The following is a 54,497-nucleotide window of genomic DNA, read 5'->3' on the forward strand; positions in this document are numbered from 1 at the left end:
AACACGGAGACCTTCACATTGCCATGATGACGCCGCTTGATATGCAGCGAGCGCAGTTCACGCACCTGATCGTAGGCCGCTTCGACGCTCACCTCGGGCTTCAGCGGATCAGCGCGCAACCGCTCCTCCAGCCGCTTCGCCGAAGCCTCGGCCGCTTCCTGCGACGACAGATCGATGACCACGCCATCCATCACGGCTTCCAGGGAGGCGGCATCGTAAATACGGCTCAAACGATCGACCACGGCCTGCGCCAGAAGATACGCACGCGCGAGCTCACCCAATGCATCGCCCGAAATCGGATCAGCGCCTTCGCTTGCAATCAGCTCGGACCCTTGCAACGCGAGCTTCAACATATGCTGATTGAGCTCGTGCGCGTCCTTCATATACCGCTCGTCCTTGCCCGCCTTGATCTTGTAAAGCGGCGGCTGCGCGATATAGATATACCCGCGCTCGACGATCTCCGGCATCTGCCGATAGAAAAACGTCAGCAGCAGCGTGCGGATGTGCGCGCCGTCGACGTCCGCGTCGGTCATGATGATGATGCGGTGATAGCGCAGCTTGTCGAGGTTGTAGTCATCCTTGCCGATACCGCAGCCGAGCGCCGTCACCAGCGTCACGATCTGCTCCGAAGAAATCAGCTTGTCGAAGCGCGCCTTCTCGACGTTCAGCACCTTGCCGCGCAGCGGCAAAATAGCCTGGAACTTGCGGTCACGCCCTTGCTTCGCCGATCCGCCCGCCGAGTCGCCCTCGACGATATAAATCTCCGACTTCGCCGGATCCTTCTCTTGGCAATCCGCGAGCTTGCCCGGCAGGCCGATGCCATCGAGCACGCCCTTGCGACGTGTCATCTCGCGCGCCTTGCGCGCCGCATCGCGCGCACGCGCCGCATCGACGATCTTGCCCGTGATGATCTTCGCGTCGTTCGGCGTCTCCTGCAGATAGTCTTCGAGCGCCTTCGCGACGATCTCTTCCACCGGCGCGCGCACTTCGGACGACACGAGCTTGTCCTTCGTCTGCGAGCTGAACTTCGGCTCCGGCACCTTCACCGACAGCACGCACGACAGACCTTCGCGCATATCGTCGCCGGTCGTCTCGACCTTCGCCTTCTTCGCGATCTCGTTGTCGGTGATGTACTTGTTGATGACGCGCGTCATCGCCGCGCGCAGACCCGTGAGGTGCGTGCCGCCGTCGCGCTGCGGAATGTTGTTCGTGAAGCACAGCACGCTTTCGTTGAAGCTGTCGTTCCACTGCATCGCCACTTCGACGGTCACGTTCTCGCGCTCGCCCACCGCGTGGAACACGGTCGGGTGCAGCACCTGCTTCGCCTTGTTGATGTACTCGACGAAGCCCTTCACGCCGCCCGCGAACGCGAAATCGTCTTCCTTGCCGGTGCGCTGGTCCGTCAAACGGATACGCACGCCGTTGTTCAGGAACGAAAGCTCGCGCATGCGCTTCGCCAGAATGTCGTAGTGAAACTCGACATTGCCGAAGATGGTCGCATCGGCGAGGAAGTGCACTTCGGTGCCGCGGTTTTCCGTATCGCCGACAACGGGCATCGGCGAATACTGCACGCCGTCTTCCTCGACGATCTCACGGTTCTGCACCACGCCGCGCGCGAACTCCATGAAGTGCTTCTTGCCGTCGCGGCGCACCGTGAGTCGCAGCCATTCGGAAAGCGCGTTCACGCACGACACGCCCACGCCGTGCAGACCACCCGACACCTTGTAGCTGTTCTGGTCGAACTTGCCGCCCGCGTGCAGCTCAGTCATCACGATTTCGGCGGCGCTGCGCTTCGGATCGTGCTTGTCGTCGCGCTTGAGGCCGGTCGGCACGCCGCGGCCGTTATCGGTGACGGAAATCGAGTTGTCCGCGTGAATGACGACGTGAATGTCGTCGCAATAGCCCGCGAGCGCTTCGTCGATGGAGTTGTCCAGCACTTCGAAAACGAGGTGATGCAAACCGGTGCCATCCGACGTGTCGCCGATATACATGCCCGGCCGCTTGCGCACGGCCTCCAGACCCTCGAGGATCTGAATGGACGATGCGCCGTAGCTGTTGTCGGGCTTGTTGTCGGGTTGCGAATTTGTGTTTTCAGTCATGGATATTTTCCGGTTCTGCGTCACTGCCTGGGTTACTGCTCGAACTTTTCGAAACACCTTAAAAACGCCAAAGGGGCGCGCCGCCCCTTGGAGTGTTATTGGTATTGAGCGCGTCAGATGCGCATCGGCATCACCACGTACTTGAATTCCTCGTTCTCGGGAATCGTGATGAGCGCGCTGGAATTGGCGTCGCCGAGGCTCACCTTGAGCGTGTCGACCTTCAGATTCGCGAGCACGTCGAGCAGATATGTGACGTTGAATCCGATATCGACGGTATCGCCCTGATAAGCGATCTCCAGTTCTTCCTGCGCCTCTTCCTGATCCGCGTTGGTCGACATGATCTTGAGCTGGCCCGGCTCGACGAGGCAGCGCACGCCCTTGAACTTGTCGGACGTCAGAATGGCCGCGCGCTGCAGCGAACGCTGCAGTTCTTCACGGCCGATTTCGAACGTGTTCTTGTGCGACTTCGGAATCACGCGCTGGAAGTCGGGGAACTTGCCTTCGACGAGCTTCGACACGAGTTCCACCTGGCCGAAGCTGAACTTCACCTGCGTCGCGGCGATGTCGATCTTCAGTGAATCGTCGATGTCTTCCAGCAGACGCTGGAGCTCGAGAATCGTCTTGCGCGGGATGATGACTTCCTGACGCGCGAACGAGCCTTCGATCTTCATCGACGAGAACGCGAGACGGTGGCCGTCGGTCGCGACTGCCATCAGCTCGTCGCCGTCCACCACGAGCAGCATGCCGTTCAGGTAGTAGCGGATGTCCTGCTGGGCCATCGCGAAGTACACCATGCCGAGCAACTGGCGGAACGTCTTCTGCGGAACCGAAAGGCTCGCGCCGAAGTCTGTAGCCTGGTTGACCGTGGGAAATTCGTCGGCGGCGAGCGTCTGCAACGCGAAACGGCTCTTGCCGGAACGCACGGTGAGGCGCTTGTCCGAGAGATCGAGCACGACTTCGCCGGAGGGCATGGCGCGCAGGATGTCGAGCAGCTTGCGCGCGGCGACCGTGGTGGCGACCTGGTCGCTGCCGACGCCGAAATCGGCGCGGGTCGTGATCTGGAGCTCGAGGTCGGTCGAGAGGAACGACACATCCGCGCCGTTCTTGGTGATGAGCAAATTCGCGAGGATCGGCAACGTATGGCGGCGTTCTACGATACCGCTCACGGTTTGCAGCGGCCTTAGAAGATTATCTCGTTCGGTCTTGACCAGTTGCATAGAGTTCCTTCGTTGATGTGACGGCCTGTCCGCCGGTTTCGCCACCCGATTTGCCCAACGGACAACCTCGTAACACGCGTTGCCGGCCCCCCGCCGGTCACTCGCGAAAGCTTGGCGCTACGCCGCCCAGGCCTTGGACGGCTAAACCTATATTGTGCCTCAAAACGGAACCGCTCCCTAAAAATAGGGGCGTTTTCGCCAAAAAACAGCCCTGCGCGCGCAATAAATGGCGTGTGCGTTCTCCGCGCGCCGCCGGCCGGTGCCGTCAGCCCTTCAGCGTCTGTTCGAGCACGTGCAATTCGTGATTGAGCTGGGCATCGGTGCCGCGCTCGGCCGCGATCTTGCGCACCGCGTGCAGCACGGTCGTGTGGTCGCGCCCGCCGAACAGCTCGCCGATCTCGGGCAGGCTCTTTTGCGTGAGTTCCTTCGCCAGATACATCGCGATCTGGCGCGGGCGCGCAATGTTAGCCGGTCGCTTTTTCGAATACATGTCGGCGACCTTGATGTTGTAGAAATCGGCCACCGTCTTTTGAATGTTCTCGACGGAGATCTGGCGGTTCTGCACCGTCAACAGGTCTTTCAGCGCTTCCTTGGTCAGCTCGATGGTGATGTCGCGGCCATGGAACTTCGAGTACGCGAGGATCTTGCGCAGCGCGCCTTCGAGCTCGCGCACGTTCGAGCGCAGATGCTTCGCGACGAAGAACGCGACATCTTCCGACAGGCTCACGCCTTCGGACTGCGCCTTGCGCATCAGGATCGCGACGCGCATTTCCAGTTCGGGCGGCTCGATCGCGACCGTCAGGCCGGAATCGAAGCGCGAGATCAGGCGATCGTCGATGCCGGAGATTTCCTTCGGATACGTGTCGCTCGTGATGATGACCTGCGCCTTGTTCGCGACGAGCGCCTCGAACGCGTAGAAGAACTCTTCCTGCGTGCGCGACTTGCCGGAGAAAAACTGAATATCGTCGATGAGCAGCAGATCGAGCGAATGGTAGTAGCGCTTGAAGTCGTCGAACGCCTTGCGCTGATACGCCTTCACCACGTCCGACACGTACTGCTCGGCGTGGATGTAGCGGATGCGCGCGCCCGCCTTGTCCATCAGCAACTGGTTGCCGATCGCGTGAATCAGGTGCGTCTTGCCGAGACCCACGCCGCCATACAGGAAGAGCGGGTTGTACGAAATGCCCGGATTGTCCGCGACCTGGATGGCCGCCGCGCGCGCGAGCTGGTTCGCCTTACCGGTGACGAAGTTGTCGAACGTCAGCACCGGGTTCAGTTTGGAACGCTCGTAAGCGGAATCGGTTTCACCGGCAGCCGAAGGCGCGCCGCCCGGGCGCCACGTGCGCCGGCCGGCGGCGGCTTCGTTGGCGTCGAGGCTCGGGAGGTCGAGATCGGCCTGGTCTTCCTGCGTGGCTTGCGCCTGCTGTGCCGCTTCTGCGGCCAGCGCGTTGATGTGCGCGGTGGCGTTCGCGTGCGCGACGACGGACGGCGCCTGCGGCACGGCCGCCGACGGCGCCGGAGCGCGCGGCGCGGCGGGCGCGCTCGCGGTCGGACGCGGCGCGGCATTCAGGCCGCCGCCGATCGCGTTGCGCGCGGTCGCTTTGGGATCGAGCACGAACTGAACATCGATGGGCGCGCTGAAAAAATCGCGCGCGACATCGGCGATACGGCCCGAGAACTGGCTTTTCACCCAGTCGAGCTTGAAGCGGTTGGGAGCGGCGATGCGCAGTGTGTTCGCGTCGGCATCGAAGTCGACCGGGGTCAGCGGCTTGATCCACGTGACGTACTGCTGCGGCGTGAGTTCGCGCGCGAGCAGTGCGGAACAGTGTTCCCAGAAATCGTTCATCGAATGCGGTCGTTATGGTTGCTCCGCACCTGCGGGCCATGCTTGTCGAAAGCGTCCGACAAGTCCCGGCACAGCCGAGCAGGCGTGCTTCGGAGGCTTACGCCGCAAGGGTTTGCGGGCGGACGGCGGGCCGAAGCAGCGGGCGGATATTTGGGAGTAAGGCGAGATTCTAACGCCAAACGAGGGTAGCGCGCGAGTTATCCACAGGGTCAAATCAGCATGCTTTTCTGAACCGAAAGCTGCCGAAGAGGAAGTCTCATGGCGCTAAACTATTGACGGTCAATAGGAAAACGGTTTAAATAGCGGGTTCCGCGAAAACAGAATTCCTGAACCTCCGGCCATCGCGCTTGCAGTGACCACACTGGAGCCTTAGCCCGCGCGGTCAAATCAACTCAAGTGAGAGCACCATGAAACGTACTTACCAACCTTCCGTTACCCGTCGCAAGCGCACCCATGGCTTCCGCGTTCGCATGAAGACCGCTGGCGGCCGCAAGGTCATCAACGCTCGCCGCGCGAAGGGTCGCAAGCGCCTGGCAATCTGAGTCTGCCGAGTGTTCGCTCGCGGTTGGATGCTGCACTCGACGGCGAGCCGCTCACGCGCCGCACAGAAGTCTTGAGACAGGACATCGTTCAGTTGCCGGCGCAGGCCGCATTCCCCAAGGCCGCAAGGCTCCTGAAAACGGATGAGTTCTCATCCGTTTTTCGTTTGCGCCCGTGGCGCCGCTCGCCGCACTTGGTTCTGTACGGCAAGCCGTCGGGAAAGGAAGCGCGGCTCGGGCTGGTGATCGGCAAGAAGCAGGCACCGCGCGCCGTCACGCGCAATCTGATCAAACGGCTTGCGCGCGAGGCGTTCCGGCTGCGCCGCGAGCAGTTGAACGGATTTGACATCCTCGTCCGGCTGCACGCGAAGATCGACCGGAAGGCGATGCCGAGCGCAAGCTCCCCGCCGCTCCGGGCGCTCATCGGCAGCGAGCTGGAAACATTGTTCGACCGTGCCGTGCGCGAAGCTGCGCGCCGCAAGGCCGAAACCGTGGCGGCGCCGCCTCCGGCGCCCGCCGTCGACGAAACATCCGGCCCGTCAGGGTCATGAAGCGCGGATTGCGCCAGGTTTACCTTCGTGGTGAATCCGGTGCGCGGCGCGAAGCTTATGCAAACGGCACTCATCGCGTTGTTGCGCTTCTACAAGGTTGCTGTGAGCCCTCTGCTCGGCAACCGGTGCCGCTTTTATCCTTCCTGTTCCGACTACGCGCGCGAGGCAATCCAGTATCATGGCGCCGCGCGCGGCACGTATCTCGCCGTGAAGCGGCTGTGCCGCTGCCATCCACTTTCGGCGGGCGGCGTCGATCTCGTGCCGCCTCCCTGCGGACATGCCGGCGCTGAAGATGCGTCCGAATCGCGCCCGAAGTCCGACGATGCCGGGCAAGACAAGCTTTCAACACCAAACGGCGCACAAGCGCTTTCCGATCGACACTGAGACAACGCATGGATATCAAACGCACCGTCCTATGGGTCATCTTCTTCGTGTCAGTTGTCCTGCTGTTCGACAATTGGCAACGCGACCATGGGCGCCCGTCGATGTTCTTCCCGAGCGCGACGCAACCGGCCAAGACCGCCAGCAACCCCGCACCGGGCTCGGCTGCATCCGGCGCACAGCCTTCCGAGCTGCCGAACGCACCCGCGGGCACGGCCGCGCCCGGCACGGCGACGCCGCCCGCCACGGCGCAATCGCAGCTCGTCAAGTTCACGACGGACGTGTACTCCGGTGAGATCGACACGCGCGGCGGCACGCTCTCGAAGCTCTCGCTGATGAAGGAAGGCGACGGCAAGCAGCCGGACCTCTACATCACGCTCTTCGATCACACCGCGAACCATACGTATCTCGCGCGCACGGGCCTGCTCGGCGGCGACTTCCCGAACCACAACGACATCTTCACGCCGGTTCCCGGCCAGACGTCGCTGACGGGCGACGAAAAGACGCTGAAGATCGCGTTCGAATCGCCGGTGAAGGGCGGCGTGAAGGTCATCAAGACTTACACGTTCACGCGCGGCAGCTATGTGATCAACGTCGATACGAAGATTGAGAACGTCGGCACGGCGCCGGTCACGCCCAAGCTCTATATGGAGCTCGTGCGCGACAACACGCCGGTCGAGACGCCGCGCTTCTCGCACACGTTCATCGGGCCGGCGGTCTACACGGATCAGAAGCACTTCCAGAAGATCGACTTCTCCGACATCGACAAGAACAAGGCATCGTTCGAGCCGTCCTCGGATAACGGCTGGATCGCGATGGTGCAGCACTACTTCGCGTCGGCGTGGATTCCGCAGCAGGGCGTGAAGCGCGACATCTACGTGCAGAAGATCGATCCGGAGCTGTATCGCGTCGGCGTGACGCTGCCCGCGCAGACGATCGCACCGGGACAAACCGTGAATGTCGATGCGCGCCTCTTCGCCGGTCCGGAAGAAGAGCGCATGCTCGAAGGCATCGCGCCGGGTCTGGAGCTCGTGAAGGACTACGGCATGGTGACGATCATCGCCAAGCCGCTCTTCTGGCTGCTCGAAAAGATCCACGGCTACGTGGGCAACTGGGGCTGGGCGATCGTGCTGCTGACCCTGCTCATCAAGGCCGTGTTCTTCCCGCTGTCGGCGGCGAGCTACAAGTCGATGGCGCGCATGAAGGAAATCACGCCGCGCATGCAGCAGATCCGCGAGCGCTTCAAGAGCGATCCGCAGAAGATGAACGCCGAGCTGATGTCGCTGTACAAGACCGAGAAGGTCAATCCGTTCGGCGGCTGTCTGCCGGTGGTCGTGCAGATTCCGGTGTTCATCTCGCTGTACTGGGTGTTGCTGTCGTCGGTGGAAATGCGCGGTGCGCCGTGGATCGGCTGGATTCACGATCTGTCGCAGCAGGACCCGTACTTCATCCTGCCGGTGCTGATGGCCGTCTCGATGTTCGTGCAGACCAAGCTGAACCCGACGCCGCCCGATCCCGTTCAGGCAAAGATGATGATGTTCATGCCGATCGCATTCTCGGTCATGTTCTTCTTCTTCCCGGCTGGTCTCGTGCTGTATTACGTCGTGAACAACGTGCTGTCGATCGCCCAGCAGTACTACATCACGCGCATGATGGGAAAGAGCAAAAAGAAAGCGGCTTAAGCCTCCTTCCGATTTGATCTGAAAATGAAAACGCCCGGCAAGCCGGGCGTTTTTGCGTGTAAGTCAGGTTTCTTCTTCAATGATGCGCGTCGCCTCTCGGAGCAATTCGAGCGCTCGCTCCTTCGGAGAAACTTTGTAAGCGTGTTTCGCCTCGGCGGCTTCGAAACTTGCGACGCCTCCATACGAGTCCGATGCGCCGATAAGCCAATCGCGGGATCTTTTGACGAGCGCCGTCACGAGCGGCCAATTATCTTCGGAGGGTAATCCTTGACCGTTGATCCAGCGTTGCACGGTCGCATCGGCCAGCCGAACACCGAACGTCTCGTAAATCGCGGTAGCCACGGCCTTGCCGCTCTCAGGTTTGAACGAGTCAATACGAAAAGGCGCCAGTTTATTCAGGTCTGGCTTTATCACTGTCAGCGCGTCCCGAAAACGCCTCTTGAAGGTGGCGAGCGAGTGAATACGTTTCATAGCGGCAGAATGCGCGAAAGTTGCTCCCGATCGGCCAAATGCTTCTTGATGCGCCCAATGTCCTTTGGCAATCACGAATATCCGCACCACATCCGAGCCTTATGCACTCGAGGTTCGGATGACACGAAGACCGGCGAAGCTTTATCTCAAAGTTACGAAAAATTCTCGGCCGATGAGATTCACCGCTTCATCGACCCATAAAACTGCTCCACCAACTCCTCGAGCAAATACCGATGATGCGGCGACAGCGCCTCGATCTTGGTCGCGAGTTCAAGCGTCTCTTCGGTCGCCGGATAGTGCTCGTCGCGCGCGAGCGGCTTCGGCGTAACCTGCGGATTACCGCTCGGCGGCGGCCCGTAGTGCAACCAGTGCTGGTCGACCTTGAACCATTCGGCGAGCGTCTGCAGCTTGTCGGCCGTCGGAATCGAGCGCGCAGTAAGCCACTTATGCGCGGTCTGGGGCGAAACCGGTTCCCCCTGATAGCGCAAGTTGAAATGCAAAGCGAGATCGGTCGCGCCGCGCATCTTTTCGGGCGCGCGGGTCATCGAGAATTTCAGCCGTTCTGAGAAATCGGCCTTTTCTTGTGGTGTAGGCATGGGCTGGATTGTGCGAGGCAATTGCGGGTTAGGAGTCAACCGTATGCGATAGATTTGTCGCGATGTCGCCTGTATTTATCCTAGATAAGCATCCAACTTCGTTGCTTTCTGGCAATGTATTTCTTGGCGGCTCGCGTGGCGCTCTGCGGCTTCCCGAGTCAGCGTCACGAAAAATCGCCCGCAACGCACAGTATTCCCTCGTATCTCAAAAAAGATAACGGAGCGTTCGCGCCATCCCGTGCCAAACGTTCGATCCAGTCGCCGCGATACAATGCGCGTTCTCTGAAATCATCCAGCCGCCCTATCGCCATGCTGAGCAACGACACCGATCCGATCGTCGCAATCGCCACCGCGCCGGGACGTGGCGGGATCGGCGTCGTGCGTCTGTCGTTCGGCCGTTCGGGCGAAGCCGCCGCGCAAAAGGCCATGCACGCGATGTGCGGTCATGCCCTCGCGCCGCGTCACGCGAGCTACGTGCCATTCATCGACGGCAACGGCGAAGCTCTGGATCGCGGCATCGCGCTCTATTTCCCCGCGCCGCACTCGTACACGGGCGAGCATGTGCTGGAGCTGCAGGGCCATGGCGGTCCGATCGTGCTCCAGCTGGTGCTGCAACGCGCGATCGAAGCCGGCCGCGAGTTCGGCCTGCGGCTCGCTGAGCCCGGCGAATTCACGCGGCGCGCGTTTCTCAACGACAAGCTCGATCTCGCGCAGGCGGAAGCCGTCGCGGATCTGATCGAAGCGAGCACGGAAGCAGCCGCCCGCTCGGCAGGACGCTCGCTGGAAGGCGCGTTCTCGCGCGAAATCCACGCGCTCGTCGAAGACGTGATCAACCTGCGGATGCTCGTCGAGGCGACGCTGGATTTCCCCGAGGAAGAGATCGACTTTCTCGAAGCGGCGGATGCACGCGGCAAGCTCGCACGCATCCGCGAACGGCTGGACAAGGTCCTCGCCGACGCGCGTCAAGGCGCGCTTTTGCGCGAAGGCTTGTCGGTGGTGCTCGCGGGACAGCCGAACGTGGGCAAATCGTCACTCCTGAATGCGCTGGCGGGCGCGGAGCTCGCGATCGTCACACCGATCGCAGGCACCACGCGCGATAAGGTCGCGCAAACCATTCAGGTCGAAGGCATTCCGCTGCATATCATCGATACGGCCGGGCTGCGCGAGACGCAGGACGAAGTCGAGCGTATCGGCATCGAGCGAACGTGGGGTGAGATCGAACGCGCCGACGTCGTGTTGCATTTGCTCGATGCACGCGAGGGCGTGACGTCCGAGGATCAGGCGATCGCGGCGCGATTTCCAACGGGCGTGCCGGTCGTGCGGGTGATGAACAAGACGGATCTCGCGGGCTCAGCAGCTGGCGCGCGCGACGGCGATCACGCGCGCGAAGTCAATCTGTCAGCCAAGACCGGCGACGGCATCTCGCTGCTGCGCGACGAGCTTCTGAAGATCGCCGGGTGGCAGGCGGGCGCCGAAAGCGTCTATCTCGCGCGCGAGCGCCATCTGATCGCGCTGCGCGAGGCGCGCGATCATCTCGCACTCGCCGCCGGGCATGCCGATCAGCACTCGCAGGTGCTCGATCTGTTCGCCGAAGAATTGCGCCTCGCGCAGGACAATCTCAATGCGATCACGGGCGAGTTCACGTCCGATGATCTGCTGGGTGTGATCTTCAGCCGTTTTTGCATCGGAAAATAACAGCGAACACGGCTACGCGCCCTCGGGCTTGTCGATCTCGCGCAATTCGGCGCTGAGCTTCTCGCTCTCCTCCGGCCGCCCGTGAAACGCCGCTGGCGTGTTCTGGAACATTTCGATCCGGTACGCGCCATCGCACAGCGAAAGCACCATCGTCTGAATGGCGTTCAAAGCCGGTTCGAGTTCCGTCGCGCCGCGCGGCCACATGCCCGCGACGGCCCGCAGCAGCAGCGTCTGCCCGTTCGCCATACGCCTCACCTCGCGCACCTTCGCCACGAAGCGCGGCGTCGGATGCTGGGCGAAGATCGGCTGGAGGTGCGCCTCGATGCACGTACGTCCGTCGATGGCGCTGCCGTCGAAGCCGACCAGGCTGCCGCGCTCCGTAAAGCGCGCCGCCATCGCCGCTGCGTCCTGCCTGTTCCAGTCTTCGAGCAGGCCGAAGTACACGCGCCGCGCGTTCGCGGTCCAATCGTCGGGTTGACTCATGCTGCCTTCTTCCATGCCGCCGCGAAGATGCCCGCGCCCATCAGCAGCGCGCCGCCCGTGCGATTCACCGCGCGTTGCACGGAAGGCTTGCGGATGGCCTTGCGCGCGCCGGACGCGAGCAACGCGTAAGCGAACGCGTTGGCTGCCGCGAGTCCGACGAAGGTCGCTTCGAAGATCGCGATCTGCGACACGCTCGCCGCGTGCGGGTCGACGAATTGCGGCACGAACGCGACGAAAAAAATGATGCTCTTCGGATTCAGCGTCGTCACGGCGTAAGCGTGCGCCATGATGCGGCCGGTGCGCAGTTCGCCGGTGGGCTGCACGGCATCCGTATCGACGACCGGCGCGCGCCACAGCTTGATGCCGAGATAAACGAGATACGCCGCGCCGATCCACTTCACCACCATGAACAGCTCGGCAGAGGCCGCGAGCAGCACGCCGAGCCCGAGCATCGAGGCGGTCATCGCGGTGAGGTCGCCGAGCGCGACGCCGAGTGTCGTCGCGAACGCGTATTTGCGCCCGTGACCGAGGGCGTAGGACACGACGAGCAGCACAGTCGGGCCGGGTATCGCGACGAGAATTGCCGACGCGATTGCGAACGGCAGCCATTGAGCGAGGGTCATGCTAGGTCTCCTGAGTTCGATGCGTCGATTTATCCATGAACGCGCGAACCTTGCAATAGGCCGTTCGGCCAGCTTGACGGCGTCGCACCGCGCTCAAGAAGCGTTGGCCTCCGCGCAGGTGCATCTGATGCGGCGCAGCAGAATCGACACAGGGCAAATTGTCGCAGCATCGCGAGTAGAAACGCACGCTTTCATTTCGCCCGACGCGCGAATTCGACGCTTTTTATCCGCTGACTGTTTTGCCGTGAGTCCGAAAAAAGCGGTGCGACATTCTGACGTGTTGCGATTGCACACGACTTCTGCTTGCAAGTTTGCCTAACTCAACTAGCATGACTTTTGCGGTTATCCGCTTTTAAATACATAGCTAATTTCGAAACGGTTTCGTTTGGAGGCTATATAGATGAAGAAACGCGCCACTGTTCTCTTCGCGACGATGGGTTTATTTGCAGTCGTATCCGCAGCGCAAGCCCAGGACAGCGTTATTCAGCCTCATCAGACCTTCACTTTCCGACCGAACTCGTATGGCTGCTTGTCGAAGGACAAGTTCGATTCGGCTGACCAGCATGCAAAAGCCGGCGAGCACCAGAAAATGCAGCAATTTTTCGAGGGCTTCGAATGCATTTCGACGCCTGTCGAATCGCATTTTCGCGTGATTCGCGTGGTGGGCCATGACGTCGAATTCGTCAACGCCGCCAATAGCGATACGCAAGGCATGTGGACCGCCGATCGCTTTATCGAGCAATAAGCGGCTATCCGGATTTTAGTGCTCCGGCATTCCGGCGCGATTTTTGAGTCGCGCCGGCGCTTCGGTTTATGCGCGAACTAATCGTCGGCATAAATCCGACTGCGTATCCTTGCCGTTCTTTGTGCGCCGCGTTCGCCCGATGATCGCGCGCGTCCTGCCGTCTTCCACATTCGCATCGATTCGCCGCACAATGTCGGTTTCGCGCGCGATAGATCGCGTCGCATCGACAATCCTTTTCCGCCGGCCGACGAACCGGCGTCCGATGCTGAATGGCTCTCAAATCCACGATTTACAAGGCTGACCTCCAGATCGCCGACATGGATCGCCACTACTACGGCGACCACTCCCTGACCATCGCACGTCATCCGTCGGAAACCGACGAACGGATGATGGTGCGCGTCGCCGCGTTCGGGCTCTTCGCCGACGAGCGCCTCGAGTTCTGCAAGGGACTTTCCGATACCGACGAGCCTGATCTATGGCAGAAGGATCTCACCGGGCAGATTCAGACCTGGATCGAAGTCGGCCAGCCCGACGAACGCCGCATATCTAAGGCGAGCGGCCGTTCGGAGCGCGTGATCGTCATCGCTTACGCCGGGAAGACGGCGGACATCTGGTGGAACGGCGTGAAGGGCAAGGTCGAACGTCTGCAGAACGTGACGGTCTGGTCGCTCGCGGATGGCGTCGCCGAAGCGCTCGGCAAGCTGGCCGAACGGACGATGCGTTTGCAACTGATGGTGCAGGACCACGATGCGTCGCTGGGTAGCGAGATTGTCGACCCTGTCGCTATCCGCTGGAACGTGCTCAAGGCCGGCGCGGCCTGACATTCACGCTTCTGGCGGGCCTTTGAGTTCGATCATGTTGCCTTCGGGATCGAACAGATAAAGCGACGGGCCGAAGCCTTCGGCGCCATAACGCCGCGCCTCCTCGCCGATGCGTGCGCCATGCTTTTCGAGGTGCTCGCGCAGCGCGTGCGCATCGAACGGCTCGACGCGCACGCACAAATGATCCATGTTGCGGCCAGCGCCCGGCTGGCCGCTCTCCGGCCGATCGATCTTCGCGCCGACGGCCAATAGATCGATCAGCGAGCGGCCGGCGCGCATCTGCACGAGACCAAGATCGCGCTGCTCCTTCTCGACCGGACAGCCGAGCACGGTGCGATAGAAATGCACCATGTTGTCGAGATCGCCGCAGCGAATCACGACGTGATCGATTTCGCGGATGTTGAAGTGCATGTTTCTCTCACGATCGATGTGAGAGGTCAGTGTAGCGCGGCGGGGAGACGATGCTGGTGGGCGGGGAATGAAAAAGGGCTTGGGGTTTGAGCCAAGCCCTTTGGATTCGTGGTGGAGAGGAGGAGGATCGAACTCCCGACCTTCGCATTGCGAACGCGACGCTCTCCCAGCTGAGCTACCCCCCCAACGAATTAAAATTGTACCACAGCAAATTCGCGCCTACGCAAGCCTCAAAAGGACGATTCAGTGCCGCTTACTTCTGCTGCGCCCCGGTCAAAATCCATGCGACGACGGTCTTGATATCCGCATCGCTCATCCTGGGATGCGACGGCATCGGAATCGGGCCCCACACGCCCGCGCCGCCGTTCTTCACTTTCTTTTCGAGTTGAGCGTTCGCCTGAGGCTGGCCCTTGTACTTCTCCGCGACCTGTTGAAACGACGGCCCCACGAGCTTCCGATCGATCGCGTGACAGCCCATGCAAGCATTGCCTCGCGCGATCGCCATCGCATTCGCGTTCTCGGAAGAGACAGGCTGCTCCCCAGCGGACGCAGCCAAAGATGCGGCGACGAGCACCGCGCCGATAATCACACGCAACATGCTCACTTCACCGCCTTTGCCGGACTCGGATTGCCCGGATGCACATCCGAGCTCTTCACGGGCGCGGGCGACTGCATATCCAGCGGACGCGACGTCACACCCGAATCCGGCACCGCGCCGACCGTCGCTTCGGCCGGCGCCGGCGCGCTCGCGGCGGACACCGCGCTCGCATCGGATGCGGCCGCCGCTTCCAGCGCCTGCGCCTCTTCCGGCTTGATGTACTGGAACACCTTCACGACCTGCTCGACGCCCGCGGTGCGCGCGGCGACATCGGCACCATGCGCGCCTTCATCCTGCGTGACGAGTCCCATCAGATAGATGACGCCCCGCTCGCTCACGACCTTGTAGTAGTTCGCGCGCAAGTCCGTCTCGCCCACCATCGCGGTCTTCACGCGGCCTTCGAGATACGAATCGTTCGCGCGCGACGAGATCGAGCTCGCGCCCTGAACCGCCAGTTCGTTCACGATGCTGCCGACGTTGTTGATATCGCGCGTGACCGCCTCGGCCTTCTGCTTCGACGCGTCGTCGGGCACTTCACCGGTCAGCAGCACGCGACGGTTGAACACGGTCACGTTGACATGCGCCGTATCGGGCAGATTCTCGTTGATCCGCGAAAGCGCCTTCACCTGGATCTCGCGGTCTTCGGTCTGCGCGCCGAGCGTGCGGCGGTCCGTGGCGATCAGGGTGCCGCCTGCCGCCGCGCCGACGACCGCGAGCGCACAGCCCTGCAACGTCAATGCGACTCCCGACAACATGCTCACCACGAGCGTGGCTTGGGCCAGCGTCGCCTTGACGCGTGTCTTGTTCATCAACTCCGTTCCCCCTTTCAGTTTCAGTCGTCTCCGAGCAGCATCGCATCGATGCCGTCGCACAGACAGTGAATGGTCAGCAGATGGACTTCCTGAATGCGCGCGGTCCGGTCGGACGGCACGCAGATGTGAATGTCGGTTTCGGCGAGCACTTCGGACATCACGCCGCCGCCCTTGCCCGACAGCGCGATCACGATCATCTCGCGACCGTGTGCTTCCTGAATCGCCGCGAGCACATTGACCGAGTTCCCCGACGTGCTGATCGCAAGCAGCACGTCGCCCGCCTGTCCCAACGCGCGGACCTGATTCGAGAAGATCTGCTCGAATGCATAGTCGTTGCCGATCGCCGTGAGAATCGATGTATCCGTCGTGAGCGCGATGGCCGGCAAGCCCGGACGCTCACGCTCGAAGCGGCCGATCAGTTGCGCCGCGAAGCGTTGCGCGTCGGCAGCGGAGCCGCCATTGCCGCAGACGAGAATCTTGTTGCCGTTGGCGAGTGCGCCGAAGAGCGTATCGACGGCGGCCGCGATCGGCACCGTCAGCGCATCGAGTGCTTCGAGTTTGAGTGCCGCGCTGTCGCGGAATTGCTGTTGAATACGTTCGACTGACATCGACTCTCGATCATCGGCCGCGGCGCGCGGCGGTCTATGGCATGACGCTCGAAGCGTCGGTTGTTGCGCAGTTTACCGCATGCATCATGCGGCGAACCGCACTCATGCTTCGTCGGCGCGAAACGCATCGGGCATCCAGTGGATGCGGCCCGCATCGAACGCGACGATATCGAAGCGGCACGCAGGCAACGCGCCGCGCCATGTCGCGAGAAAGTGCTGCGCGGCGTGCACCAAGCGCGCGCGCTTTCTCGCATCGACGCTCGCGGCGGCGTTCGCGAAACGCGCGCTCCTTCTCGCCCGCACTTCGACGAACACGAGCGCGCCGTGCTTATCGAGCATGACGAGATCGAGCTCGCCGCCGCGGCACGTCACGTTGCGTGCGACGAGGCGCATGCGTTGCCGCTGCAGGAACTCGAGCGCGTGCGACTCGAATGTATCGCCGAGCGTTTTGGACAAGGCTTCTCCATAAAAGTTGTCGACTGGCAGCACGGATCGCGCATGGCAAAATGACGTCCTTTCCTTCGACGCCCGCGCTCATGCTTCAGATCTCCGAACTCGCCGCCGGGCAGCACTATCCGACGGGCGCGCTCTATGTCGTCGCGACGCCCATCGGCAATGCGGCCGATATCACCGTACGCGCGCTGCATGTGCTCGAACTCGCGGATCGCATCGCCGCCGAGGACACGCGCAACACCGCGCAACTGCTCGCGCGCTACGGCATCTCGAAGCCGTCGATCGCGGTGCACGAGCACAACGAGCGCAGCGCCGCGGAGCGCGTGATCGAGCATCTGAAAAACGGCGAGCGCATCGCGTGTGTATCGGATGCGGGCACGCCCGGCATTTCCGATCCCGGCGCGCGTCTCGTCGACGCCGTGCGCGAAGCAGGATTGCCCGTCATTCCACTGCCGGGCGCGAGCGCGCTCACGACCGCACTGAGCGCGGCGGGCGCCTGGGTGAGCGGCTTCTCGTTCATCGGCTTCCTGCCGACCAAGCCCAAGCAGCGCGCCGCGCAACTGCGCACGCTCGCGAATCATCCGATGGCGCTGGTTTTCTACGAAGCGCCGCATCGCATCGTCGACACCGCGCGCGCGCTCGCCGACGCTTTCGGCGGCGACCGGCAGATGCTGATCGCCCGCGAGCTGACGAAGTTACATGAGAGCCTGCATCGCTGCACCCTGGCCGAAGGGCCAACGTGGCTCGAAGGCGATGCGAATCGCCAGCGCGGCGAATTCGTTCTGGTGGTGGAAGGCGCGCCCGAGACACAAGACACCGAGGATGCGCATGACGCGCTGCTTTCGACGCTGCTGGAAGAGCTGTCGGTGAAGAGCGCGGCGCGCATCGCCGCGACGTTGACGGGCGCGTCGCGCAACGCGCTCTACGAGCGCGCGCTGAAGCTCGCCAAGAGGGACGAAAGCGAAGAAGAATAAAAAACGGGCCGTCGCGAGGACGGCCCGTCTTGGTGATGCAAAGCGCGAGGCGGAATCAGTTCACGTTGTCGTCGGCGAGCGACTGAGCCTGCTCTTCACGCGCCGCACGCGCTTCCTGCTGCGTGAGGCCTTCGATCTTCACCTTCTGCGTGCCGGCGCCGCGCATGCCGAGCGCCGCCGCGGCAGCGTACGACAAGTCGATCACGCGGCCGCGCACATAAGGACCGCGGTCGTTGATCTTCACGACCACTGTCTTGTGGTTGGACTCGTTCGTCACGCGAACCCACGACGCGAGCGGCAGCGTGCGATGCGCCGCGGTCATCGCGTTCATGTTGAACTTCTCGCCGCTCGCGGTCTTGCGACCATGGAACATGCGGCCATACCACGATGCCTTGCCTTTCTGTTCGAACTCGCCGACGTTCGGTCCGGACGTGATCGGCTCGGCGTCCGAGAGCGACTGCGCTGGCTTGTCGGCCGGCACCGAGGAGAGGTGCGAGTCGAATGCGAGCGGCACCATCGAACGGGCACTGCTCGTGCTGAGGGAGTTCGGCGTCTGAGGATTGGATGCGACATCGCCCGAACCCGGCGCGGCGCAACCGGCCAGCACACCAACTGCTAGCAGGCTCCCGACATGTCGAATAAATCGAGCATTCATAGACGTGTTTCAACGATAAAGGAGCGGCCGCGCTGCGCTGGTCGGCGCGCGCAAGGCTGCTCGAGGCTTTTCCGCGCAAAGCAGAACGCCGCTCGGTCAAGCGAACGGCGAACTGTGCTCGGACGCGGCGTACTCGTGCCGCAAACGCCCGGTTATTGTTCACGTCTGGCGCAACCTGTCCCCGGCAGCCTGACCAGACCCCACATGCCGCCATCGAACGTGGCATCACGTTCGTGCGCTTTGAAAACTCAAAGTGAGCGCAGGAACGGCGGCGTAGGCCCCATCCGGCATGACGGCAGCGAAGGCCATCTCACAGACGCGCGGCGTCTGGCCGGACAAGACGTGTGCACCTACTGATGGTGCTTGAGTTGCAATTGCGAGGCTTTTGGCCCCCAACAGCGTACTGACGGCGATTGTAAAAACGCACTAGCGTTTCGCCACTCGCCTGTTGACGGCATGGTTAGATCCATGCACAAGTAGGTCCATTATACAAAAAAACCCAGGTCCGGCTCGTCCGACCCCGCAAATCGTCATTGATTTTCGCTATGAGCGTAAGAATTGCCGGGTTTTCGCGCATTCCGGAGCACGCGGCCGTTGCCGTCGCGCTTGTTTCGGCACCGGTACAATGAACGTTTTTACAGGCCGAGCTGCATCCACGACAGTCATATGAAAGTCATTCTCGTTCCCGTGACGCCCTTTCAACAAAACTGCTCCATCGTGATCTGCGAGGCGACGAAGCGCGCCGCCATCGTAGACCCGGGCGGCGACATCGATCGCATCATCGCGGAGGCGGAGCGTCAGGGCGTGACTGTCGAAAAGATTCTTCTGACGCACGGTCATCTCGATCATTGCGGCGGTGCCAGGGCGCTGGCCGACCACTACGGCGTACCAATAGAAGGACCGCATCGCGAAGACGCGTTCTGGATCGACCAGTTGCCCGCGCAGACGCAGCGCTTCGGCTTCTCGAATGCCGAAGCGTTCACGCCGGAGCGCTGGCTCGACGACGGCGACACCGTGCAGTTCGGCAACGAATCGATGGAAGTCTATTTTTGCCCCGGTCACACGCCGGGTCACGTCGTGTTTTTCAACCGCGAGCACGATCTGGCGTTCGTCGGCGACGTGCTGTTCGCCGGCTCGATCGGCCGCACCGATTTTCCGCGCGGCAATCACGCGGAGCTCATCCGCTCGATCCGCGAAAAACTATGGCCGCTCGGCGACGACGTCACGTTCGTTCCCGGCCACGGCCCGGCGTCGACCTTTGGCGAAGAACGGCGCAGCAACCCGTTCGTACGCGACGGAGTGGCAGCGTGAACGCGATTCCCGAAATCTATGTCAGCACCGACGTCGAAGCCGATGGCCCGATTCCCGGTCCGCATTCGATGCTGAGCTTCGCATCGGCGGCTTACACGGCGGACAAGCAGCTCATCGGCACGTTCTCCGCGAATCTCGAAACGCTGGAAGGCGCGGCGCCGCATCCGGTGCAGGCAGCCTGGTGGAAAACGCAGCCCGATGCCTGGGCCGCGTGCCGCAAGGATCTGCAGAAACCGGAGATCGCGCTGCCGGCCTATGTCGAATGGGTTGAGGCGCTGCCCGGCAAGCCGGTATTCGTCGCGTATCCGGCGGGCTTCGACTTCACCTATATGTTCTGGTACATGATGCGCTTCGCCGAGCGCTGTCCGTTTTCATGGTCGGCGCTCGATATCAAGACGCTAGCCTTCGCGATGACCGGCCTGCCGTATCGCAAGGCGATCAAGCCACGTCTGCCGAAACACTGGTTCGACGAGCACCCGCATACGCATGTCGCGCTCGACGACGCGATCGAGCAAGGCGCGCTCTTTTGCAACATGCTTGCGGAGCTGCGCGCCTCGCAAGCCGCGCTGGCACAGGTATCGGCCGAGCCGAACGGCGAGACTGAAGGTAAAACCGCGCAGTCAGGCCAGTGAGTTAGGGAAACTCCCTCAGTGCGGGGCGCATTGCATTGCCTTTCTTTTCCGGCACCTCTACCATTAGAGTCAAATCGCGACCGAACGGAGGCGCAGTTGACTCTCGATACATTCTCACAAAAAATCCTGCGTCTTCTGCAACTGGACGCACGGCGCTCCGTTCAGGAAATCTCTGATCAGGTCGGCTTGTCCAGCACCCCGTGCTGGCGCCGCATCAAGGACATGGAGCAATCGGGCGTCATTCAGCGCTATACCGCGCTGCTCGACCGCGAAAAGCTCGGCCTTCACGTTTGCGCGCTCGCTCATATCCATCTGACGCGGCATACCGAAGGCGGCGTCGAGCAGTTCGAGCGCGAAATCGCCACTTGCCCGGAAGTGACCGAGTGCTATAGCACCACGGGCGAATCGGACTATATCCTCAAGATCGTCGCGCCGGATATCAAGGCCTATGACGCGTTTCTGCACGACCGCATCTTCAAGATTCCTGCCGTCGCGCAGGTAAGAACGAGCGTCGTGCTGCGCGAAATCAAGTTCGACACGCAATTGCCGCTCTGAAGAGCGGCTTTCAGCGGGGCGTGTCGATCACGGGCTTCGACGCCGCGGAGGGCGCGAGGCCGATTTCCTGCGTCACGTGAATCTGACGCGCGCCGATCTGCTGCCTGAGCGCATCGAAATCGATCGCCTTCAGTCTGGCGACGGAGTCGTTCGCGCTCGACGCGGGTAATACGACATCGACATTGAAGCCGCTGCTCAGGTAGTGGAGATTCAACGTGTCGACCGGCAAGCCCTGTTGCGCGAACGCGGCGCGCACCGCGTCGCTCACGGTCGAGCGCAAAGGAAAGTTGCCCGGCAGCGGATTGAGCGCATCGCTTTCCGGATCGACGTGAATAAGCGCATCGATCACGCGTGAATCAGCCAGTACGTTCGCCCGCGCCGATTCGGCAATGTAATGACCTTCCGAAACCGAAATGAGCGGATCGACGAGAATATGCGCGTCGACGATGGCCAGATCGCCCATTTTCCGCGTGCGCAACTCGTGAACTTCGCGCACGCCGGGCGTGCTCAACAAAATGCCGCGCAAATCGTCGGTTGTCGCCTGATCGAGCGCGCGGTCTGAAAGATCCTGTAATGCGTCCCACGCGAACGTCCATCCCATCTTTCCGATCAAAAATCCGACGACCGCGGCGGCAATCGGATCCAGAATTCGGAAGCCAGCCAGACTGCCGATAATTCCGAGCGTGACCACAAGCGACGATGCCGCATCCGAGCGCGCATGCCATGCGTTTGCGACGAGCATGGCGGAACGGACCCGTTCGGCTGCGCGCAGCATATAGCGAAAGAGCGCTTCCTTCGAAACGAGGACGATTATCGCGACGGCGAGTGCACCCACTTTCACCGGCGGAATATCCTGAAGGTTGACTATGCGTTCCCCCGCGCGCCACAACATTCCAGCGCCGACTACAATCAACAATCCGCCGAGGAATAACGAAGCGACCGTTTCATAACGGCTATGACCGTAGTTGTGATCGACATCGGGCGCGGCGGCAGCCTGTCGATTGGCAATCAGAACGATAAAATCGGAGACGAGATCAGCCAGTGAATGGACGCCGTCCGCAATCAATGCCTGAGAGTGCGCCGTAAAGCCGACGATCAGTTGCGCCGCGGTGAGTCCGCTATTTAGCGCAATGCTTGTCCAGGTGGTTCTTCGCGCGACCTCCTGCTTTGCGGCCGCCTGTGCTGTTGAAAGCGACATGTAATTTGAATTGAGCCCGCCATTTCCGCATTTTATCAGCAGTCCAGCCGACGAACATTTACGCGCCCCGACAACATTTCTTACGAATCAGGCACTTGCGGCTGACAGCTAGTCCGCCGGAGTCGCGGCCGTGCGCCCGAAAACATGCCCGCCCAAATGAAGAAGGCCGCGTCGAACTGACACGGCCTTTTAATATGTCCGAGAGACTTTCGGAATTACTTGCCGATCAGGAAATTGTCCCGATCTTGCCCGGCAATCCATTTCGGCGGCTTGCCACGGCCCGACCAGGTGCTGCCGCTTTCCGGGTCGCGATATTTCGGCGCTACGCCGGAACGGCTGCGCGACGCTTTCGCGCCTTTTGCGCTCCGGCCGCCCGCCAGCTCCTGAAGCGTGATGCCATAATCCGACATTTTCTGCTTGATCTCATTAAGTACTTCGGCGTATTCGCGCGACTTTGCTTCTTCGATCTGACGTTCGAGAGACTCGCGCTGCGCGAGGAGTTCCTTGTATGAAGGCATGGCAATTCCCTAAGTGGTTTGCTGACTTGCGAATCGATGCGCTCGCTTTCAGTTATGAGTATAGCCTCGGACTGGCACGCAGATTAACACAGATCGGATTATCGCGGCATGTGCGAATTGCCACGCAATAAAAGTTTAGTATCTTTCTTCGTAACAATTGCCGAATATTCCGAGGTTTAAGGGCGCCGCTGCGCGGACATAAAGACGCCGATCCATCGATCCCAAGACTGCACGATGGCACCGGATGAAAACACCGCAATAAACTCTGCGCCGAAAATTTCATCCGATGGCAACTTCGCGACGTTCGATTCGAAATCCGTTGAGCCCAAGCGAATTCGGGCCGCACCGGTCGCGTTCTATTGAGGCAAAACCCCGCCTTCGCGCTCAAAACAATCGATAAGCGCCGCCTTCAATTCCTCGAAGGTCGGTTTGGGGTAATCGAACGCAAAACGATTGCGAGCGCCCCCGAGCATCAAATCGCAACCATAACGGTCTATCCCCAATAACCTGAGATTCGCGGGACGCTCCGGAAAAGCATCGGAATATTCGCAAAGCTCGGACTCGTCCGCGGCCGAAAGCGGTTCAAGGGAATCGAGTTCACTGCCGGCAAGCCAGCCCATCGCGCCGAAACCGCCTATATACCGCATGCGTTCCAGCGACATCACCCAGAACGAGAAATCGCCGAGTTCCAGATAGCGCTCCGCGTCCGGGTGGTAGCGCAAGTAGCGCCGCGCGAGATCGCCGCTTTCGTCCGGCGCGGCGGGCGCAAAACTGCCGAGCATCGTCAGGCGCTGTCCTTCGAGCACGCCGCCCTCCGTCGCATGCGAGACCAGAAAGCCGGCTCGCGCGTCGGCGTGAAGATTGCGCGTGTGCTCGGCGAGATGGCTGATGAGCAGCATCGGCATATGGCGCGCGGTGAGCGCGAACGGCAGCGCCGTCGGATACGGAAAGCCGCGCGGCTCGCGCGAATGCGTGGCGAGCGTGCCTTCGGATACGCGATGCAGCAGATGAAGCGGCGCTTGCGACGGAATGTGCATCCGGGCCTCGTGCGTTCGTGAATGATCGATCGATGGTAATGCAGCGTGTCCGAGCGTGTCTCCTGGCCGTTCGATAGAATCGAAAGCCTTCGCGCCCGATGGCATCATCTCCCGTTTTCTCGCATTTCACGCAACCTATCAACAACGGCCTCTTCCGTGTCCGACTCGACCACCGCTTCCTCCGCCCGCGAGTCCAATCCGACGCTCGCGCTGCATCGCAGCCTTCCGCGCGCCACGCGCGCCCGCGCCCGTTACGCGACCATGGCCGTATTCTTCATCGCGGGCATGATGTACGCGTCGTGGGGCGTGCACGTGCCGACCGTGCGCGACAAGTTCGCGCTGAGCCCTGGCATGCTCTCGTTCGCGCTCCTCGCGGTCGCGGGCGGCTCCATCTTCGCGATGCTCACTACCGGTTCATGGATCGCACGCGCCGGCACGCGTACCGCCTGCATGGCGGGCGGCATCACGATGATGCTCTGCGGCTCGCTGATTCTCGTGACGCCGTCGTACTGGCTGCTGCTGATCGTGCTCGCGATCTTCGGCTTCGGCATGGCGACGCTCGATGTCGCGATGAACGCCGAGGCGAGCGCGGTCGAGCAGGCATTGGCGCAGCCGATCATGTCGTCGCTGCACGGCATGTTCAGTATCGGCGGGATGGCGGGCGCGGCGGCGGGCGGCGCACTGCTCGCGCACGGGCTCGCGCCCGCCGCGCATCTCGCGCTCGCCTCGGGCGTAAGTCTGCTCGTGCTTCTGGTTTCGATGCCCTCGGTATTGCCGCACGTGCCGCATCACGACGAGCACGCGAAGGCGTCGTCGTCGAACCGGTGGCGCTCCGGCGCGCTATGGGCGCTCGGCGGCCTCGCGCTGATCGCGCTGATTGCGGAGGGCGCGATGTATGACTGGGCCACGGTCTATATGCGCGATGTCGTGGAGGCCACGCCTTCGGTATCGAGCGCGGCCTACGCGGCGTTCTCCGGCGGCATGGCGGCCGGGCGCTTCGGCGGCGACGCGGTGCGCGCGCGCTTCGGCGCGCCGCAACTGATTTTCGGCAGCGCGGGGCTCGCGTTCGTCGGTATGGTGATGGCGCTCGTGCTGCCGAACACCATCGTCACGATGACCGGCTTCACGCTGATGGGCCTCGGCCTCGCGAACATGATGCCGGTGCTGTTCGCGGCGGCCGCGCGCGTCGAAGGCGTGACGGCGGCCGAAGGGCTGGCCCAGGTTGCGGGGCTCGCGTACTTCGGTCTGCTGTTCGGGCCGGTGCTGATCGGCGGCGTCGCGCAGATCAGCAATCTGCCGATCGGCCTGTGCGTCGTCGCGGCGTGCTGCCTGATCATCACGGTGATCGGACCGCGCATTCTCAGGCGCCTGAAGATATGAAAAAGCGCGCGGCCCTTTCGGAACCGCGCGCTTTTCCGGACTTCGGAAAGCCCGAAGAAAATTACATCTTCACGACGTCGAGCAGGGTCTTCTTGCCCTTCTTGTAGTCGTACAGCGAGATCACGCCGTGCTTCAGATCGCCCTTCGAATCGAAGGAGGTCTGGCCGATCACGCCCTTGTAGTCCGTGTTCGGCATTGCGGCGAGGATCTTGGCCGGATCGACCGAGTTCGCGCGCTTCATCGCGTCGACGATGATATACACCGCGTCATACGTGAACGGCGCGTAGATCTGGATCGGCTGGCCGAAGCGCTTCTGGAACTTGGCGCCGAATGCCGCGCCGCCTTCCATCTTCTCGAGCGCCATGCCTGCTTCCGAGCACACGACGTTGTCGGTCGCGTCGCCGGCGAGATCAGCCAGCTTTTCCGTGCAGACGCCGTCGCCCGCGAGAACCTTCGCGCGCAGGCCGAGCTGCTTCGCCTGCTTCGCGAACGGGCCGCCCGTTGCGTCCATGCCGCCGTACATCACGGCGTCCGGGTTTTCGCCCTTGATCTTGGTCAGAATCGCGCGGAAGTCGACAGCCTTGTCGTTCGTCGCGTCATGCGAGATCACCTTCAGGCCGAGCGCCTTGGCGGTCTTCTCGAACTCGTTCGCGAGACCCTGGCCGTAAGCGGTCGAGTCGTCGACGACGGCGACGGTCTTCACCTTCAGGCTCTTTGCTGCGTAGTTGGCGAGCGCCGGGCCTTGCTGCGCATCGGTCGCGACGACGCGGTACGTCGTCTTGAAGCCTTGCTGCGTGTAGGCCGGGTTCGTTGCCGACGGGGAGATCTGGACGATGCCCGCATCGCTGTAGATCTTCGATGCCGGGATCGACGTGCCGGAGTTCAGGTGACCGACGACCGCGACGACCTTGTCGTCGACGAGCTTCTGCGCGACCTGCGTGGCGGTACGCGGGTCGGCGGCGTCATCTTGCGGGTCCAGTTGCAGCGTGATCTTCTCGCCACCGATCGTGAGGCCCTTGGCGTTGATCTCTTCGACTGCGAGCCGCGCGCCGTTTTCGTTATCCTTGCCCAGGTGAGCAATGCCGCCGGTCAGCGGAGCGACGTGACCGATCTTGACGACCTGGTCGGCTGCTGCGGTCGTTGCCAACGTAGCGAACAGCACGGCTGCGGCGCTGATCGGCAACAGTTTGTGAAGCTTGGTGTTCATGTAAGTCTCCAGTTTCGGTCCCAAAAACAACGTAATCGCCCTGTGCCCCGTCTTTCATCACGATCGCTCAGTCCCGTGGACGACCACGCCGGATGCATCGTCATGCACTTGGCAAGTCCTTCCGGCAGGCCATTTGTGACGGCCGCCGTCCGCACTGCGCGCAAGTGTAGGGTTGTCAAATTAATTTAGGGAAGTTTTTTAAGATACTGGTGTCACTACCAATTAGCGGCCAGTTGTGATGCGCCGCCGTTTGTGGTGGCGTTTCCGCGAAGACGCCCTGTACATGCGGGTTTCCGCGACATGGCCACGCAAAGGTTTGGCCTTCGTTCAAGTTTGACTGACGCGCGCCGATAATCGCGGCTCCCCAACATCATTAGCCTGTTTTTTAAAGCCTGCTTTTAGCTTGCGTTTAGATTGGCGCCTCTAAAATCCCCTCGCGCGTCAAACGGCGTGCCACGCTCCGCGCAGGCCTTCAGGGCGACTGAAAGGGAAAGCTGGCACACTCGCCGGCCAACCTTTGCACAAACACAAGGAGTTTCGCCGTGACCGTATCCGTGACTTCCCGCTGGATCGACATTCCCGCCGATGGCGGCAGCTTCCAGGGCTATCTCGCGTTGCCGAAGACGGGCACCGGGCCCGCCGTGATCATCCTGCAGGAAATCTTCGGCGTGAATGGCCACATCCGCAGCGTCGCCGATCAATACGCCGCCGATGGCTACGTCGCGCTCGCGCCGGACGTTTTCTGGCGCACGCAGCCGCGCGTCGAGCTGGGATACGAAGGCGCGGATCGCGAGAAGGCGATGGAACTGCTGCAAAAGACGAAGCTGGATGCCGCGGTCGCGGATGTCGGCGCGGCAGCCAAGGCGCTGCGCGCGCTGCCGGAGGTGACGGGCAAGGTTGCAGCGATCGGCTATTGCTTCGGCGGCCGGCTCGCGTATCTCGCGGCGGCGCAAGGTTCCGTGGATCTCGGAGTGGCCTACTACGGCGGCGGCATTCAGAACGCGCTCGACAAGGCCGATCAGGTTAAGGTGCCGATGCAGTTCCACTACGGCGAACTCGACGCGCACATTCCCGCCGATGCAGTGGATGCCGTGCGTCAGAAATTCGCGGGCCGCAAGGACTCCGAGCTATACGTTTACGCTCAGGCCGATCACGGCTTCAACTGCGGCGATCGCGCGTCGTACCACGCAAAGGCATCGGCGCTCGCGCACGGCCGAACGCTGACCTTCCTCGGTGAGCATCTGTAATAGAAGAACCGCGGGGCGAGCGCGCGTCGGGTGCCGCGCTCGCTATATCAGCGCAGGCAGCCCTTCCACGAGCAGGAAAGCGGCGAGCACGCCCAGAAGCGCGCCGAATACACGCAGCACGTTGTTCTTGAAGTGCGTCGCGCAGGGAATGGCCCCGAGAAACAGCGCGCCCGCAAGCGCCATCGGGATGATCAGAATAAAGTCGCCGATCGTGAAGTACGTCATAGTGCGTCTCCCATCGTCCTGCTTCTGGCTGCGATCGTCGCGCGCTGACAAGCTGCATCGACGATTCGAGTATAGGCCGCTCGATGCGAGCCGTCGGGGCATCTTCGTGCGATGGGAGACTCACTCGACGTACGAAATCGTTGCGCAACAAGGGCTTGGACGCGCCCGCTATTAAGCGAGCACGTAAAAACCCTTAGATTCGTCGTATTTCAATTCGCTTTCTAAATTAGGCGACGGCAGCGCGTTCGCGCCGGTCGAGCCACGCCGCGCCCGCCAGCCCGACGAGCAGCAGCGCGCCGATCAGCCCCGCCACGCCCGGCCAACCGAACGCGGTCCAGAAGTGACCGCCGTAGGACCCGATCAGACTCGACCCGATGTAATACGCGAGAAGATAAAGCGCGGCAGCCTGCCCTTTCGCCTGCGCGGCGAGCCGCCCGACCCAGCCGCTCGCGACCGAATGCCCGGCGAAGAAGCCGAAGGTCAGGCACGCGATACCCGCGATGATCACCGCCAGCGAGCTCGACAAGGTCAGCGCGATGCCGAGCATCATCAGGACGAGGCTCGCAATGAGCACGCGGCCGCGCCCGAAGGCATCGGCCAGCTTGCCGGACCACGGTGACGCGACGACGCCCGTCAGATACACGGTGAAAATCGCGCCGATCTGCGTCTGGTTCAGCCGGAACGGCGCACCGAGCAGCCGATAGCCGACGTAGTTATAGAGCGTGACGAAGCTGCCCATCAGCACGAAGCCGATGAGGAACAGAAACGGCAAGCCGCCATGCCGCAGATGCCCGCCGAGCGAGCGACGATGATGCGCGAACCCGACGCCGCGTCGAGGCTTGAAGCGCCGCGATGGCGGCAGGAGCGAGCGAAACGCGAGTGTGGCGAGCAGGCCGAGCAACCCGATTCCGGCGATCGCGACGCGCCAGCCGAACAGATCCGCGAGGATGCCGCTGATCACGCGCCCCGCCATGCCGCCGATGGCCGTCCCGCCGACATAGAGGCCCATCGCGAGACCGAGCCCTTCGGGATGCACTTCCTCGGCGAGATAAGCCATCGCAACGGCAGGCACGCCGCCGAGCGCGAAACCTTCGAGCGCGCGCACGACGAGCAGCGCGTGCCAGTCCGGCAGCGCGGCGGCGACGACCGTCAGCACCGACGACGCGAGCAGCGACATCGTCATCAGCCGATGGCGGCTCCAGCTTTCCGAGACGAAGCCCGCGATGAAAATGGCGATCGCAAGCGCGGCCGTGCTCACCGACACCGTCAGCGCGCTGACTGCCGGACTGACGCCGAACGCCTTCGTGAACTCGGGAAGCAGCGGCTGCACGCAATACAGCAGCGAAAAGGTCGCATAACCGGCGAACAGCAGCGCAAGCGAAGCGCGCCAGTAAGCGCGCGAGCCGCGTTCGAGATACGGCACGGCATCGGCGGCACGGTTTGCGCTACCTTCGGAATTCGGGCGCTGCGGCGCCGATGAAGCGTTCACGAATGAAGTCTCCGCTGAAAAACCCTCCACGATACGCCGATCCTAAGGGTTTTGCCTTAATGCGCGAGGCACTTTCGGACGACGATCACCGAGTAATTACTGCCATGCGTCTGCGATCGGCAACACAACTGGGCGATTGGCATCGCGCCGACGCGCCGCGATGCGCTAAAGTAAGAGCACAATCGTTCATGAAAGCCGCGTATGTCGCGCTTCCCGCAATAAAAATGCGGCGAAAAAGTCTGGTGCACGAGCCGTGAAAAGCCTGTGCTTGGTGAAATATATTTGACCGGCGTCACATCCTCAGCCGGCGTTGAAACGGGGATTCATCATGCAAATCGGTTCGATTGTCCGCTCCGTGCATATTGCCGTGCCTCAAGGCGCGCGCGGCATCGTCATGCGCATTCTCGGCGACATGGCGATGGTCGCCTGGTACGCGGGCGAGCCCGGCGTGACCAAGTTGCTCAATACGGAGCCGTTCTTTCTCGAAGACCTGATCGATACGGGCGACGTCGTGCGTCCTTCGAATACGGTCGTACATTGAGAAGCAGCAATGAGCGGCGTTAAACAGCGCGCCGGGTCGATGCGCTGATGCCGTCCGCGCGAAGGCGCGGCACAATGCCGGGATGAACACGATCCATCCCGACTCCCAGGGCGCGCCCGCCGACGACGCGCCGCCCTTCTCCGGCCTCACGCCCGAGCGCGTGCTCGACGCGCTCGACAGCGTGTTGCTCCCCGCAGGCGAGCGTACCGATGGCCGCCTGTTGCCGCTCAACAGCTACGAGAACCGCGTTTATCAGGTCGGCGTCGAAGACGGCGCACCGGTCGTCGCGAAGTTTTATCGGCCGAAACGCTGGTCGAATGCGGCGATTCTCGAAGAGCACGCGTTCGTCGCGAGCCTCACCGCGCGCGAGATTCCGGCGGTCCCGGCGCGGGCTTACGAAGGGAAAACGCTGCACGAATTCGAAGGCTTTCGCTTCTCCATCTTCGAGCGGCGTGGCGGACGCGCGCCCGATCTCGACCGCAGCGACACGCTCGAATGGCTCGGACGCTTCATCGGGCGAATCCACGCGGTGGGCGCGATCGAGCCGTATCGCGAGCGGCCGACGCTCGACATCCATACATTCGGCTACGAGCCGCGCGACTATCTTATGACGCACGGCTTCATTCCCGCCGATGTGCGCGAGGCGTGGGAAACCGTCGTGTCTATGGCGCTCGAAGGCGTCGCGCAATGCTTCGAGCGCGCCGGCGACGTGCGGCATCTGCGTCTGCACGGCGACTGTCATCCTAGCAACGTGCTATGGACCGATGCCGGCCCGCACTTCGTCGATTTCGACGACAGCCGCATGGGTCCCGCGATTCAGGATCTCTGGCTGCTGTTGCCCGCCGGTCGCGCGGACGCGTCGCGCGCGCTGACGGATCTGCTCGCGGGTTACGAGGATTTTTGCGAGTTCGATCCGCGCGAGCTGCATCTGATCGAAGCGTTGCGCACGTTGCGGCTGATCCATTATTCGGCGTGGCTCGCGCGCCGCTGGAACGATCCCGCGTTCCCCGCCGCGTTTCCGTGGTTCAACACCCAGCGCTACTGGGAAGACCGCATCCTCGAATTGCGCGAGCAAGTCGGCGCGATGCAGGAAGGCCCGCTCTGGCCCGTTTGAAATTTTTCGTCACACTCACGCACTGTCAGGCAATCGCAAAGCATTGAAAAGCGCTTTGCTGCGTGTAATGATAACAATTCTCATTTGCCCGCCTTTCGTCGATCGCCGCGCGTCCATGCGCGTCTAGCCGGTCGGGGCGCGGCTTTGCCTGCCAACGCCCGATTCTGGAGAGACGCGTGAACGCGCCCGACACACTCAATCCGCAGCCGCCCGCAACGAGCGGCCCGAAGCATTACCGTTCGCATGGGCGGCTCATCGACGACGCCGAGCAATTCGCGCGCAAGAACCGCTCGCGCCGCTCGACGTTCCTGAAGTGGCTGCGCAAGGTGCATGGCTGGATCGGTTTGTGGGGCGCGCTGCTCGGCCTGCTGTTTGGTGCGACGGGCTTCCTGCTGAATCATCGCGCGCCGCCGCTGCGCATATCCACGGGCGAGCCGCAGGTTTCGCAAATGCAGATACCGCTGCCGGCCGAAGGCTTCAAGACGCCGCGCGACATGGGCCTGTGGCTCAAGAAGGAACTGAAGATCGAGGGCAATCTCGGTCGCGCGCGCAAAGAGCCGGCGCATCCGGTCGGCTGGGGCGACAAGAGCACGATACAGCCCGAGCAATGGTCGGTGATGGTGGCGTCGCCCGGCGGCGGCGTGATGGCGGAGTACTGGGTGGGCAACAACTTCGTGTCGGTGAAGCGCACCGAAAACACCTTCCTCGCGATGATGACCAATCTCCACAAGGGCGTGGGTCTGAGCGTGGGATGGGTGCTGCTCATCGATACGTTCGCGGGCAGCATCGTGCTGCTGTCGCTGACGGGTGTGCTGCTGTGGACCGAGCTCAACAAGAAGCGCACGGCGGGCGTCGTGATCGTGGCTGCATCGCTGATCGCAGCGATTGTCTGCGGGTTGATCTGATTTCCCGAGCGATGCGCGCCTGGCCGCTGCTCACGCGGCCCGCTTCCCCTTCCGCGGGTTATGCCGCGTGAGCCAAAGATAAAGCCCGCTCCCCAGCACGACGATCGTCAGCACATCGAAGGCCGCCCAGAAGATCTTGAGCGGCATCCCGCCAAAATCCCCGAAGTGCAACGGCTGCGAGCCGAGCAAAACCTTCAGATACCAGGGCAATTCACGCGAATCCGTGAGCGCGCCCGTCGATGCATCGACGAGCACCGGCCGCATGATCCGCGTCGTGAGAATGCCGTCGCCGCGCATCCACACGGCATAGTGATGCGGGCTCGCGAAGCGCGTCCCCGGAAACGCGACGAACGATGGAATCATGTCGGGCGCCACGCCGCGCGCGGTCGTCACGGCATCGTCGACGGAAGCGCGCACGGCCACCGGCGGCTGCCCCGCATAGGGCGCGACCATCTGCGCGAGCTGATCGTTGCGCCACGCGTCCAGCATCAGATCGGCGAGCGTGTTGATCGACCCCGTCGCGCCGACGAGCAACGCCCACGCGAGCGTCAGCATGCCGATTGCGTTGTGCCAGTCGAGCCACACGATGCGCCGCTTCTTCTTCAGGCGCACGCGCCCGAGCCCGACCTTTCGCCAGAACGGCAGATACACGACCACACCCGACACGATCGCCGCGAGAAACACCACGCCCATCGCGCCGAGAAAGAGCTTGCCGAACAGGCCCGCGAACATGTCGACGTGCAGCTTGAGCAGCACAAACTTGAGCGAGCCCTTGCCCGGCGGCATGCCGAGCGGATGCGCGGTGCGCGCGTCGACGGTGGTGCTGAGGGTATCGTCGGGCGGCGTGTCGGCGCGCGGCGCGGTCACGACGATCGGCAGCAGCGGTTCATCCGGCTCCCAGATCATGTATTGCGGCACGTGGCCCGCGTGCGCCTTCAATGCGGCTTGCAACACCGCGTCGTAGCTCGCGCGCGCATTCGCCTGCGCCGCGGGCAGTTCTGGCGCTTCGATCGCATCGCCGGTGAGGATGTCGAGCTCATGGCCGAACACGAGCGGCAAGCCCGTCAGACAAAGCAGCAGCATGAACGCCGTGCAGACGAGACTCGTCCAGCGATGCACGATCGACCACATGCGCAACGCGCGCTGGCTCATGTGGCGTTTGTCCGCGGACGAGCGCGAATCGGGCGATACATCGGCGCGCGAGGCTGCGCGCCGGTCATCGCCGGTCAAAAACTTGCCGGGCATTCGATGAAGATTTCGAGCTGAAGGGAAAGGCTTCGCGTCAGCCGCATGGGCCGAGCAAATGAGAACGATTATTATATAGGTGGACGATCCGCGCAGATCGCGTTTCGTCAGCCTTTTGTAATGAGTCCGGTGCGCTCAGACGCCGCAGACTTCGCCTTTCCCGGCGATCTCTCTCGCCGCCTTCGCCCCTTCGACCTGCAGCAATTCAGGCAGCGACACCCCGTTCTTCGCCGCCGTCACTTCGGCGAGAATCGACACGGCGATCTCCGGGGGCGTCCTGCTGCCGATATAGATGCCCACCGGCCCATGCAACCGCGCGAGCTCGGCCTCGTTCAGATCGAATTCCTTCAGACGCTCGCGGCGCGCCGCGTTATTGCGCCGCGACCCGAGCGCGCCGACATAGAACGCCGGCGTCTTCAACGCTTCCATCAGCGCGAGATCGTCGAGCTTCGGATCGTGCGTGAGCGCGATCACCGCGCAGCGCTCGTCGAGCTTCATGTCCATGACAGTGTCGTCGGGCATGGTGCGCACGATCGTCGTGCCCGGCACGTCCCACTCTTCCGTGTATTCCTCGCGCGGATCGCACACGGTCACCTGATAGTCGAGCCCGACCGCGATGCTGCACAGATACCGCGACAACTGCCCCGCGCCGATCACCAGCATCCGATAGCGCGGGCCGTGAATCGTGAGCAGCCGCGCGTCGTCGAAGTGCACGCCGTCCGTCGCTTGCGCGGGTTCGAGGCGCGCTTCGCCCGTCGCCATGTCGAGCGTGCGCGCGACGAGCCGCCCGCTTTCCACCGCCGCGCATAGTTCCGCGATGCCGCTCGTCATCGTCAAAGGCTCCAGCACGAGCTGGATCGTGCCGCCGCACGGCAAGCCGAACCGATGTGCCTCTTCCGCGCTGATGCCGTACTTCACCGCTTCCGGCTTCGTCTGCTCGATGCCCCGCTGCCGCACGCGGTCGATCAGATCGTCCTCGATGCAACCGCCCGACACCGAGCCGGCGACGTGGCCATCGTCGCGCACGGCGAGCATCGCGCCCTCCGGCCTCGGCGACGAGCCCCACGTCTTCACCACCGTCACGAGCAATACGCGATGCCCCTGTTCGAGCCATCGCGCGCTGTTCTTCAGGACTTCGAGATCCACGCTGTCCATGATTTCTTTCCTTTCTGCTGCCCTTCGCCGCCGCTATCGCCGTCGTTACCGTTTTCATCGACGGCGGCTGCATCCTGTGATTCCTGCCCGCCCTGAAGCTGGGCGCCGAATCGCTTGAAGAATTCTCCCGCAATCTTGCGCGCCGCGCCGTCGACGAGCCGCGAGCCGATCTGCGCCAGCTTGCCGCCCACCTGCGCGTTCGCGCTGTACGTGAGCTTCGTCGTGTCGGCTTCGTCGCCGGGCTCGAGGTTCACCGTCGCGGTGCCCTTGCTGAAGCCGGCCGCGCCGCCCTGCCCTTCGAACACGATCGTGTACGTGTGCGGCGCGTCGATATTCGTGAGCTCCATTCTGCCCTTGAAGCGCGCCTTCACCGGACCGACCGCCGCCGTCATCGCGACGTTGTAGGCATTCTCGCCGTCGGCGTCGATGCTGTCGCAGCCGGGGATGCAGACTTTCAGGATCGATGTGTCGTTGAGCGCTTCCCACGCGCGCTCCTGCGGCACCGGCAGCGTGTGTGTTTCGGTCAGTTCCATCGCGTGTCTCCAATGGGCGTGTGTTTCGACAAGGCCGCGAGTTCGCGTCCGACAGCGCCGAGGCTGTCGAGGTTATGCGCCGCGAGCATCGCATCGACGTGCGGCAGGATCGCGCGCACGCCTCGCGCGCGCGGGGTGAAATCGGCGAAGCGCAACAGTGGATTGAGCCACACCAGCCGATGCGCGAAGCGCCTGAGTCTTTGCATCTCGGCATCGAGCACGTCGATGGCTTCGTGGTCGAGGCCATCGGTGACGAGCAGCACCGTCGCACGTCCTGCAAGCACGCGACGCGCCCAGCGTCGATTGAACTCCGCGAGCGCCGCTCCGATGCGCGTGCCGCCCGACCAGTCGGCGACATTCTGTCCGAGCGCGGCGATGGCGACATCGGGATCGCGTTCGCGCAATGCGCGCGTCGCATTCGTGAGACGCGTGCCGAAGAGAAACACCTGCAAGCGCTCGCGCGACTGCAGAAGCGCATGGCAAAAGTAGAGCACGGCGCGCGAATACGCGCTCATCGAGCCGGAGATATCGAGCAGCAAGACGAGCGGCGGTCTGCGCTCCACCGCCGCGCGATATTTCCACACGGTCCAGTCGCCGCCCGAACGCACGGCATGGCGCGCACTCGCCTTCAGATCGGCGTGCGTGCCGCGCGATGCCGCCTTCAGCCTGCGCGTCGGCTCGGTCGCGAGCGGCAGCCGATGCGCGCGAATCTGATGCCGCAGCGTGCGCCATTCGTCGGCGGTGAGCGTATCGAAGTCGCGATGGCTCAGCCGTTCCTGCGAACTGAACGTGATGCGCGCGTGCGCTTCCTCGGGCTTCGATTCCGGAACCGGCGCTTTCGATGCAGCCGCGGCGCGCGTCGCCAGCGCATCGGCGAGACGGTTGTTGCGCTTCGGCGGCGGCATCCCGCTCTTCACTTTCGGCAGAAGCAGCGCGCGCAGCTTGCCTTCCCAATCGGGATCGCGCCAGAAGAGATCGAACGCGGCGTCGAAAATCTCGCGTTCGTCGCTCGCGTGGACGAGCAGACATGCGAGCGTCGCGCGCACATCGTCGCGGCGATCCAGATCGATGAAGCGCAGCGCGTCGAGCGCATCGACCGCATGCGCCGGCGACATGCCGAGGCCCGCGCCACGCAGGAGCCTCACGAAATGCACGACGTTGCGGGCGAACGGTTCCATCGTCATTGCGTGGCGGAGAGGCATTGCGCGAGCGTGCCGGCGTCCATGCGCGCGAGATCGTCCTGATACTTGAGCAGCACGCCGAGCGTGTCCTGCACCGATTGCGGATCGAGCTCCGACACCGACAACGCCGCGAGGGCGCGGCACCAGTCGATGGTTTCCGCGACGCCCGGCGCCTTGAACAGATCCAGCGTGCGCAGCTCATGCACGAATGCGACGGCGCGCTTTTGCAACGCCTGCCCCGCTTCCGGCGCGCGCGCGGCGACGATCGCGAGTTCAACGTCTCGCTCGGGATAGCCGATCCACTGATACAGACAGCGGCGCTTCAACGCGTCGTGCACTTCGCGCGTGCGGTTCGACGTCATCACGACGAGCGGCGGCCGCGCGGCGCGCACCGTGCCGTACTCGGGAATCGACACCTGAAAATCCGACAGCAGTTCGAGCAGGAACGCTTCGAACGGCTCATCGGCGCGATCGATTTCGTCGATCAGCAACACGCGGCGCGCATCGGGATTCACGGGATCGGGCAGCAGCGCCTGAAGCAGCGGACGCTTCAGCAGAAACTCGCCGCGATACAGAGAATCGTTCGACGGCGTTTCGCCCGATGCCTCCGCGAGCCGCAGCGCCATGATCTGCCGCGGATAGTCCCACTCGTACAGCGCGCTCGCCGTGTCGAGCCCTTCGTAGCATTGCAGGCGCAGCAGCGTGGTGCCGCACAAGCCCGCCGCCGCCTTCGCGAGCTCCGTCTTGCCGACGCCCGGCTCGCCTTCGAGAAACAGCGGCCGCTGCATCCTGAGCGCGAGAAAGAGCGCCGTCGCGAGCTCGCGGTTCGCGAAGTACTGATGCTCGCGCAGGCGCGCGAGCGTCTCGTCGATGGAAGCGGGCTCGCCCTGCATCACGCCGGAAACGACATCGCGCGCTCGATCGCGCGGCCCGCGAGCACCGGAATCAGATGCGCGCGATAGTCGGCGCTCGCGTGCATGTCTTCGTTGAGCTGGTCGGGCAGAATCTTCACGCTGCGCGCCGATGCCACCGAAAAGTCCTTCGACAACGCCGCTTCCAGTTCGGCCGGACGAAACACCGAAGACGCCGCGCCCGTCACGCCGACGCGCACGCCGTCCTTGAACTTCGCGACGAACACGCCGACGAGCGCGAAGTGCGACGCCGGATTGCGAAACTTCTCGTAGCCCGCGCGCTCGGCCAGCGGAAACTCGACTGCAGTGATCAGTTCGTCGGGTTCGAGCGCGGTCGTGTACATGTCGATGAAGAAGTCATCGGCGGCGATACGCCTTCTGTCCGTCACGACCGTCGCGTTCAGCGCGAGCACGGCGGACGGATAGCACGCGGCGGGATCGTCGTTGGCAAGCGAGCCGCCGATCGTGCCGCGCTCGCGCACCTGCATGTCGCCGATGCGGCCCGCGAGATCCGCGAGTCCCGGCAGCGCCTTCTTCACATCGGCGTTCGATGCGACCTGCGCATGGCACGCCGCGCCACCGATGGTGAGCTTGTCGCCATCGAGCGTGATGTTCTTCATCGATGCGACGCGCGTCACGTCGATCAGCACCGATGGCTGCGCGAGCCGCAGGCGCATCGTCGGCAAGAGACTCTGGCCGCCCGCGAGAAATTTGGCGTCGTCGTTTCCGGACAGCGCGGCGACGGCCGCCTTCGCTTCGCCCAGGCGTTGATAGTCGAATGAGTACATATCGGTCTCCGGGGCTCAGGCGTGTTGGGCGTTATGCATCGCGGTCCATACGCGATGCGGCGTCGCGGGCATCTGCAAGTCCTTCACGCCGAGCGGTGCGAGCGCATCGAGAATCGCGTTGATGACGGCCGGCGGCGAGCCGATCGCGCCCGCTTCGCCGCAGCCCTTCACGCCGAGCGGATTGTGCGTGCACGGCGTGCCCTTCGCGGTCTCGACGTTGAAGCTCGGCAGGTCGATCGCGTGCGGCATCGCATAGTCCATGTACGAGCCGGAAAGCAACTGGCCGGTGCTGTCGTCGTAGACGCAGCGTTCGAGCATCGCCTGGCCGATGCCCTGCCCCAGCCCGCCATGCACCTGCCCTTCGACGATCATCGGATTGATCACGTTGCCGAAGTCATCGACGGCGGTGAACTTCTGGATGCGCGTCTCGCCCGTGTCCTGATCGACTTCGACTTCGCACACATACGCGCCCGACGGATACGTGAAGTTGGTCGGATCGTAGAACGCGTTTTCGTTGAGGCCCGGCTCCATCTGATCGAGCGGGAAGTTGTGCGGCACATACGCGGCGAGCGAGACATCAACGAAGGTCTTCGTGCGGTCCGTGCCCGCGACGCGAAACACGCCGTTCTTGAACTCGATGTCTTCCACCGCCGCTTCGAGCAGATGCGCGGCGATCTTCTTCGCCTTCGCTTCCACTTTGTCGAGCGCTTTCATGATCGCCGAGCCGCCGACCGAAATCGAACGCGAGCCGTACGTGCCCATGCCGAACGGAATGCGTCCGGTATCGCCGTGAATGATCTCGACATTCTCGATCGCGACGCCGAGCCGGTCCGCGACCACCTGCGCGAAAGTCGTTTCGTGCCCTTGGCCGTGACTGTGCGAGCCGGTGAAGACGGTGACGGAGCCGGTCGGATGCACGCGCACTTCGCCCGCTTCGAACAAGCCCGCGCGCGCGCCCAGCGCGCCCGCGACATTCGACGGCGCGAGCCCGCACGCCTCGATGTAGCACGAGTAACCGATGCCACGCAGCTTGCCGTTCTGCTTCGATTCCTCGCGGCGCTTCTTGAACCCTTCGACGTCCGCGAGTTCGAGCGCGCGATTCAGGATCGTGTCGTAATCGCCGACGTCGTATGTCAGGCCGACCGGCGTCGCATACGGAAATTCGCGAATGAAGTTGCGCCGGCGCAATTCGACCGGATCGATGTTCATCTCGCGCGCCGCCGTCTCGACGAGACGCTCGACCACATACGTCGCTTCCGGGCGGCCCGCGCCGCGATACGCATCGACGGGCACCGTATTCGTGAACACGGCTTTGACTTCCGCGTAGATCGCGGGCGTCGTGTACTGGCCGGCGAGCAGCGTCGCGTAGAGCACGGTCGGGATCGACGATGCGAACGTCGACAGATACGCACCCATGTTCGCCGTCGTATGCACACGCATGCCGATGAACTTGCCATCCTTGTCGAGCGCGAGTTCGGCCTTGGTCACGTGATCGCGGCCGTGCGCGTCGGAGAGAAACGCTTCGGAGCGCTCGGCCGTCCACTTGATCGGCCGCCCCACTTTCTTCGATGCCCACGTCAGCGCGACATCTTCCGGATACAGAAAAATCTTCGAGCCGAAGCCGCCGCCCACATCCGGCGCGATCACGCGCAGCTTCGATTCCGGCAGCGACAGCACGAACGCCGCCATCAGCAGACGCTCGACGTGCGGATTCTGATTCGCGACGTAGACCGTATAGCTGTCGTCATGCTTCGAATAGCTCGCGTTCACGGCGCGCGGCTCGATCGCGTTCGGCACCATGCGCTGATTCACGATATCGAGCGTCGTCACATGCGCGGCCTGCGCGAACGCTGCGTCGGTCTTGGCCTTGTCGCCGTGACCCCAGTTGAAGCAGACGTTGTTCGGCACGCTGTCGTGCACGAGCGGCTGGCCGGCATCGGCGGCGGTCCCGGTCGCGACCACGGGCGGCAGCTCGTCGTAATCGACCTCGATCAGCTCGAGCGCGTCCTTCGCTTCCTTGATCGATTCCGCGACGACCAGCGCGACCTGATCGCCCACATGCAGCACCTTGTCGTGCGCGATGACGGGATGAGGCGGCTCGTGCATCGGCGAGCCATCGATGCTGTGGATCAGCCAGCCGCACGGCAGGCCGCCGACGTTCTCGCCCGCCAGATCCTTGCCTGTGAAAATGCCGATCACGCCGGGCGACTTCATCGCCGCGTCGATATCGACACGCCTGATCTTCGCGTGCGCGTGCGGCGAGCGCAGGAACACGCCATAGCTTTGCTGCGGCATGACGACGTCGTCGGTGTACTGGCCCGCGCCCGTCAGGAAGCGATAGTCTTCCTTGCGCTTGACGCCAGCGCCGATCATTTTCTGTTGCTCAGGGGCATTCATCGCGGTCTCCTTTGTAGGCGCGATTCATCGTGTCGAGGAAGGATTCGCGTGGCGTCAGGCGCCGGCTTTCATGGCCTGCGCGCCCTGGAGAACCGCTTTGACGATGTTGTGATAGCCCGTGCAGCGGCACAGGTTGCCGTCGAGCTGCTCGCGCACTTCTTCTTCGGAAAGATTCGGCGATTGGGCGGCGAGCGCGCTCGCGCTCATCACCATGCCCGGTGTGCAAAAGCCGCATTGCAGGCCGTGGCATTCCTTGAACGCCGCCTGCATCGGATGAAGCTGGCCGTCCTTCGCCATGCCTTCGATGGTCGTCACTTGCATGCCGTCCGCCTGCACGGCGAGGATGTTGCACGACTTGATCGCGCGTCCGTCGAGATGAACGGTGCATGCGCCGCACTGCGCGGTGTCGCAGCCGACGTGCGTGCCGGTGAGCCTGAGTTGTTCGCGGAGAAACTGGACGAGCAGAAGATGCGGTTCGACGGTGGCGGTCACGGGTTTCCCGTTGACCGTCAGACTGATGCTGAGCGCCATTTCACTGTCTCCTTGCAAGGACGGACCAGCTTCACGCCGTTGCACCTGCCTACTGCCGCCGTGAGCGTTCAGCCGGAATTGGTGTTATGTGTATTTAGCGACGAGTAAAACACAAATCGGCGGGCGTCGCTATCCGCTCGAACGTCCGTCCCAAACTGCGGCTGCGCGGCCGCAAATGCAAAGCGCCGCCTCTCGGGCGGCGCTTTGCATGGAACGTCATGGCGCTCAGTGCGTCTCGGTTTCGCGCTTCTTCGCCTTGCCCGCCGATGCAGCGGCACGCGGCGCTTCGAGAGGCGCGCGGCCGAGCACCGAATGGCGGCGCGAGTACATGAAGTAGATCGCAAGGCCGATCACGAGCCACACCGCGAACGCGATCCACGTCATCGCCTGAAGATTGATCATCAGGAAGAGGCACGACGCCACCGCGAGAACCGGCACGACCGGCACGCCCGGGCAGCGGAACGCGCGCGGCAGATCCGGATGCGTGCGGCGCAGGATCAGCACGGCGATGGAGACCATCGAGAAAGCGGCGAGCGTACCGATGTTGATGAGCTCGGCGAGCACGTTGAGCGGCACGAGCGCGCCGATCAATCCGAAGAAGATGCCGACGAGCCAGGTCGTGAAGAAGGGCGTCGCGAAACGCGGATGCACCTTCGAGAGCCGCGCGGGCAAGAGGCCGTCGCGCGACATCGCATAGATGATGCGCGTCTGGCCGTAGCTCATCACGAGGATCACGGTGAGCATGCCGAGCACCGCGCCGAGATCGATGAAGCCCGCGACCCAGTTCTGTCCCGCGACCTGCAGCGCGAACGAAACCGGATGCGGATTGTTCGCGAACTGCGCCGACGGCACGATGCCCGTCACGACCGCCGCGACCGCCACGTACAGCACCGCGCACACCGCGAGCGACGAGATGATGCCGATGGGCAGATCGCGCTTCGGATTCTTCACTTCCTCCGCCGCCGACGACACCGAATCGAAGCCGATGAACGCGAAGAACATCACGGCCGCCGCGCCGAACACGCCGGACCAGCCGTTCGGCATGAAGGGCGTCCAGTTCGCCGGCTTGACGTGGAACACGCCGACCGCGATCACGAGCGCCACGACGGTCACCTTGATCGCGACCATGACGTTGTTCACGCGCGTCGACTCCTTGATGCCGACCGAGAGCAGCGCCGTGATCGCCATCATCACGAGGAACGCGGGCAGGTTGAACAAGGTGGCATGGCCGGGCAGGGCGCCGGGCGCGGCGGTGAGCGCGGTCGGCAGCGAGATGCCGAAGCCGGCCAGCAGCGACTGCAGATAGCCCGACCATCCGACCGACACGGCGGACGTCGCGAGCCCGTATTCGAGCATCAGGTCCCAGCCGATGATCCACGCGGCGAGCTCGCCGAGCGTCGCATACGAATAGGTGTAGATGGAGCCGGCGACGGGAATCGTCGACGAGAACTCGGCATAGGCGAGGGCGGCGAAGCAGCACGCGATCGCCGCGACGATGAACGACACCATGAGCGCCGGGCCGGCCTGCACGGCGCCGGTTCCGGTCAGCACGAAAATCCCCGTGCCGATGATGGCCCCGATGCCGAGAAAGGTCAGATCGAGGGCGCCGAGCGTCTTCTTGAGCGACGTGCTGTGCGCGCCGGCCAGCATGTGCTCGATGTTTTTCTTACGGAACAACGACATTGCGGTGAGTCTCCTTCTGGTGCACGCAGGCACCCCTGCTACGGGAAAACCCGACATTTTATCGGAGACTCAGAGATTGCCCATGATTCGGGCAGGCGGCGCATTATTGCGGCGAATTGTTACTTTTCTCTTCCCCGCAATTTATCTTGCACGAGATAAATAGCTAGCCGGCGATCGCCGGGTTCATGTCGACGAGACGGTTGCTCATCACGTAGAACGTAAGCTCGGCGTTGTTGGCGAGCTTCATCTTTTCCAACAACCGCGCGCGATAAACGCTCACCGTTTTAACTGAAAGAGATAAAGCGTGGGCGATATCCGTCAGACGCTTGCCCGACGCCAGCATGCAAAGCGTCTGATATTCGCGGTCCGACAGCTTTTCGTGCGGCATGCGGTCGGTGTCGAGCGAGACGTAGGTCGCCAGCGCTTCCGCCATTTCCGGACTCACGTACTTGCGGCCCGCGGCGACCTGCTGGATCGCGCCGATCATGAGCGCCGGATCCACCGTCTTCGACAGATAGCCCGACGCGCCCGCCTTGAGCGCACGCACCGCGTATTGATCCTCGCGATACATCGAGAACATGAGCACGGGCAGGCGCGGGCTCTCGCGCTTCATGCGCTTCAGCAGGTCGATGCCGTTGACGTCGGGCAACGAGATATCGAGCATCGCGACGTCGAACGGACTGCGCGCGGCCAGGGCGAGCGCTTGCATGCCGGTTTCGGCCTCCGATACGTGCGACGCGACACCGCGTTCCAGCAGCAATTGCGCGACGCCTCGGCGCACGATGGCGTGATCGTCGGCGAGCAGGACCTTGAGCGTCACGGGCGGCCTCAGGCGTTGACCACGCTGAGCGCGAACAGCCCGGGACGCGCCGCCGTCCATGGCAGACGCGCGCGCACGCAGGTGCCGTCGGGTTTCGCGCCGGCGACACGCAAACTGCCGCCGAGCGCTTCGCAACGCGCCCGCATGCCCGACAACCCGAAACGTCCGCTCTTGCGACGCGCCGCCGCGCTGATGCCGACGCCATCGTCTTCGACGGTCAGCATCACGCCGTGTGCGTCGAGCGAGAGCGTCACGCTTGCGCGCGTGGCGCGCGCATGACGCGCGACGTTGCCGAGCGCTTCCTGCATCACGCGAAAAATGGCGAGCGACATGTCGTGCGACAGACGGTCCAGACGCGCATCGCCCGGACAGGCGAAATCGACGGCGATCGCGGTGCGCGCGCCGAAACTCGCGATCCAGTCGGCGAGCATGGCGGCGAAATTGGCGTCGAACGTCGGCGTCTGCAATCCCTCGACGATCCGGTGACTCGTCTCGCAGACATCGGCGAGCGCGGCGCGCGCCTGATACAGCGCGTCGCCGAGCGCGGCGGGCGCATCGGCGGCGAGCCAGTGTTCGGCGCGAGCGAGGGCGAGATTGGCGACCGTGAGCGCAGCGCCGGTTTCATCGTGGAGATCCTGCGCGAGCGCCTGGCGCGCGCGTTCTTCCGCGGCGGCGAGCAGCGCGGCGAGTTCCTGGACGCGGGCGGTGAGACGCTGGATTTGCCGATCGCCCTTGAGCTTGGCGTCGATCAGCGCGGAATAGGGCGAGGCAAACGACGCGCCGGAGCATTCCGGCGCCGGTGACGGCACCCCGCGCAGCGGGGCGCGGCGAACCGTGCTCTCATCGAGCGTGATTGTGGCCGACGGGTTCATTCACTGTCCTCGTTTTGAGCGCAACTGGAGCTACGTCCTCGGCACACCCACGAGCGGCGTAACTGAATTTACACTCTGTAACATCGATGACGGACCACGCCGGTCGCGCCACCGCCTCAACGTGGCTGAATCATATCCCAAAAATATTATGAATCGATGTCTGACAAGGCCGGAACGGACGAACTTCATGTCGTTTGCCAAGTTTGCTGCGCATAATCCGTAGGAAAAATACCTACTGATGCCGCCCAATTTGTAACAAGGCCGCGCGCGCTGACGTATCGGCAAGGCGAAAAAAAACCGGAGCGCGAAGCTCCGGTCTCTGCGAACGCGACGCCTTGCAGCTTTAGCCGACGAACGCCTTTTCCACGACGTAGTGACCAGGATGGTTGTTGCTGCCTTCCTGGAAGCCCATCGAGTCGAGCAATTCGCGGGTGTCGCGCAGCATATGCGGGCTGCCGCAAAGCATGACGCGGTCGTTTTCGATCGAGAACGGCTCGACCGACAAATCGGCGAACAGCTTCTTCGTCTCGATCAGATCGGTGATGCGGCCGCGATTCGCGAATTCCTCGCGCGTGACGGTCGGGTAGTACACGAGTTTCTCGGAGACGATCTCACCGAGGTGCTCGTGCGCCGGCAGGTGCTCCGTGATGAAGTCCTTGTACGCGAGTTCGTCGACGAAACGGCAGGTATGCGTCAGCACGATCTTCTCGTAGCGGTCGTACACTTCCGGGTCCTTGATGATCGACATGAAAGGCGCGAGGCCCGTGCCGGTCGAGAGGAGCCACAGCGTCTTGCCGGGCAACAGGTTATCGGCGACGAGCGTGCCCGTCGGCTTCTTGCCGATCAGCACGGAATCGCCGACCTTCAGGTGCTGCAGGCGCGACGTGAGCGGGCCGTCGGGAACCTTGATGCTCAGGAATTCGAGATGCTCTTCGTAGTTCGCGCTCGCGAGGCTATAGGCGCGCAGGAGCGGCTTGCCGTCGACTTCGAGGCCCACCATCGTGAACTGGCCGTTTTCGAAGCGGAACGAGGCGTCGCGCGTGCAGGTGAAACTGAAAAGCGTGTCGGTCCAGTGATGGACGCTCAGAACGGTTTGAGAATTAAGGTTGCTCATGGCTTCTTGAACTGTGCTCTAACTGTGCGAAAGCGGTGACGCTCTGACGCTCACGGCGGAACTGCGGCCGATGCCACGCCGGGCCGGCGCCGAAAAAACTGCGCGCTGCGAGGGCGCTGTGCTGCGCGAACAGGACGATCGAACGATGACGGCCGCCGATGTGATCGAAGACCCGCGATTCGAAGGCAGCGTTTCACGCCGCGCCTTGCGTGAACTTCGCGCCGCAACGAGGCAGTCGCAAGACAACCCGGCGCAATCGGCTATTTTAACCCGATAGTCGTTGCGCGGTCCGCACGACGAAACAGCGGCGAAGGCGCGCACGTCTGCCTCCTGAGCGAACGTGCGTGCGGAAGAAACGCGTTCCCGGCAGCCTGCGATCGGAATCGCGAAACGAAAAGCCGCCGAGCCCGAATGATAGCAACGGATGCCGCGCTTATCCCAAAATACCCTTCTGGCGTCGGGTTCGCGCGCGTCAGATGCGCTGATCCGTGGACGGCTTTTCCCACAGATTGATGCCGCCTTCCTGCGCGTGCTGATCGATTTCCGCGAGTTCTTCCTTCGTGAAATCGAGGTTCTTCAGCGCGCCGACGTTCTCCGCAACCTGCTCCGCGCGGCTCGCGCCGATCAGCACCGAGGTCACGCGCCCACCGCGCAGCGCCCACGCGAGCGCCATCTGCGCGAGGCTCTGGCCGCGCTTCTGCGCGAGTTCGTTGAGCTTGCGCACGTGCGCGAGATTCGCGTCGCTCAGATGCTCCTGCTTGAGCGAGCCGCCGCCGGGCTTGTTCACGCGCGCGTCCTGCGGCACGCCATTGAGGTACTTGCTCGTGAGAAGGCCTTGCGCGAGCGGCGTGAACGCGATACTGCCCGCGCCGATATCGTCGAGCGTATCGAGCAGGTCCGTCTCGATCCAGCGGTTCAGCATGTTGTACGACGGCTGATGGATCAGCAGCGGCACCTTGTGCTCGGCGAGCAGTTTCGCCATTTCGCGCGTCTTGGCCGCCGAGTACGAAGAGATGCCCACATAGAGCGCCTTGCCCGAATGCACGGCCGTCGCGAGCGCGCCGGCGGTTTCCTCGAGCGGCGTGTCGGCGTCGAAGCGATGCGAGTAGAAAATATCGACGTAATCCAGGCCCATGCGCTTCAGACTCTGGTCGAGGCTCGCGAGCACGTACTTGCGCGAACCGCCGCCCTGGCCGTACGGTCCGGGCCACATGTCCCAGCCGGCTTTCGACGAGATCAGCAATTCATCGCGATACGGCCGGAAATCATCCTTGAAGATGCGGCCGAAATTCGTCTCCGCGCTGCCGTACGGCGGGCCGTAATTGTTCGCGAGATCGAAATGAGTGATACCGAGATCGAACGCGGTGCGCAGGATGTCGCGTTGCGTGGAGATCGGCGTGGAATCGCCGAAGTTGTGCCACAAACCCAGCGACAAGGCCGGCAGCTTCAAGCCGCTCTTGCCGCAGGTGCGGTATTGCATCTGCGTGTATCGCTCTGACGCTGCTTCGTAGGCCATGACGGATTTCCTCTGGGGAATTGCGGATTGAACAAACCGCGGCAGACGGACCGGATGCCGCAGCGGGCGTCAATGTTAGCCAATCGGGGCGAAGCGCGCACAGCCCGCACCGCCGTCCCGATATCCGGAACCGTCCGAACGTCCGTAAGGGGAACGAACCAGCGCAAATGCGGACCAATGCACATTTCGCATGAAGGAATCTGAATGATGGACCCGATCGACAAACTCCGACCCGCCTACGACTCTTTCGCCGCCATCGCCGTGACGTATGGCATCGACATGCTGCTGGCGATTCTGATTCTCGCGGTCGGCTGGTGGATTTCGAACGCCGTCGCGAACGCGCTGCGTCGCACGCTCAGCCGCACCAATGTCGACGCCACGCTCACGCCGGTGCTCGCCAGCCTCGCGATGTGGGCGATCCGCGTCGTTGCGATCGTCGCGGCGCTCGGCAAATTCGGCATCGCCGCGGCCAGCATCCTGACCGTGCTCGGCGCCGCCGGCCTCGCCATCGGTCTGGCGCTGCAGGGCACGCTGCAGAACATCGCGGCCGGTCTGATGCTGCTGCTGTTGCGGCCGTTTCGCGTGGGCGATTACATCGAAGGCGTCGGCACGACGGCCGGCACCGTGAACGAGATCGGACTTTTCACGACGCGCCTGACGAAAGCCGACGGCATCATCATGTACGTGCCGAACAGCCTGATCTGGGCGAACGCCATCACCAATTACAGCGCGAACGAGCGCCGCAAAGTGGTCATCAATTTTCAGGCGCAGCACGGTCTTCGGGTCGAACACGTGCTCACGGAGCTGCGCAGGCTGACGAGCGAAGATCCGCGCATCGTGCAGGACGGGCCGTCGGCGCCGTGGGTCGCGGTGACCGATTACACCGACACCGGCGTGAAGTTCAACCTCGGCGCCTGGGTCAGCAGAAGCGATCATCAGAACGTGCAGGCCGATCTGCTGCGCAAGATCCAGCCGCTGACGCGCGAAGTGGAAGTCGCCTGACTGGACGCGCCGGCGCAGACCGAATATGCTGACGCGCCTTTTCGAGACGAGAACACGATATGACCCGAGCGATTTCCGTTGCGCTGCTTGTCGGCGGCGTCGTGCTGCTGTACTTCGGCGGCCAGTCGTTCCATTCGCTCTCCAACGACGTCTCGCGCTTCTTCACCGGCTCGCCCACGAACAAGACCATCTGGCTGATCGCGGGCGGGATCGTCGCATCGCTCGCGGGGCTGATCGGCCTCGCGATGCCGTCGAAGCGCTGACGCGTCAGACGAGCGGCACTTCCGGCTTCGACGCCGAGCGCGTACCGGGCAGCGGTGCGTTGCTCGCGCCGCGATACGTGAAGACGAGCGAGAACTTCACCTGATCGGTGAGATTCTTGCCCGCCGAATGCAGCGTGTTGCAATGGAAGAAAACGACATCGCCCGGTTCCAGTTCGGGCGACACCGCCGTGCGGATCAGCGCGGCGTTTTCCGGCAGATCGGAGCGGAAGAATTTCGCGTCGTCGAAGTGATCCGACGTGAACGGCAGCTTGTGCGACGTCGGCACGAACCAGAGCGCGCCGTTATCGACGGTCTCATTGCCGAGCGCGACCCATGCGGAAACGAGGTCGTCGCGCTCGAACGCCCAGTAGCGCACATCGCGATGCCAGCCGGTGAGGCTGCCGTACGCGGGGTGCTTGGTCATCATGCAGTTGTGATGCGCGCGCGACAGATACGGCGTTTCGCCGAAATACAGCTCCATCCAGCCGCGCACTTCGGGCGAGGCCGCGAACTCGGCGAAGAGCGGATGGCGCACGTAGGCATCGAGCAGGCGGCGCACGGTGTGTCCGCCGGGCGCGTCCTTCGAATCCGGCGCGCCGGGATATTTCAGGTCCGCCTCGAACTCGACGGGCGCGGCGGCTTCCGCCAATTGCTGGCGCGCCACTGCGCGCATGGCATCGCATCGTTCTTTCGATACGAGTCCTTTGACGATCACGTAGCCCTTTTGGCGCAGCTCGTGTACCTGTTCTTTCTTCGACTTCAGCAAGTTTTGATCAGACATTTCAGTTCTTGCATCCAGCGGCTTTCGATTCGATACATGCCGTCGACGCTATATCCGGAATTGGGGCGAATACGGCGATTGTAAATCCCGTCGCACCGGAAGGCCCGTGCCGCAATGCATCGCGTGATTTTTATCAGCAGCCGCTTCATAAATCGGCAGGGAAAACGCGTACTTACCCGGGTAATAGAGGTCCTGTACATTGAGCCACATCGATTCGGTGCAACTTGCCGAATGGAGTTGAATCGAATTCTTGATCGCTATTTTTGAGACGACTATCGTCGAGTCTGCTTCCACGCAATCGACCTCCCTCCGCTGACATGAACCACCGAATCGCTATCGGCCTTACGCGCGTCGCCTCGCGCGCGGCGCGTCCTGCCCGGCGCGGCATGATCCGCGCGTTGCGCCATCACTCCACCCGCACGCAGTTGCTCACCGAGCAACTGAAGAACGTGCATCCGGTCGACGGCATCCGGTCGTGGTTCCGCGGTTTCTTCTTCAATCTGCGCGTGCGTGCGGCATCGCGCCGCGTGTCGCTGCGTGCCCTGTTGCGCCGTCCGGTACAGTTGCGCGCGCCCGCGCCGAAGCCGAAAGCCGTCGCGCACACGAGCCGTCGTCCGCGCCGGCTGTCGACGAGCAGCGCGGGCTGGTACGCGTTCGCCGCGCGCTGAACGGCTCACTCGCGTTTCGCCTCGTCGAGCGTCGGATAGTCCGTGTAGCCCTTTTCGCCGCCGCCGTAGAACGTCGCCTCATCGGCCTCGTTGAGCGGCGCGTCCGCCCTGAAGCGCTCGACCAGATCAGGATTCGCGATATACGCGCGCCCGAACGCCACGGCATCGGCGTCGCCGCGCTCGACGCGTGCATTCGCCTCCTCCGCCGTGTATTCGCCGCAGACGATGATCGCGCCGTGGTAAGCCTCGCGCAGCGCACGGCGATAGCCATCGGAAAGCGGCGCGCCGCCAGCCCAGTCGCCCTCCGCCACATGCAGATACGCGACACCGATGCGCCTCGACTCCCGCGCCAGATGAAGTGATGACGCCTCGCCTTCGTCGTCCCGCAGGTCGAAGCCCGTGAAGTTCGGCGAAATGCGAATGCCGACGCGATTCGCGCCCATCACGCCCGCCACCGCCTCGAGCACATCGACGACGAGCCGCACGCGGTTCCCGATGTCGCCGCCATAGTCATCGGTGCGATGGTTCGTGCCCGTCGCCATGAATTGATGCAGCAGATAGCCGTTGGCCGCGTGCACCTCGATCATGTCGAAGCCGGCACGCATCGCGCGATGCGCGGCATCGAGGAACTGCAGCACGATACCCGGCAGCTCGCGGGTTTCGAGCGCGCGTGGATCGTCGGCATCGGTCATCGCGAAGGAGCCGTCGTCGTGCTTCACGAAAACCTGCGTGTCGCGCGCGCGGATCGCGGAAGGCGCGACGGGTGGCGCACCGCCCTCCTGAAGCAACCGGTGCGACACGCGCCCGACATGCCACAACTGCGTCGCGATGCGCCCATGCCGCGCGTGAACCGCGCCCACGACGGCCTTCCATCCGGCTTCCTGCGCATCCGAATAGATGCCCGGCGTCGCGAAGTAGCCCTGACCTTGACGCGAGATCTGCGTCGCCTCGGTGACGATGAGTCCCGCGCTCGCGCGTTGCGCGTAGTAATGCGCGTTCATTTCGGATGGCACGTCGCCGGGCTGCGACGCGCGGTTGCGCGTGAGCGGCGCCATCACGACGCGATTCGGCATGGCGAGATTGCCGATCGTGACTGGAGAAAGAAGCGTGTCGTACGGCATGGCGGTTCGGTCGGCGATGGTTGTATCGCCTGACGATCATGCAAAAATCGCGCCGCACGCGCGCATAAAAAAACCGGCAAGCGCGATGCTTGCCGGTTCTTGTGCTACCCGCTCAGCCGATGGCGTTACGCCACGCTGGCGACCGGTTCCGTGCCGGCCGCTTCGGCGAGCACGAGCGCCTTGTCCGTGGCTTCCCACGAGAACTCCGGCTCTTCGCGGCCGAAGTGGCCGTATGCCGCGGTTTTCTCGTAGATCGGGCGCAGCAGGTCGAGCATCTGGATGATGCCCTTCGGACGCAGATCGAAGTGCTCGAGCACGAGCTTCGTGATTTCGGCATCCGACACGCGGCCCGTGCCGAACGTGTTGACCATCACGGAAGTCGGGCGCGCGACGCCGATCGCGTACGAAACCTGAATCAGCGCGCGCGATGCCAGACCGGCCGCGACGATGTTCTTCGCGACATAACGGCCTGCATACGCCGCCGAGCGGTCGACCTTCGACGGGTCCTTGCCCGAGAACGCGCCGCCGCCGTGCGGAGCCGCGCCGCCGTACGTATCGACGATGATCTTGCGGCCCGTCAGACCGCAGTCGCCCTGCGGACCGCCGATGACGAAACGGCCCGTCGGGTTCACCAGGAACTTGATGTCGCCCTTGATGAGATCCTTCGGCAGCGTCGGCTTGATGACTTCTTCGATCACCGCTTCGCGCAGTTGCGGCAGGTCGATGTCCGGCGCGTGCTGCGTCGAGAGCACGACGGTGTCGATGGAGTGCGCCTTGCCGTCGACATAGCGCACGGTGACTTGCGACTTCGCGTCCGGGCGCAGCCAGGGCAGACGGCCGTCGCGGCGCAGGTTCGCCTGACGCTCGACGAGACGGTGCGAGAGGTGGATCGGCAGCGGCATCAGTTCGGGCGTTTCGTCGCACGCGTAGCCGAACATCAGGCCCTGGTCGCCGGCGCCTTGATCGAGGTTGTCGTCATGCGCCTTGTTCACGCCTTGCGCGATATCCGGCGATTGCTTGTCGTAAGCGACGAGCACCGCGCAGCCGCGATAGTCGATGCCGAAGTCGGTGTTGTCATAGCCGATGCGCTTGATGGTGTCGCGCGCGACCTGGATGTAATCGACGTTGGCGGTGGTCGTGATTTCGCCCGCGAGGACGACGAGACCGGTGTTGCAGAGCGTTTCCGCTGCGACGCGCGAATATTTGTCCTGCGACAGGATGGCGTCGAGGATGGCGTCGGAGACTTGATCGGCGACCTTGTCCGGGTGGCCTTCGGAAACGGATTCGGAAGTAAAGAGGTAATCGTTTGACACGCTTCAGACTCCAGTTGGTTACGGTTGTTATTCACGTAGCCGACTTCTTTGGAGTCTGAAGCGGCGACGCTTTAGCGGATATCTATTTCCAGACCGGCGCCTTCGATACCACCTGAAGACTCGGCTGCTTCGCCCCGCAAGTTGTCCATTAACTCGGCGAAGGTTCTATTATACCGTTTTCCCTTGTTTTCACAGAATTGACCCTTTTGGCTTCCCTAGTCCCGCCCTGTTCATCCGCACGCCGGAGCCGCTCATGCTAGGGCGCATCGGCGTTGCGCTCGCCATCGGCTTTCTCAGGTTTCTGGCGTTCATCCCTTACGGCATCACCGCCCGTTTCGGCGACGGCCTCGGCTGGCTCCTTTATCAGATTCCGAGCCGCCGCAAGCGCATCGTCCATACGAACCTGAAGCTGTGCTTCCCGGAGTGGTCCGACGAGAAACGCGAGGACATCGCGCAGAAGCACTTCCGCCACGCGATCCGCAGCTATGTCGAGCGCAGCGTGCAGTGGTTCGGCTCGGCGAAGAAGCTGGAGAAGCTGATCCAGGTGGACAGCGCTATCGATCTCACCGATCCCGATATGCCGCCCTCGCTCATGCTCGGGTTTCATTTCGTCGGCATCGAGGCGGGCTCGATCTTCCTCAACTACGCGTCGCAACGCCGGTGCGGGTCGCTGTATCAACCGTTTTCGAACCCGCAGATCGAAGCGCTCGCGAAAAAACAGCGCGCCCGCTTCGGCGCCGATATGGCGAGCCGCGCCGACAGCGCGCGCGTCGTGTTGCGCTGGCTGCGCGAGCGCAAACCCGTGATGCTCGGTGCGGACATGGATTACGGCATGCGCAATTCCACGTTCGTGCCGTTCTTCGGCATTCCGACGTGCACACTGACGGCCGTCGGCCGGCTTGCCAAGACGGGCAAGGCGCGGGTCGTGCCGTTCATCGGTGAAGTGCTGCCGGACTACAAGGGTTATCGGCTCAAGATCTTCGAGCCGTGGGACAACTATCCCACCGGCGACGACGAAGCCGACGCGCGCCGCATGAACGCGTTTCTCGAAGAGCAGATTCCGCGCATTCCGGAGCAATATTATTGGGTGCACAAGCGCTTCAAGACGCGGCCGCCGGGCGAGCCGGGATTTTATTGAAGCGCGAACGGCGCGAAAAACGTCGCAACGCGGGTCACATACAATAGCGGCCATGAAACTGAAATTCACCAAAATGCAAGGCGCGGGCAACGATTTCGTCGTGCTCGACGGCTATACGCAGGCGCTCGAACTTTCGTCCGAGCAAGTGCGCGCGCTCGCGAACCGTCATTTCGGCGTGGGCGCGGATCAGTTGCTGCTCGTGGAAAAGCCGACCATCGAAGGCGTCGACTTCAAGTACCGCATCTTCAATTGCGATGGCGGCGAGGTCGAGCATTGCGGCAACGGCGCGCGCTGCTTCGTGAAGTTCGTGCGCGACCGTCGTCTGACGAACGCGGCGAGCGTGCGCGTGCAGGTGCAGAAAGGCGTCATCACGCTGACGATGCAGGAGAACGGCGAAGTCGTCGTCGATATGAGCACGCCGGTGTTCGATCCGCCGGAAGTGCCGTTCGACGCGCAAGGTCTCGAAGGCCGCATCGAAGGCAAGGACACGCTCTGGCCGCTCGACTTGAACGGTGAAACCCGCTGGATTTCCGTCGTGTCGATGGGCAATCCGCACGCGGTGCAGATCGTCGATGACGTCGAGGCCTATCCGGTTCTGATCGAAGGCCCGCTCATCGAGCGTCACGCGCGCTTTCCGAAGCGCGTGAACGCGGGCTTCATGCAGATCGTCGATCGTCATTCGGTGAAGCTGCGCGTCTACGAGCGCGGCGCGGGCGAAACGCTCGCCTGCGGCACGGGCGCATGCGCGGCAGTGGCCGCCGGCATCCGCCGTGGCGCGCTGGATTCGCCGGTTCGCGTCGAAACGCACGGCGGCTCGCTCACGATCAACTGGGACGGCGCGCGGGATGAAACCGCCGCGCTTTTCATGGCCGGCCCCGCCGCCACGGTTTTCGAAGGCGAAATCGAGCTCGATCGCATCGTCTAACGCACACACGTCACCATGAATCCACGCGAAGTCGCCGACTACCTGCTCGACAACCCCGATTTCTTCGTCGAGCACGCGGAACTGCTCGGCACCATCCGGCTTTCGAATCCGCACGGCAAAGCGGCCGTGTCGCTGCAGGAACGCCAGATGGAAATGCTGCGCGACAAGAACAAGCAGCTCGAACGGCGTCTCGCCGAGCTGCTGCGTTACGGCCACGAGAACGACAGCATCTCGACCAAGTTCAACCGCTGGACCGTGCGCGTGATTTCGCAGCGCGATCCGTACGCGCTGCCCGCGACCATCAGCAAGGGCTTGTGCGAAGTCTTCGACGTGCCGCACGCCGCGCTGCGCGTGTGGGATATCGACGAAGCATTCCGGCAGGCCGATTTCGCGCGTCAGGTCGGCGAGGAAGTACGCATTTTCGCGAGCGGTCTCGCCGCGCCGTATTGCGGCACGAACACCGGCTTCGCGGCCGCGCAATGGCTCGGCGCCGCGAACTCGGCATCGGCGACTGTGGCGCCCAGCCAGGGCCCGTCCGACATCGACCGGAAGATCGAATCCGTCTCGCTGATCGCGCTGCGCGATCCGCAAGCCGGCCCGGATGCGCCGAGCTTCGGCCTGCTCGTGATGGGCTCGCCCGATCCGCGCCGCTTTCACGACGGCATGGCGACCGACTTCCTCACGCAGATCGGCGCACTGGCGAGCGCGGCGCTGTCGCGCTTGCTGCCGCACTGATCATGGACGCCGCGGATGCACCGAAGGAAGCGCCCTTGGAAGGCGCAATCGCCGACTATCTCGCGATGCTGGAACACCAGCGGCATCTCTCCGAGCACACGCTGCGCGGCTACACGCATGAGTTGAGCGAGCTGCGCGCGCTCGCCAAGGGCCGTCCGCTCGAATCGCTGACCGCCGCCGATATGC

59 protein-coding genes, 1 tRNA gene and 1 pseudogene (2 of these 61 only partly in view) are annotated in these 54,497 nt (G+C 63.1%); 25 read left to right on the plus strand and 36 right to left on the minus strand.

Annotation, left to right across the window (positions count from 1 at the left end; all coding sequences use genetic code 11):
• The 3 genes from gyrB to dnaA all read right to left on the minus strand — a co-directional run.
• On the minus strand, positions 1–2,099 hold the 5' portion of the coding sequence (gyrB, locus tag AWB78_RS01090; protein ID WP_062601499.1) for a DNA topoisomerase (ATP-hydrolyzing) subunit B. It extends 385 nt beyond the left edge of the window; only the first 2,099 of its 2,484 coding nucleotides appear in the window; the start codon lies at positions 2,097–2,099; the stop codon falls past the left edge of the window.
• A gap of 113 nt (positions 2,100–2,212) precedes the next feature.
• A complete protein-coding gene (gene dnaN / locus AWB78_RS01095; RefSeq protein WP_062601500.1) occupies positions 2,213–3,316 on the minus strand; it encodes a DNA polymerase III subunit beta in 1,104 nt (367 codons plus the stop codon).
• A gap of 265 nt (positions 3,317–3,581) precedes the next feature.
• Positions 3,582–5,162, minus strand: a complete 1,581-nt coding sequence (dnaA, locus tag AWB78_RS01100; RefSeq protein ID WP_062601501.1) for a chromosomal replication initiator protein DnaA — start codon at positions 5,160–5,162, stop codon at positions 3,582–3,584.
• A 407-nt stretch (positions 5,163–5,569) separates the two neighbouring features.
• Between dnaA and rpmH the strand changes: the two genes are divergently transcribed.
• The 4 genes and pseudogenes from rpmH to yidC all read left to right on the plus strand — a co-directional run bounded on the left by rpmH (position 5,570) and on the right by yidC (position 8,315).
• A complete protein-coding gene (rpmH, locus tag AWB78_RS43170) occupies positions 5,570–5,704 on the plus strand; it encodes a 50S ribosomal protein L34 (protein ID WP_004198824.1) in 135 nt (44 codons plus the stop codon).
• 23 nt (positions 5,705–5,727) lie between these two features.
• A complete protein-coding gene (rnpA, locus tag AWB78_RS01105; protein WP_198399182.1) occupies positions 5,728–6,252 on the plus strand; it encodes a ribonuclease P protein component in 525 nt (174 codons plus the stop codon).
• Positions 6,253–6,309: 57 nt separating this feature from the next.
• Positions 6,310–6,561: pseudogene (gene yidD / locus AWB78_RS01110) on the plus strand (membrane protein insertion efficiency factor YidD); the annotation flags it as partial.
• A gap of 83 nt (positions 6,562–6,644) precedes the next feature.
• Positions 6,645–8,315 carry a membrane protein insertase YidC gene (yidC, locus tag AWB78_RS01115; RefSeq protein WP_062601502.1) on the plus strand — a complete coding sequence of 557 codons (1,671 nt, stop codon included), beginning with the start codon at positions 6,645–6,647 and terminating at the stop codon, positions 8,313–8,315.
• A gap of 63 nt (positions 8,316–8,378) precedes the next feature.
• Here the strand turns inward: yidC and AWB78_RS01120 are convergent, their stop codons facing one another.
• Both AWB78_RS01120 and AWB78_RS01125 read right to left on the minus strand, forming a co-directional pair.
• Entirely contained in the window at positions 8,379–8,861 is a 483-nt protein-coding gene (locus AWB78_RS01120) for a hypothetical protein (protein WP_157697389.1), read from the minus strand.
• Between the two features lie 104 nt (positions 8,862–8,965).
• Positions 8,966–9,382 carry a transcriptional regulator gene (locus tag AWB78_RS01125; protein ID WP_062601504.1) on the minus strand — a complete coding sequence of 139 codons (417 nt, stop codon included), beginning with the start codon at positions 9,380–9,382 and terminating at the stop codon, positions 8,966–8,968.
• A 309-nt stretch (positions 9,383–9,691) separates the two neighbouring features.
• Between AWB78_RS01125 and mnmE the strand changes: the two genes are divergently transcribed.
• A complete protein-coding gene (gene mnmE, locus AWB78_RS01130; protein WP_062601505.1) occupies positions 9,692–11,077 on the plus strand; it encodes a tRNA uridine-5-carboxymethylaminomethyl(34) synthesis GTPase MnmE in 1,386 nt (461 codons plus the stop codon).
• Between the two features lie 12 nt (positions 11,078–11,089).
• On the opposite strand, the gene AWB78_RS01135 is transcribed toward mnmE, so the two are convergent.
• Together AWB78_RS01135 and AWB78_RS01140 are read right to left on the minus strand one after the other, a co-directional pair.
• A complete protein-coding gene (locus tag AWB78_RS01135) occupies positions 11,090–11,560 on the minus strand; it encodes an SgcJ/EcaC family oxidoreductase (protein WP_062601755.1) in 471 nt (156 codons plus the stop codon).
• Complete coding sequence (locus AWB78_RS01140) at positions 11,557–12,183, minus strand: LysE family translocator (protein WP_062601506.1); 627 nt, start codon at positions 12,181–12,183, stop codon at positions 11,557–11,559. The genes AWB78_RS01135 and AWB78_RS01140 overlap by 4 nt, the downstream gene beginning before the upstream one ends.
• A gap of 400 nt (positions 12,184–12,583) precedes the next feature.
• Here AWB78_RS01140 and sap1 point away from each other — a divergent pair, with 400 nt between their 5' ends.
• On the plus strand, positions 12,584–12,928 hold the full coding sequence (gene sap1 / locus AWB78_RS01145) for a surface attachment protein Sap1 (protein WP_062601507.1): 345 nt from the start codon (positions 12,584–12,586) through the stop codon (positions 12,926–12,928).
• Positions 12,929–13,197: 269 nt separating this feature from the next.
• The gene (locus tag AWB78_RS01150; RefSeq protein ID WP_062601508.1) at positions 13,198–13,749 is read left to right on the plus strand and encodes a YaeQ family protein; all 552 of its coding nucleotides are present in this window, start codon (positions 13,198–13,200) and stop codon (positions 13,747–13,749) included.
• A 3-nt stretch (positions 13,750–13,752) separates the two neighbouring features.
• Here the strand turns inward: AWB78_RS01150 and AWB78_RS01155 are convergent, their stop codons facing one another.
• The 6 genes from AWB78_RS01155 to AWB78_RS01180 form a co-directional block, all read right to left on the minus strand.
• Positions 13,753–14,160, minus strand: coding sequence for a VOC family protein (locus tag AWB78_RS01155; RefSeq protein WP_062601509.1), 408 nt, complete (start codon positions 14,158–14,160; stop codon positions 13,753–13,755).
• A 109-nt stretch (positions 14,161–14,269) separates the two neighbouring features.
• Positions 14,270–14,345, minus strand: a tRNA-Ala gene (locus AWB78_RS01160).
• Positions 14,346–14,413: 68 nt separating this feature from the next.
• Positions 14,414–14,758 (minus strand): c-type cytochrome, encoded by a 345-nt coding sequence (locus AWB78_RS01165; protein WP_062601510.1) that lies wholly within the window; start codon positions 14,756–14,758, stop codon positions 14,414–14,416.
• 2 nt (positions 14,759–14,760) lie between these two features.
• A complete protein-coding gene (locus tag AWB78_RS01170; protein WP_062601511.1) occupies positions 14,761–15,567 on the minus strand; it encodes a BON domain-containing protein in 807 nt (268 codons plus the stop codon).
• Positions 15,568–15,590: 23 nt separating this feature from the next.
• Positions 15,591–16,178, minus strand: a complete 588-nt coding sequence (locus AWB78_RS01175; protein WP_062601512.1) for a phosphoheptose isomerase — start codon at positions 16,176–16,178, stop codon at positions 15,591–15,593.
• A gap of 102 nt (positions 16,179–16,280) precedes the next feature.
• The gene (locus tag AWB78_RS01180) at positions 16,281–16,667 is read right to left on the minus strand and encodes a YraN family protein (RefSeq protein WP_082883213.1); all 387 of its coding nucleotides are present in this window, start codon (positions 16,665–16,667) and stop codon (positions 16,281–16,283) included.
• A gap of 47 nt (positions 16,668–16,714) precedes the next feature.
• Between AWB78_RS01180 and rsmI the strand changes: the two genes are divergently transcribed.
• Positions 16,715–17,605, plus strand: coding sequence for a 16S rRNA (cytidine(1402)-2'-O)-methyltransferase (rsmI, locus tag AWB78_RS01185; protein WP_062601756.1), 891 nt, complete (start codon positions 16,715–16,717; stop codon positions 17,603–17,605).
• A gap of 55 nt (positions 17,606–17,660) precedes the next feature.
• On the opposite strand, the gene AWB78_RS01190 is transcribed toward rsmI, so the two are convergent.
• The gene (locus AWB78_RS01190) at positions 17,661–18,260 is read right to left on the minus strand and encodes a septal ring lytic transglycosylase RlpA family protein (RefSeq protein ID WP_062601514.1); all 600 of its coding nucleotides are present in this window, start codon (positions 18,258–18,260) and stop codon (positions 17,661–17,663) included.
• Positions 18,261–18,926: 666 nt separating this feature from the next.
• Between AWB78_RS01190 and AWB78_RS01195 the strand changes: the two genes are divergently transcribed.
• The 3 genes from AWB78_RS01195 to AWB78_RS01205 all read left to right on the plus strand — a co-directional run bounded on the left by AWB78_RS01195 (position 18,927) and on the right by AWB78_RS01205 (position 20,758).
• Positions 18,927–19,571 carry an MBL fold metallo-hydrolase gene (locus AWB78_RS01195; RefSeq protein WP_062601515.1) on the plus strand — a complete coding sequence of 215 codons (645 nt, stop codon included), beginning with the start codon at positions 18,927–18,929 and terminating at the stop codon, positions 19,569–19,571.
• Entirely contained in the window at positions 19,568–20,203 is a 636-nt protein-coding gene (locus AWB78_RS01200; RefSeq protein WP_062601516.1) for a 3'-5' exonuclease family protein, read from the plus strand. The genes AWB78_RS01195 and AWB78_RS01200 overlap by 4 nt, the downstream gene beginning before the upstream one ends.
• Positions 20,204–20,299: 96 nt before the next feature.
• Complete coding sequence (locus tag AWB78_RS01205; RefSeq protein WP_008352298.1) at positions 20,300–20,758, plus strand: Lrp/AsnC family transcriptional regulator; 459 nt, start codon at positions 20,300–20,302, stop codon at positions 20,756–20,758.
• 10 nt (positions 20,759–20,768) lie between these two features.
• Here the strand turns inward: AWB78_RS01205 and AWB78_RS01210 are convergent, their stop codons facing one another.
• The 3 genes from AWB78_RS01210 to AWB78_RS01220 all read right to left on the minus strand — a co-directional run bounded on the left by AWB78_RS01210 (position 20,769) and on the right by AWB78_RS01220 (position 23,511).
• Positions 20,769–21,956: a cation diffusion facilitator family transporter gene (locus AWB78_RS01210; RefSeq protein ID WP_062601517.1), complete on the minus strand. Its 1,188-nt coding sequence runs from the start codon at positions 21,954–21,956 to the stop codon at positions 20,769–20,771.
• A gap of 215 nt (positions 21,957–22,171) precedes the next feature.
• On the minus strand, positions 22,172–22,474 hold the full coding sequence (locus tag AWB78_RS01215) for an H-NS histone family protein (protein ID WP_062601518.1): 303 nt from the start codon (positions 22,472–22,474) through the stop codon (positions 22,172–22,174).
• 356 nt (positions 22,475–22,830) lie between these two features.
• The gene (locus AWB78_RS01220) at positions 22,831–23,511 is read right to left on the minus strand and encodes a HugZ family pyridoxamine 5'-phosphate oxidase (RefSeq protein ID WP_062601519.1); all 681 of its coding nucleotides are present in this window, start codon (positions 23,509–23,511) and stop codon (positions 22,831–22,833) included.
• A 156-nt stretch (positions 23,512–23,667) separates the two neighbouring features.
• Between AWB78_RS01220 and AWB78_RS01225 the strand changes: the two genes are divergently transcribed.
• Positions 23,668–24,891, plus strand: a complete 1,224-nt coding sequence (locus tag AWB78_RS01225; protein ID WP_062601520.1) for an MFS transporter — start codon at positions 23,668–23,670, stop codon at positions 24,889–24,891.
• A gap of 61 nt (positions 24,892–24,952) precedes the next feature.
• On the opposite strand, the gene AWB78_RS01230 is transcribed toward AWB78_RS01225, so the two are convergent.
• Positions 24,953–26,098, minus strand: a complete 1,146-nt coding sequence (locus AWB78_RS01230) for a branched-chain amino acid ABC transporter substrate-binding protein (protein WP_062601521.1) — start codon at positions 26,096–26,098, stop codon at positions 24,953–24,955.
• A gap of 542 nt (positions 26,099–26,640) precedes the next feature.
• Here AWB78_RS01230 and AWB78_RS01235 point away from each other — a divergent pair.
• On the plus strand, positions 26,641–27,345 hold the full coding sequence (locus tag AWB78_RS01235; RefSeq protein WP_062601522.1) for a dienelactone hydrolase family protein: 705 nt from the start codon (positions 26,641–26,643) through the stop codon (positions 27,343–27,345).
• Between the two features lie 42 nt (positions 27,346–27,387).
• On the opposite strand, the gene AWB78_RS01240 is transcribed toward AWB78_RS01235, so the two are convergent.
• Together AWB78_RS01240 and AWB78_RS01245 are read right to left on the minus strand one after the other, a co-directional pair.
• Positions 27,388–27,570: a hypothetical protein gene (locus tag AWB78_RS01240; protein ID WP_041730863.1), complete on the minus strand. Its 183-nt coding sequence runs from the start codon at positions 27,568–27,570 to the stop codon at positions 27,388–27,390.
• 226 nt (positions 27,571–27,796) lie between these two features.
• Complete coding sequence (locus AWB78_RS01245) at positions 27,797–29,059, minus strand: MFS transporter (RefSeq protein ID WP_062601523.1); 1,263 nt, start codon at positions 29,057–29,059, stop codon at positions 27,797–27,799.
• Between the two features lie 2 nt (positions 29,060–29,061).
• On the opposite strand from AWB78_RS01245, the gene AWB78_RS46225 reads away from it, so the two are divergent.
• From AWB78_RS46225 to AWB78_RS01260, 4 genes are all read left to right on the plus strand, one after another.
• Positions 29,062–29,316 (plus strand): hypothetical protein, encoded by a 255-nt coding sequence (locus AWB78_RS46225; RefSeq protein ID WP_157697390.1) that lies wholly within the window; start codon positions 29,062–29,064, stop codon positions 29,314–29,316.
• Between the two features lie 71 nt (positions 29,317–29,387).
• Positions 29,388–29,600 (plus strand): hypothetical protein, encoded by a 213-nt coding sequence (locus AWB78_RS01250; protein WP_008352308.1) that lies wholly within the window; start codon positions 29,388–29,390, stop codon positions 29,598–29,600.
• 82 nt (positions 29,601–29,682) lie between these two features.
• Positions 29,683–30,714 carry a serine/threonine protein kinase gene (locus AWB78_RS01255; protein ID WP_062601524.1) on the plus strand — a complete coding sequence of 344 codons (1,032 nt, stop codon included), beginning with the start codon at positions 29,683–29,685 and terminating at the stop codon, positions 30,712–30,714.
• 176 nt (positions 30,715–30,890) lie between these two features.
• On the plus strand, positions 30,891–31,619 hold the full coding sequence (locus AWB78_RS01260; RefSeq protein WP_062601525.1) for a PepSY-associated TM helix domain-containing protein: 729 nt from the start codon (positions 30,891–30,893) through the stop codon (positions 31,617–31,619).
• 30 nt (positions 31,620–31,649) lie between these two features.
• On the opposite strand, the gene AWB78_RS01265 is transcribed toward AWB78_RS01260, so the two are convergent.
• The 12 genes from AWB78_RS01265 to AWB78_RS01320 form a co-directional block, all read right to left on the minus strand.
• Complete coding sequence (locus AWB78_RS01265; RefSeq protein WP_232477582.1) at positions 31,650–32,864, minus strand: PepSY-associated TM helix domain-containing protein; 1,215 nt, start codon at positions 32,862–32,864, stop codon at positions 31,650–31,652.
• A 135-nt stretch (positions 32,865–32,999) separates the two neighbouring features.
• The gene (locus tag AWB78_RS01270; protein WP_062601526.1) at positions 33,000–34,019 is read right to left on the minus strand and encodes an XdhC family protein; all 1,020 of its coding nucleotides are present in this window, start codon (positions 34,017–34,019) and stop codon (positions 33,000–33,002) included.
• Complete coding sequence (locus AWB78_RS01275; protein WP_062601527.1) at positions 33,992–34,552, minus strand: SRPBCC family protein; 561 nt, start codon at positions 34,550–34,552, stop codon at positions 33,992–33,994. Before AWB78_RS01275 ends, AWB78_RS01270 begins: the two co-directional genes overlap by 28 nt.
• The gene (locus tag AWB78_RS01280) at positions 34,543–35,736 is read right to left on the minus strand and encodes a vWA domain-containing protein (RefSeq protein ID WP_374729439.1); all 1,194 of its coding nucleotides are present in this window, start codon (positions 35,734–35,736) and stop codon (positions 34,543–34,545) included. Before AWB78_RS01280 ends, AWB78_RS01275 begins: the two co-directional genes overlap by 10 nt.
• Entirely contained in the window at positions 35,733–36,626 is an 894-nt protein-coding gene (locus AWB78_RS01285; protein WP_062601529.1) for an AAA family ATPase, read from the minus strand. The genes AWB78_RS01280 and AWB78_RS01285 overlap by 4 nt, the downstream gene beginning before the upstream one ends.
• A complete protein-coding gene (locus tag AWB78_RS01290; RefSeq protein WP_062601530.1) occupies positions 36,626–37,432 on the minus strand; it encodes an FAD binding domain-containing protein in 807 nt (268 codons plus the stop codon). Before AWB78_RS01290 ends, AWB78_RS01285 begins: the two co-directional genes overlap by 1 nt.
• A 15-nt stretch (positions 37,433–37,447) precedes the next feature.
• On the minus strand, positions 37,448–39,829 hold the full coding sequence (locus tag AWB78_RS01295) for a xanthine dehydrogenase family protein molybdopterin-binding subunit (RefSeq protein WP_062601531.1): 2,382 nt from the start codon (positions 39,827–39,829) through the stop codon (positions 37,448–37,450).
• Positions 39,830–39,883: 54 nt separating this feature from the next.
• The gene (locus AWB78_RS01300) at positions 39,884–40,360 is read right to left on the minus strand and encodes a (2Fe-2S)-binding protein (RefSeq protein ID WP_062601532.1); all 477 of its coding nucleotides are present in this window, start codon (positions 40,358–40,360) and stop codon (positions 39,884–39,886) included.
• Between the two features lie 225 nt (positions 40,361–40,585).
• Positions 40,586–42,043 carry a branched-chain amino acid transporter BcaP gene (gene bcaP, locus AWB78_RS01305; protein WP_062601533.1) on the minus strand — a complete coding sequence of 486 codons (1,458 nt, stop codon included), beginning with the start codon at positions 42,041–42,043 and terminating at the stop codon, positions 40,586–40,588.
• A gap of 163 nt (positions 42,044–42,206) precedes the next feature.
• Positions 42,207–42,863 carry a response regulator transcription factor RqpR gene (gene rqpR, locus AWB78_RS01310; protein WP_062601534.1) on the minus strand — a complete coding sequence of 219 codons (657 nt, stop codon included), beginning with the start codon at positions 42,861–42,863 and terminating at the stop codon, positions 42,207–42,209.
• A gap of 8 nt (positions 42,864–42,871) precedes the next feature.
• The gene (locus AWB78_RS01315) at positions 42,872–43,735 is read right to left on the minus strand and encodes a sensor histidine kinase (protein WP_062601535.1); all 864 of its coding nucleotides are present in this window, start codon (positions 43,733–43,735) and stop codon (positions 42,872–42,874) included.
• Between the two features lie 343 nt (positions 43,736–44,078).
• On the minus strand, positions 44,079–44,849 hold the full coding sequence (locus AWB78_RS01320; protein WP_062601536.1) for a ferredoxin--NADP reductase: 771 nt from the start codon (positions 44,847–44,849) through the stop codon (positions 44,079–44,081).
• Between the two features lie 70 nt (positions 44,850–44,919).
• On the opposite strand from AWB78_RS01320, the gene AWB78_RS47480 reads away from it, so the two are divergent.
• Positions 44,920–45,126, plus strand: a complete 207-nt coding sequence (locus AWB78_RS47480; RefSeq protein WP_198399183.1) for a hypothetical protein — start codon at positions 44,920–44,922, stop codon at positions 45,124–45,126.
• A 195-nt stretch (positions 45,127–45,321) separates the two neighbouring features.
• Here the strand turns inward: AWB78_RS47480 and mgrA are convergent, their stop codons facing one another.
• Entirely contained in the window at positions 45,322–46,365 is a 1,044-nt protein-coding gene (mgrA, locus tag AWB78_RS01325; RefSeq protein ID WP_062601537.1) for an L-glyceraldehyde 3-phosphate reductase, read from the minus strand.
• 204 nt (positions 46,366–46,569) lie between these two features.
• Between mgrA and AWB78_RS01330 the strand changes: the two genes are divergently transcribed.
• Both AWB78_RS01330 and AWB78_RS01335 read left to right on the plus strand, forming a co-directional pair.
• Positions 46,570–47,367, plus strand: a complete 798-nt coding sequence (locus AWB78_RS01330; RefSeq protein ID WP_232477584.1) for a mechanosensitive ion channel family protein — start codon at positions 46,570–46,572, stop codon at positions 47,365–47,367.
• A gap of 59 nt (positions 47,368–47,426) precedes the next feature.
• Positions 47,427–47,630, plus strand: a complete 204-nt coding sequence (locus AWB78_RS01335; protein ID WP_062601539.1) for a DUF3185 family protein — start codon at positions 47,427–47,429, stop codon at positions 47,628–47,630.
• A gap of 4 nt (positions 47,631–47,634) precedes the next feature.
• Here the strand turns inward: AWB78_RS01335 and AWB78_RS01340 are convergent, their stop codons facing one another.
• On the minus strand, positions 47,635–48,411 hold the full coding sequence (locus AWB78_RS01340) for a phytanoyl-CoA dioxygenase family protein (protein WP_062601540.1): 777 nt from the start codon (positions 48,409–48,411) through the stop codon (positions 47,635–47,637).
• A 317-nt stretch (positions 48,412–48,728) separates the two neighbouring features.
• Between AWB78_RS01340 and AWB78_RS01345 the strand changes: the two genes are divergently transcribed.
• Positions 48,729–49,079: a hypothetical protein gene (locus AWB78_RS01345; RefSeq protein WP_198399184.1), complete on the plus strand. Its 351-nt coding sequence runs from the start codon at positions 48,729–48,731 to the stop codon at positions 49,077–49,079.
• A 5-nt stretch (positions 49,080–49,084) separates the two neighbouring features.
• Here AWB78_RS01345 and AWB78_RS01350 read toward each other — a convergent pair whose 3' ends face one another.
• The gene (locus tag AWB78_RS01350) at positions 49,085–50,200 is read right to left on the minus strand and encodes an alkene reductase (protein ID WP_062601541.1); all 1,116 of its coding nucleotides are present in this window, start codon (positions 50,198–50,200) and stop codon (positions 49,085–49,087) included.
• A gap of 125 nt (positions 50,201–50,325) precedes the next feature.
• Entirely contained in the window at positions 50,326–51,513 is a 1,188-nt protein-coding gene (gene metK, locus AWB78_RS01355; protein WP_062601542.1) for a methionine adenosyltransferase, read from the minus strand.
• 253 nt (positions 51,514–51,766) lie between these two features.
• Here metK and AWB78_RS01360 point away from each other — a divergent pair, with 253 nt between their 5' ends.
• The 4 genes in view from AWB78_RS01360 to xerC are tightly spaced (at most 52 nt apart) and all read left to right on the plus strand, a layout consistent with a single transcriptional unit that may run on beyond the window.
• Complete coding sequence (locus AWB78_RS01360) at positions 51,767–52,651, plus strand: lipid A biosynthesis lauroyl acyltransferase (RefSeq protein ID WP_062601543.1); 885 nt, start codon at positions 51,767–51,769, stop codon at positions 52,649–52,651.
• A gap of 52 nt (positions 52,652–52,703) precedes the next feature.
• Positions 52,704–53,576: a diaminopimelate epimerase gene (gene dapF, locus AWB78_RS01365; RefSeq protein WP_062601544.1), complete on the plus strand. Its 873-nt coding sequence runs from the start codon at positions 52,704–52,706 to the stop codon at positions 53,574–53,576.
• Positions 53,577–53,591: 15 nt separating this feature from the next.
• A complete protein-coding gene (locus AWB78_RS01370) occupies positions 53,592–54,311 on the plus strand; it encodes a DUF484 family protein (protein WP_062601545.1) in 720 nt (239 codons plus the stop codon).
• Positions 54,312–54,313: 2 nt separating this feature from the next.
• Positions 54,314–54,497: the 5' end (the start) of a tyrosine recombinase XerC gene (gene xerC, locus AWB78_RS01375; protein WP_062601546.1), read on the plus strand. It continues 755 nt past the right edge of the window; only the first 184 of its 939 coding nucleotides appear in the window; the start codon lies at positions 54,314–54,316; its stop codon lies off the right edge, out of view.

Source organism: Caballeronia calidae, from assembly GCF_900044055.2.
GTDB lineage: Bacteria > Pseudomonadota > Gammaproteobacteria > Burkholderiales > Burkholderiaceae > Caballeronia > Caballeronia calidae.

Bases quoted from the DNA above. Each gene is read 5' to 3' on its own strand.
- dnaN (WP_062601500.1), bottom strand. From the start codon at position 3,316: ATGCAACTGGTCAAGACCGAACGAGATAATCTTCTAAGGCCGCTGCAA.
- dnaA (WP_062601501.1), bottom strand. From the start codon at position 5,162: ATGAACGATTTCTGGGAACACTGTTCCGCACTGCTCGCGCGCGAACTC.
- rpmH (WP_004198824.1), top strand. From the start codon at position 5,570: ATGAAACGTACTTACCAACCTTCCGTTACCCGTCGCAAGCGCACCCAT.
- yidC (WP_062601502.1), top strand. From the start codon at position 6,645: ATGGATATCAAACGCACCGTCCTATGGGTCATCTTCTTCGTGTCAGTT.
- AWB78_RS01125 (WP_062601504.1), bottom strand. From the start codon at position 9,382: ATGCCTACACCACAAGAAAAGGCCGATTTCTCAGAACGGCTGAAATTC.
- mnmE (WP_062601505.1), top strand. From the start codon at position 9,692: ATGCTGAGCAACGACACCGATCCGATCGTCGCAATCGCCACCGCGCCG.
- AWB78_RS01135 (WP_062601755.1), bottom strand. From the start codon at position 11,560: ATGAGTCAACCCGACGATTGGACCGCGAACGCGCGGCGCGTGTACTTC.
- AWB78_RS01140 (WP_062601506.1), bottom strand. From the start codon at position 12,183: ATGACCCTCGCTCAATGGCTGCCGTTCGCAATCGCGTCGGCAATTCTC.
- sap1 (WP_062601507.1), top strand. From the start codon at position 12,584: ATGAAGAAACGCGCCACTGTTCTCTTCGCGACGATGGGTTTATTTGCA.
- AWB78_RS01150 (WP_062601508.1), top strand. From the start codon at position 13,198: ATGGCTCTCAAATCCACGATTTACAAGGCTGACCTCCAGATCGCCGAC.
- AWB78_RS01155 (WP_062601509.1), bottom strand. From the start codon at position 14,160: ATGCACTTCAACATCCGCGAAATCGATCACGTCGTGATTCGCTGCGGC.
- AWB78_RS01165 (WP_062601510.1), bottom strand. From the start codon at position 14,758: ATGTTGCGTGTGATTATCGGCGCGGTGCTCGTCGCCGCATCTTTGGCT.
- AWB78_RS01170 (WP_062601511.1), bottom strand. From the start codon at position 15,567: ATGAACAAGACACGCGTCAAGGCGACGCTGGCCCAAGCCACGCTCGTG.
- AWB78_RS01175 (WP_062601512.1), bottom strand. From the start codon at position 16,178: ATGTCAGTCGAACGTATTCAACAGCAATTCCGCGACAGCGCGGCACTC.
- rsmI (WP_062601756.1), top strand. From the start codon at position 16,715: ATGCTTCAGATCTCCGAACTCGCCGCCGGGCAGCACTATCCGACGGGC.
- AWB78_RS01190 (WP_062601514.1), bottom strand. From the start codon at position 18,260: ATGAATGCTCGATTTATTCGACATGTCGGGAGCCTGCTAGCAGTTGGT.
- AWB78_RS01195 (WP_062601515.1), top strand. From the start codon at position 18,927: ATGAAAGTCATTCTCGTTCCCGTGACGCCCTTTCAACAAAACTGCTCC.
- AWB78_RS01210 (WP_062601517.1), bottom strand. From the start codon at position 21,956: ATGTCGCTTTCAACAGCACAGGCGGCCGCAAAGCAGGAGGTCGCGCGA.
- AWB78_RS01215 (WP_062601518.1), bottom strand. From the start codon at position 22,474: ATGCCTTCATACAAGGAACTCCTCGCGCAGCGCGAGTCTCTCGAACGT.
- AWB78_RS01220 (WP_062601519.1), bottom strand. From the start codon at position 23,511: ATGCACATTCCGTCGCAAGCGCCGCTTCATCTGCTGCATCGCGTATCC.
- AWB78_RS01230 (WP_062601521.1), bottom strand. From the start codon at position 26,098: ATGAACACCAAGCTTCACAAACTGTTGCCGATCAGCGCCGCAGCCGTG.
- AWB78_RS01240 (WP_041730863.1), bottom strand. From the start codon at position 27,570: ATGACGTACTTCACGATCGGCGACTTTATTCTGATCATCCCGATGGCG.
- AWB78_RS46225 (WP_157697390.1), top strand. From the start codon at position 29,062: ATGAAGTCTCCGCTGAAAAACCCTCCACGATACGCCGATCCTAAGGGT.
- AWB78_RS01250 (WP_008352308.1), top strand. From the start codon at position 29,388: ATGCAAATCGGTTCGATTGTCCGCTCCGTGCATATTGCCGTGCCTCAA.
- AWB78_RS01255 (WP_062601524.1), top strand. From the start codon at position 29,683: ATGAACACGATCCATCCCGACTCCCAGGGCGCGCCCGCCGACGACGCG.
- AWB78_RS01265 (WP_232477582.1), bottom strand. From the start codon at position 32,864: ATGCCCGGCAAGTTTTTGACCGGCGATGACCGGCGCGCAGCCTCGCGC.
- AWB78_RS01270 (WP_062601526.1), bottom strand. From the start codon at position 34,019: ATGGACAGCGTGGATCTCGAAGTCCTGAAGAACAGCGCGCGATGGCTC.
- AWB78_RS01275 (WP_062601527.1), bottom strand. From the start codon at position 34,552: ATGGAACTGACCGAAACACACACGCTGCCGGTGCCGCAGGAGCGCGCG.
- AWB78_RS01280 (WP_374729439.1), bottom strand. From the start codon at position 35,736: ATGACGATGGAACCGTTCGCCCGCAACGTCGTGCATTTCGTGAGGCTC.
- AWB78_RS01285 (WP_062601529.1), bottom strand. From the start codon at position 36,626: ATGCAGGGCGAGCCCGCTTCCATCGACGAGACGCTCGCGCGCCTGCGC.
- AWB78_RS01290 (WP_062601530.1), bottom strand. From the start codon at position 37,432: ATGTACTCATTCGACTATCAACGCCTGGGCGAAGCGAAGGCGGCCGTC.
- AWB78_RS01295 (WP_062601531.1), bottom strand. From the start codon at position 39,829: ATGAATGCCCCTGAGCAACAGAAAATGATCGGCGCTGGCGTCAAGCGC.
- AWB78_RS01300 (WP_062601532.1), bottom strand. From the start codon at position 40,360: ATGGCGCTCAGCATCAGTCTGACGGTCAACGGGAAACCCGTGACCGCC.
- bcaP (WP_062601533.1), bottom strand. From the start codon at position 42,043: ATGTCGTTGTTCCGTAAGAAAAACATCGAGCACATGCTGGCCGGCGCG.
- AWB78_RS01315 (WP_062601535.1), bottom strand. From the start codon at position 43,735: ATGAACCCGTCGGCCACAATCACGCTCGATGAGAGCACGGTTCGCCGC.
- AWB78_RS01320 (WP_062601536.1), bottom strand. From the start codon at position 44,849: ATGAGCAACCTTAATTCTCAAACCGTTCTGAGCGTCCATCACTGGACC.
- AWB78_RS47480 (WP_198399183.1), top strand. From the start codon at position 44,920: ATGCCACGCCGGGCCGGCGCCGAAAAAACTGCGCGCTGCGAGGGCGCT.
- mgrA (WP_062601537.1), bottom strand. From the start codon at position 46,365: ATGGCCTACGAAGCAGCGTCAGAGCGATACACGCAGATGCAATACCGC.
- AWB78_RS01330 (WP_232477584.1), top strand. From the start codon at position 46,570: ATGATGGACCCGATCGACAAACTCCGACCCGCCTACGACTCTTTCGCC.
- AWB78_RS01335 (WP_062601539.1), top strand. From the start codon at position 47,427: ATGACCCGAGCGATTTCCGTTGCGCTGCTTGTCGGCGGCGTCGTGCTG.
- AWB78_RS01340 (WP_062601540.1), bottom strand. From the start codon at position 48,411: ATGTCTGATCAAAACTTGCTGAAGTCGAAGAAAGAACAGGTACACGAG.
- AWB78_RS01345 (WP_198399184.1), top strand. From the start codon at position 48,729: ATGAACCACCGAATCGCTATCGGCCTTACGCGCGTCGCCTCGCGCGCG.
- AWB78_RS01350 (WP_062601541.1), bottom strand. From the start codon at position 50,200: ATGCCGTACGACACGCTTCTTTCTCCAGTCACGATCGGCAATCTCGCC.
- AWB78_RS01360 (WP_062601543.1), top strand. From the start codon at position 51,767: ATGCTAGGGCGCATCGGCGTTGCGCTCGCCATCGGCTTTCTCAGGTTT.
- dapF (WP_062601544.1), top strand. From the start codon at position 52,704: ATGAAACTGAAATTCACCAAAATGCAAGGCGCGGGCAACGATTTCGTC.
- AWB78_RS01370 (WP_062601545.1), top strand. From the start codon at position 53,592: ATGAATCCACGCGAAGTCGCCGACTACCTGCTCGACAACCCCGATTTC.